Annotated in this window: 37 protein-coding genes and 1 pseudogene (1 of these 38 only partly in view); 28 read left to right on the forward strand and 10 right to left on the reverse strand. The window is 55.5% G+C overall.

Features of this window, described 5'->3' with window-relative positions; translation table 11 throughout:
- Positions 1-255 precede the first annotated feature (255 nt).
- The 7 genes from K1558_RS00945 to K1558_RS00975 all read left to right on the forward strand — a co-directional run bounded on the left by K1558_RS00945 (position 256) and on the right by K1558_RS00975 (position 8,944).
- Positions 256-1,419: a glycoside hydrolase family 27 protein gene (locus K1558_RS00945; RefSeq protein ID WP_238649502.1), complete on the forward strand. Its 1,164-nt coding sequence runs from the start codon at positions 256-258 to the stop codon at positions 1,417-1,419.
- 15 nt (positions 1,420-1,434) lie between these two features.
- Positions 1,435-1,632 (forward strand): hypothetical protein, encoded by a 198-nt coding sequence (locus tag K1558_RS00950; protein WP_238649503.1) that lies wholly within the window; start codon positions 1,435-1,437, stop codon positions 1,630-1,632.
- Between the two features lie 219 nt (positions 1,633-1,851).
- Positions 1,852-3,423, forward strand: a complete 1,572-nt coding sequence (locus K1558_RS00955; protein ID WP_238649504.1) for a response regulator — start codon at positions 1,852-1,854, stop codon at positions 3,421-3,423.
- Positions 3,420-5,165 carry a sensor histidine kinase gene (locus tag K1558_RS00960; protein WP_238649505.1) on the forward strand — a complete coding sequence of 582 codons (1,746 nt, stop codon included), beginning with the start codon at positions 3,420-3,422 and terminating at the stop codon, positions 5,163-5,165. The genes K1558_RS00955 and K1558_RS00960 overlap by 4 nt, the downstream gene beginning before the upstream one ends.
- A 106-nt stretch (positions 5,166-5,271) precedes the next feature.
- Positions 5,272-6,951, forward strand: coding sequence for an extracellular solute-binding protein (locus tag K1558_RS00965; protein ID WP_238649506.1), 1,680 nt, complete (start codon positions 5,272-5,274; stop codon positions 6,949-6,951).
- A 109-nt stretch (positions 6,952-7,060) separates the two neighbouring features.
- On the forward strand, positions 7,061-8,011 hold the full coding sequence (locus K1558_RS00970) for an ABC transporter permease (protein ID WP_238649990.1): 951 nt from the start codon (positions 7,061-7,063) through the stop codon (positions 8,009-8,011).
- 15 nt (positions 8,012-8,026) lie between these two features.
- Positions 8,027-8,944, forward strand: coding sequence for a carbohydrate ABC transporter permease (locus K1558_RS00975; protein WP_238649507.1), 918 nt, complete (start codon positions 8,027-8,029; stop codon positions 8,942-8,944).
- 121 nt (positions 8,945-9,065) lie between these two features.
- Here K1558_RS00975 and K1558_RS00980 read toward each other — a convergent pair whose 3' ends face one another.
- The gene (locus tag K1558_RS00980; protein ID WP_238649508.1) at positions 9,066-14,288 is read right to left on the reverse strand and encodes an S-layer homology domain-containing protein; all 5,223 of its coding nucleotides are present in this window, start codon (positions 14,286-14,288) and stop codon (positions 9,066-9,068) included.
- A gap of 476 nt (positions 14,289-14,764) precedes the next feature.
- Here K1558_RS00980 and K1558_RS00985 point away from each other — a divergent pair, with 476 nt between their 5' ends.
- From K1558_RS00985 to K1558_RS01015, 7 genes are all read left to right on the forward strand, one after another.
- On the forward strand, positions 14,765-16,582 hold the full coding sequence (locus K1558_RS00985; protein ID WP_238649509.1) for a sensor histidine kinase: 1,818 nt from the start codon (positions 14,765-14,767) through the stop codon (positions 16,580-16,582).
- Positions 16,582-18,174: a response regulator gene (locus K1558_RS00990; protein WP_238649510.1), complete on the forward strand. Its 1,593-nt coding sequence runs from the start codon at positions 16,582-16,584 to the stop codon at positions 18,172-18,174. Before K1558_RS00985 ends, K1558_RS00990 begins: the two co-directional genes overlap by 1 nt.
- A gap of 264 nt (positions 18,175-18,438) precedes the next feature.
- Positions 18,439-19,749: an ABC transporter substrate-binding protein gene (locus tag K1558_RS00995; protein WP_238649511.1), complete on the forward strand. Its 1,311-nt coding sequence runs from the start codon at positions 18,439-18,441 to the stop codon at positions 19,747-19,749.
- 112 nt (positions 19,750-19,861) lie between these two features.
- On the forward strand, positions 19,862-20,773 hold the full coding sequence (locus K1558_RS01000) for a carbohydrate ABC transporter permease (protein ID WP_238649512.1): 912 nt from the start codon (positions 19,862-19,864) through the stop codon (positions 20,771-20,773).
- An 11-nt stretch (positions 20,774-20,784) separates the two neighbouring features.
- The gene (locus tag K1558_RS01005) at positions 20,785-21,615 is read left to right on the forward strand and encodes a carbohydrate ABC transporter permease (protein ID WP_238649513.1); all 831 of its coding nucleotides are present in this window, start codon (positions 20,785-20,787) and stop codon (positions 21,613-21,615) included.
- A gap of 67 nt (positions 21,616-21,682) precedes the next feature.
- The gene (locus tag K1558_RS01010) at positions 21,683-22,993 is read left to right on the forward strand and encodes an ABC transporter substrate-binding protein (RefSeq protein ID WP_238649514.1); all 1,311 of its coding nucleotides are present in this window, start codon (positions 21,683-21,685) and stop codon (positions 22,991-22,993) included.
- Positions 22,994-23,076: 83 nt separating this feature from the next.
- Positions 23,077-24,192, forward strand: coding sequence for a GNAT family N-acetyltransferase (locus K1558_RS01015; protein ID WP_238649515.1), 1,116 nt, complete (start codon positions 23,077-23,079; stop codon positions 24,190-24,192).
- 52 nt (positions 24,193-24,244) lie between these two features.
- On the opposite strand, the gene K1558_RS01020 is transcribed toward K1558_RS01015, so the two are convergent.
- From K1558_RS01020 to K1558_RS01030, 3 genes are all read right to left on the reverse strand, one after another.
- A complete protein-coding gene (locus K1558_RS01020) occupies positions 24,245-24,553 on the reverse strand; it encodes a hypothetical protein (RefSeq protein ID WP_238649516.1) in 309 nt (102 codons plus the stop codon).
- A 168-nt stretch (positions 24,554-24,721) separates the two neighbouring features.
- Positions 24,722-26,329, reverse strand: a complete 1,608-nt coding sequence (locus K1558_RS01025; RefSeq protein ID WP_238649517.1) for a response regulator transcription factor — start codon at positions 26,327-26,329, stop codon at positions 24,722-24,724.
- Positions 26,319-28,121, reverse strand: a complete 1,803-nt coding sequence (locus K1558_RS01030) for a sensor histidine kinase (RefSeq protein ID WP_238649518.1) — start codon at positions 28,119-28,121, stop codon at positions 26,319-26,321. Before K1558_RS01030 ends, K1558_RS01025 begins: the two co-directional genes overlap by 11 nt.
- A 193-nt stretch (positions 28,122-28,314) precedes the next feature.
- On the opposite strand from K1558_RS01030, the gene K1558_RS01035 reads away from it, so the two are divergent.
- Genes K1558_RS01035 through uidA form a run of 4 tightly spaced genes read left to right on the forward strand, consistent with a single transcriptional unit; the run spans position 28,315 to position 33,308 of the window.
- Entirely contained in the window at positions 28,315-29,259 is a 945-nt protein-coding gene (locus K1558_RS01035) for a carbohydrate ABC transporter permease (protein WP_238649519.1), read from the forward strand.
- Between the two features lie 11 nt (positions 29,260-29,270).
- Entirely contained in the window at positions 29,271-30,101 is an 831-nt protein-coding gene (locus K1558_RS01040) for a carbohydrate ABC transporter permease (protein WP_238649520.1), read from the forward strand.
- Positions 30,102-30,128: 27 nt separating this feature from the next.
- Positions 30,129-31,478 (forward strand): ABC transporter substrate-binding protein, encoded by a 1,350-nt coding sequence (locus K1558_RS01045; RefSeq protein ID WP_238649521.1) that lies wholly within the window; start codon positions 30,129-30,131, stop codon positions 31,476-31,478.
- 33 nt (positions 31,479-31,511) lie between these two features.
- Complete coding sequence (gene uidA / locus K1558_RS01050) at positions 31,512-33,308, forward strand: beta-glucuronidase (RefSeq protein WP_238649522.1); 1,797 nt, start codon at positions 31,512-31,514, stop codon at positions 33,306-33,308.
- Between the two features lie 426 nt (positions 33,309-33,734).
- Here uidA and K1558_RS01055 read toward each other — a convergent pair whose 3' ends face one another.
- A complete protein-coding gene (locus tag K1558_RS01055) occupies positions 33,735-34,589 on the reverse strand; it encodes an AraC family transcriptional regulator (RefSeq protein WP_238649523.1) in 855 nt (284 codons plus the stop codon).
- Positions 34,590-34,738: 149 nt separating this feature from the next.
- Here K1558_RS01055 and K1558_RS01060 point away from each other — a divergent pair, with 149 nt between their 5' ends.
- Positions 34,739-36,715, forward strand: a complete 1,977-nt coding sequence (locus tag K1558_RS01060) for a hypothetical protein (protein WP_238649524.1) — start codon at positions 34,739-34,741, stop codon at positions 36,713-36,715.
- A 306-nt stretch (positions 36,716-37,021) separates the two neighbouring features.
- Here K1558_RS01060 and K1558_RS01065 read toward each other — a convergent pair whose 3' ends face one another.
- Positions 37,022-37,522 (reverse strand): GNAT family N-acetyltransferase, encoded by a 501-nt coding sequence (locus K1558_RS01065; RefSeq protein WP_238649525.1) that lies wholly within the window; start codon positions 37,520-37,522, stop codon positions 37,022-37,024.
- A 113-nt stretch (positions 37,523-37,635) separates the two neighbouring features.
- Entirely contained in the window at positions 37,636-38,526 is an 891-nt protein-coding gene (locus K1558_RS01070) for an AraC family transcriptional regulator (protein WP_238649526.1), read from the reverse strand.
- A 434-nt stretch (positions 38,527-38,960) separates the two neighbouring features.
- On the opposite strand from K1558_RS01070, the gene xynC reads away from it, so the two are divergent.
- Both xynC and K1558_RS32640 read left to right on the forward strand, forming a co-directional pair.
- On the forward strand, positions 38,961-40,637 hold the full coding sequence (gene xynC, locus K1558_RS01075) for a glucuronoarabinoxylan endo-1,4-beta-xylanase XynC (protein ID WP_274528324.1): 1,677 nt from the start codon (positions 38,961-38,963) through the stop codon (positions 40,635-40,637).
- Between the two features lie 241 nt (positions 40,638-40,878).
- Entirely contained in the window at positions 40,879-46,647 is a 5,769-nt protein-coding gene (locus K1558_RS32640; protein ID WP_274528325.1) for an S-layer homology domain-containing protein, read from the forward strand.
- A gap of 353 nt (positions 46,648-47,000) precedes the next feature.
- Here K1558_RS32640 and K1558_RS01100 read toward each other — a convergent pair whose 3' ends face one another.
- The 3 genes from K1558_RS01100 to K1558_RS01110 are packed head-to-tail and all read right to left on the reverse strand — an operon-like array spanning position 47,001 to position 51,353.
- The gene (locus tag K1558_RS01100) at positions 47,001-47,969 is read right to left on the reverse strand and encodes a sugar ABC transporter substrate-binding protein (protein ID WP_238649527.1); all 969 of its coding nucleotides are present in this window, start codon (positions 47,967-47,969) and stop codon (positions 47,001-47,003) included.
- Positions 47,966-49,549 (reverse strand): response regulator, encoded by a 1,584-nt coding sequence (locus K1558_RS01105; RefSeq protein ID WP_238649528.1) that lies wholly within the window; start codon positions 49,547-49,549, stop codon positions 47,966-47,968. Before K1558_RS01105 ends, K1558_RS01100 begins: the two co-directional genes overlap by 4 nt.
- Positions 49,524-51,353 carry a cache domain-containing sensor histidine kinase gene (locus K1558_RS01110; protein ID WP_238649529.1) on the reverse strand — a complete coding sequence of 610 codons (1,830 nt, stop codon included), beginning with the start codon at positions 51,351-51,353 and terminating at the stop codon, positions 49,524-49,526. Before K1558_RS01110 ends, K1558_RS01105 begins: the two co-directional genes overlap by 26 nt.
- Here K1558_RS01110 and K1558_RS01115 point away from each other — a divergent pair.
- The 7 genes and pseudogenes from K1558_RS01115 to K1558_RS01145 form a co-directional block, all read left to right on the forward strand.
- Positions 51,340-51,549, forward strand: a complete 210-nt coding sequence (locus K1558_RS01115) for a hypothetical protein (protein ID WP_238649530.1) — start codon at positions 51,340-51,342, stop codon at positions 51,547-51,549. The two genes, K1558_RS01110 and K1558_RS01115, sit on opposite strands and share 14 nt — an antisense overlap.
- A gap of 77 nt (positions 51,550-51,626) precedes the next feature.
- Positions 51,627-52,664: an ABC transporter substrate-binding protein gene (locus tag K1558_RS01120; protein WP_238649531.1), complete on the forward strand. Its 1,038-nt coding sequence runs from the start codon at positions 51,627-51,629 to the stop codon at positions 52,662-52,664.
- An 83-nt stretch (positions 52,665-52,747) separates the two neighbouring features.
- Complete coding sequence (locus tag K1558_RS01125) at positions 52,748-54,259, forward strand: sugar ABC transporter ATP-binding protein (RefSeq protein ID WP_238649532.1); 1,512 nt, start codon at positions 52,748-52,750, stop codon at positions 54,257-54,259.
- Between the two features lie 3 nt (positions 54,260-54,262).
- Positions 54,263-55,306 carry an ABC transporter permease gene (locus tag K1558_RS01130; RefSeq protein ID WP_238649533.1) on the forward strand — a complete coding sequence of 348 codons (1,044 nt, stop codon included), beginning with the start codon at positions 54,263-54,265 and terminating at the stop codon, positions 55,304-55,306.
- Entirely contained in the window at positions 55,296-56,264 is a 969-nt protein-coding gene (yjfF, locus tag K1558_RS01135; protein ID WP_238649534.1) for a galactofuranose ABC transporter, permease protein YjfF, read from the forward strand. Before K1558_RS01130 ends, yjfF begins: the two co-directional genes overlap by 11 nt.
- Positions 56,265-56,374: 110 nt before the next feature.
- The gene (locus K1558_RS01140) at positions 56,375-57,439 is read left to right on the forward strand and encodes an ABC transporter substrate-binding protein (protein WP_238649535.1); all 1,065 of its coding nucleotides are present in this window, start codon (positions 56,375-56,377) and stop codon (positions 57,437-57,439) included.
- 209 nt (positions 57,440-57,648) lie between these two features.
- Positions 57,649-57,671, forward strand: a pseudogene (locus K1558_RS01145) (glycoside hydrolase family 43 protein) (its annotated part continues 1,501 nt past the right edge of the window); the annotation flags it as partial.

Below are 57,671 nucleotides of genomic sequence, written 5' to 3' on the forward strand. Positions count from 1 at the left end.
CCTGCCCGCTCCCTCCCGCCAAGTTGCTGCATATGCGCCACAAGCACCACATTCCGCATAAAACTAACCAAGCTCTCTACACCTTCGGCACTCTAACTTCTTAATATAAGAAAAGCAACATTCATCCATATGAAAGCAACGTTAAGCTATATATTATAACGGGTTTGTATGATTAAATACATAAAGAATACAGCATTTTCCCGGGATTCTATTCCTGTCATAACCTGTTATAATGCGAAAGGATGAGTACTGATTATGGACAAACAGCAACAGCTTGGGTTAACTCCGCCGATGGGGTGGAATTCGTGGAATACTTTTACTTGGGATATTAATGAACAGCTGATCCGGGAAGCCGCGGATGCAATGGTGGCGGACGGATACAAGGATGCAGGGTACGAATACATTGTCATTGACGACTGCTGGAGCCTGAAGGAGCGGGATGAGCAGGGCAGATTGGTCGCCGACCCGGAGAAATTCCCCAACGGAATGAAGGCGCTTGCAGATTACATTCACTCCAAAGGACTGAAGTTCGGGATGTACTCCTGTGTGGGGACGCATACCTGTGCGGGTTATCCGGGCAGCTTCGAGCATGAATTCCAGGATGCCGCTTCACTGGCCGAATGGGGTGTAGACTTCCTGAAGTATGACTACTGCTTCAAGCCCAGACATATGTCGGGAGAGCTGCTGTACAAACGGATGAGTCTTGCGCTTAAGAACTGCGGACGGGATATTCTCTTCTCCGCATGCAACTGGGGTGAGGATAATGTCTACCAGTGGATTCGTGAATCCGGCGCGCATATGTACCGGTCTACCGGAGATATTCAGGACAGCTGGGAATCGATCAAGACGCTGGCCCTGTCGCAGCTCGATAAAGCTGCCTACACCGGGGCTTACTGCCACAATGACCTGGATATGCTCGTCGTGGGCATGTACGGGGGCAGCAACAGTGACTTCATCGGAAGCCAGATTGGCGGCTGCACGGATGTGGAGTACAAGACGCATTTCTCGCTGTGGAGCCTGATGGGGTCCCCGCTGATGATCGGCAGTGATATCCGCAAGGCGAATGAAGCGACCAAGAACATTCTGCTCAACCCCGATCTGATTGCGATCAACCAGGATATCGAGGGCCGCGGTGCTTACCGGATCAAGCCGGAGCCGCAGTGGTTCCATACCAATGAAGTGTTCATGCTGGTAAAGGTACTGGCAGACGGTGACCTGGCGATCGGCTTCTTCAACCTGAGCGATGGTCAGAGAGAGATGTCGCTGCAATTCTGGGATTTCGGGCTTCCGTATGCCTCCGGCAAATCGCTGTCCCTGTATGACTGCTGGGAGCACAAGGAGCTTGGGGTGTTCAGAGAACGCTACGCGCCGGTCGTGCCGGCCCATGACTGTCTGATTGTACGGGCCAAGATCGTCTGACAGGCAGCCACAACAATGAGCAGAACATGCAGAAAATGCGGCGTCCCCTTAATGACCGATGATGTGGCGATCTACCTGAAGCTGGTCACCCGCAATGCCCAGGATTTCCTGTGCATCGATTGTCTCGGGGAACAGCTGAAATGCGGCCGTGAGCCGATTGAGAAGCTGATCAAATATTTCCGGGAATCCGGCAAATGTGTGTTGTTCCGTTAGTACCTGCCCCAAAATCAGAGACAGCTCTGTCCCCAAGGCGAGTGGGACAGAGTTGTTCAGTGAGAGCAACAGTGGACGCAATTACGTTGTCTGCCAAGTAAGGGTAAACAGACTGCATCAAGATTTCGACTGAAAAAAACGGAAACCCTGGTTTGTAGCAGCCGCATGCAGCGTGCGCTTACAAGCCGGGTTTTTTTGTGATGAAAAGAGGGGGATAACATGTTCAGAGTATTGCTGGTAGATGACGAGGTCTATGTCCGCAAAGGGCTGCTGGAGCTGATTCCTTGGGAATCGCTCTCCTTCTGTGTCGCAGGTGAGGCGGACAATGGTGCGCAGGCGCTGGAACTGATGGAGGCAGTGCGTCCTGATCTGGTCATTACAGATATCCGCATGCCGACACTGGATGGGCTGGAACTGATCCGGCGGCTGCGGGAGCAGGGTCATGCTGAGCTGATATTCATGGTTATCAGCGGCTTCAACGACTTCCAGTATGCTCAGCAGGCGCTGCGCTACGGGGTGCACGACTATCTGCTTAAGCCGATTGACGAGGAGGAGATGACCGCTGCGCTGCGCAAGCTGTCCTATGCGCTGGGCCGGAAGCGGATTGCCGCGCAGAACAATGAGGATCTGACCACCAGCGCAATCATGGAGGCGCTGGTGCAGGACATCCTCCAGCCTGAGGAGGCTCACCCTTATGCAGTAGCGCTGGGGCTGGAGGAAGAATGCTGCTTCATCTATGCTGTATGCGAGGTCTATGCCGCTGCGCCGGACAAGCGAGCGACCTTGAAAGTCTTCCAGGAGGCATTGTATTCACTGGATGCGGGAGGCCCCGGCATCCCCGTTCTGGAGCAGCAGCCGGGAGTGTTTGGAATGCTGCTCTGCACAAGCCGGATCGGCGGAGAGGGCAAAGGCTTGAAGCAGCCGCTGGAGCAGCTTCGTGGCGGGCTGGCCGGGCGGCTGAAGGCGGAGGTGGGTCTCTATGCAGGGGAAGCGGTGGAATCGTTGGCTTATGTCCACCGCTCCTATGAACAAGCCAACGAAGCGGTGAAGCATAAATATGCCGAGCCTGCAGGGGTGATTCTATACGGGCAGATAAGGGAGCAGCCGCTGTATGTGTTCGATCTGAATCCGGTCCTGACCGCCAAGCTGATACTGGAGCTGGAGGAGGGCAGACTGGAAGCCTGCCGGCAGACGGTGGAAGGCATATTCACGCTGTTCCGGGAGCAGCGCTTCACCCCGCAGGCCGTCAGCGGCTCCTTGTCCCGGTGTATGACGGGCATCCTCGGTGTGGTGAAGGAGATGGACGGTACGGAGGAGGAGATGCTGCGGCTGAAGGCACTGGCGGAAGCGGACCTGGGGCAGTGGAGCCTGCAGATGCTGCAGGAGCAGTTCCTTCTGGCAATCAGCGAGGCAGCGGTGTATATTGCGCAGCTCCGCAAGCAGAACAGCCTGGGCGGAATCAAGCCGGTCAAGCAATATATTGATACCCATTACCATGAGAATATCAGCCTGAAGAGCATAGCTGCAGGGTTCTATATGAATGCTGTCTACTTGGGGCGTCTGTTCCGCAAAACCTATGGTGTCTATTTCAACGAATATCTGCTGGAGCTGAGGATCCGCGAGGCGAAGAAGCTGCTGCGGCAGAGCGATTTGCGGATGTATGAGATTGCTGGCCGGGTCGGCTTTCAGAATTCCGATTATTTTGTCACCCAATTCGAGAAGCTCGAACAGCAGACCCCCTCCGAATACCGGAATATGCTGATCGGCGGGAATAACGGGGCAGGGCGATGAAGAGATTCCTGAATGCGCTGAAATTGCGCGATAAGCTGCTGCTGATGTATATGCTGTCCGTATTCCTTCCCATTGTTCTTACCAATGTAGTGTTCTACCAGGTGACCGCCTCCAATATCCGCAACCAGAAGATCCGTGATGCGGACATGGCGCTGAACAACCTGAAGAACGATCTGCGGGTGATAGTAGACCAGGGGGTGGGCCTGTCCTATTCGCTGTATACCGATTCAATCTTCAACAGAACCATCTCCCGCAGATTTGCCAGCCAAAAGGAGTATGTGGATATCTTCAATTCCTATCTGAGAGGAGCATTGGATGACCGGAACATCCAGTGGGTCCGCCGGTACATGGTCTATACGGACAATCCCACCATTCTGGCCTCGGGTTATATGGACCGCCTGAGCGCCGGGGAACGCAGGTCTGACTGGTATACCCGATCGCTGGCCTTTGCGGCCTCTTATCCGGCCTTTGTCTACGCCGACCAGAAGTTCAGCCTTATCCAGCGTCTTAATAATTACAATACCGGCGGCTTCGAGCAGCTCGTGAAGATTGATCTGAACATGGAACAGATCCAGCAGCTCTTCAGGGGCAGCGGATTCGACGGTAAGGTGTATCTGGTGGACCCGCAGGGGCGGGTGCAATACAGCAATGCTGCAGGCGGCTACGTGCAGGAGGTCTATTACCACGATCTCCGTCTGTCTAAAAGCTCGCACAGCTTCCGCGCCGCCTACAGCGGTATTACCTATCTGGAGGGCTGGGCGCTGCAGGGCGTGCTGGACGAGCAGAGTGTACTGAAGGAGGTCCGCCAATCAAGATCCTTCGTCATCTGGCTGGCCTGTATCAACTTTGTGCTGCCCACGGTAATTCTGGCTATGATGTCAAGGTCCATCCATGTCCGGCTGGTGCGGATTCTGAAGCATATGAAGAAGGTAAAGGCCCAGAACTTTCAGACCATTCCCCCTGGGGAAGCGAGGGACGAGATTGGGCAGTTGACCGAGGAATTTAACCGGATGACCGAGACCATTCATAGTCTGATTAAAGAGGTGTATGTGGCGGATATCCAGAAGAAGAACCTGGAGCTGAAGCAGCAGCAGGCCCGGCTGCATGCCCTTCACAGCCAGATCAACCCCCACTTCCTGTTCAATTCACTGGAATCGGTGCGGATGCGCAGTATTATCAAGGGGGAGACAGAGACAGCGAAGGTCATTAAACACATGGCCAAAATGTTCCGTAAATCGCTCTCCTGGAGCAGTAATGACGTGACGGTCCGTGAAGAGCTGGAGCTGATCGAGAGCTTCCTCACTATCCAGCAATACCGCTTCGGAGACAAGCTGGAATCCAGCATTGTGGCTGACCCTGCAGCACTGGATATGCGCATTCCCAAGATGGTGCTGCTGCCGTTCGTGGAGAATGCCAGCATCCACGGTATTGAATCCAGCCCCGGTAAGGGTGTTATCGTAATTACTGTTGCACTGGAACAGGACCGGCTGTTCTTCCGGTTTGAAGACAACGGCATCGGCATAGACCAAGATAAGCGGGAGGAACTGCTCCGGTATCTGGAGGAGGACGAGGATATCGGCGAGCGGGTCGGCATGAAGAATGCGTACTGCCGCCTGAAGCTATGCTACAGCACCGGCTTTGCGTTTGCGGTGAATAGCCGCTGCGGGGAGGGAACGGTGATTGAAATCGGACTTCCGCTGCCGGACGGGCAGCCACAGAAGGGAAATAATATGTTTTCCTAAGCAGGAGGTATGGTTTTCCGGGTAAACAAGAAAGCGGTTACTTGATATATTTAGGAGGCTTACAAGCGGTAAGTAATTCCAGAATCAAAAGGGGGATATGATCAACATGTTCAAAAAAAAGGTGCTCACCGCGGGCCTGGTGCTGGCCTTAATGGCAGGATTGGCCGGGTGCAGCTCACCCGGGAATACAGGCAACAGCGCTGCACCCGGTAATACTTCGGATAACAAGGGTGATACTCCAGTTACATTCAAGTATTTCAGCTTCGGCGGTCCCAAGAAGCAGGTGCTGGCCAGCGAGACAGACATCGGCAGGGAGCTGCAGAAGCAGACAGGCGTGGACTGGAATATTGAATACCTGGTCGGCGATGGGGATACCAAAGCGGGCGTGATGATTGCCAGCGGCGATTATCCCGATATTATCGACTCCAGCGGTCAGATGGCCAAGCTGATGGATGCCGGTGCTTTCATCCCGCTTGATGACCTGATTGACAAGTACGGTCCGAACATCAAGCGCGTCTACGGGCCGTATTACGATAAGTTCAGACAGAAGGACGGCAAGCTGTACTTCTTCCCGTACGGCGCGAATATCGGCTATCTGCCGGAGCCTAACTTCCAGACGGGATTCTATCTGCAGCGCGCGGTTCTGAAGGAGTTCAATTATCCCAAGATCAAGACACTCGACGAGTATTTTGATCTGATTAAGAAGTATAAGGAGAAGCATCCGAAGGTGAACGGACAGGATACCATCGGCTTTGCCACCTCCGCCGGCGAGCAGGGCAGCTTTTATACGCTGCAGAATCCGGCCATGCATCTGGCAGGCTCACCCAACGACGGCAGTACGATTATCGATATGAAGACCTATGAAGCGAAGCTGGTGGCCGGCTCGGACTATCAGAAGCGGTGGATTCAGAAGCTGAATCAGGCGAATGCTGAAGGTCTGGTAGATCCGGAATCCTTTACCATGAACAAAGACCAGTACCTGGCCAAGCTGACCTCCGGGCGTGTACTGGGCTACTTCAACTACTCCTGGCAGGTGGGCGATGCCACGAACAATCTGAAGAAGGCCGGAGATGATGACAAGCGCTACCTGGCGCTGCCGATTGTTTTTGACAAGGAGACCACAGATCAATATATTGACCCTCCGGGCTTCGTCAACAACTATGGCGTCGGAATTACAGTGAAGGCCAAGGACCCGGTGCGGATTATCAAGTATTTCGACAATCTGCTCAAGGAAGAGAACCAGATTCTCGTACAATGGGGCATCAAGGATGTCAGCTATTCTGTGAACGACCAGGGCCGCTTCTACTTCGCGAACGATGAACAGCGGCAGCTTCATGAAGACCCGGAGAAGACGCTGAAATTCGGCTTCGACTACTTCAACTACAGCTGGCCGCGTTACGGCAGCAGCTCCATTCTGCAGGATGGCAACGCTTATGGCCCGGGAGGCCAGCCGGAGGTCGCCACCTTCAGCTATACCGAAGGGGATAAGAAGATTCTGGCCGCCTATGGGGTCAAGACGTTCAGCGAGCTGTTCAGCCAGCCGGAGGAGCGTCCCTGGTTCCCGGCCTGGTCGATTGCCCTGGAGCAAGGATCACCGGAGCGGATGTTCATTACCAAGGCAGATGATCTGCAGCGGGCCAGTCTGCCGTCGATGATTCTGGACACTCCGGCCAACTTCAACAAGAATTGGGAGGAGTATATGAACCAGTTCAACAAGCTGGACAAGAAGGTCTATGAGGATTTCATAACCAAGGCTGTGAAGGACCGCATTGCCGGTAAGTGGTAAGGCTCTCCTGCAGAGATTAACAGAAGCCCGGGGGCCGAAGGGCTCCCGGAGCTTCAACTCATCAAGGCGAGGAAGGGAGTTAGATGAAGTGGAGAAACCTGTATATGCTGTGTCTCCGACCTCCGGTGCGGGGAGAGCGGAAGTAGGCAGAACAAAGCGTTTTTGGAGCCTGCTGATTCAGCAGAAGACTCTGGCCTTTATGTGCATTCCGTTTGTGCTGTGGGCGTTCGTATTCAAATATCTGCCGATTTGGGGCTGGACCATGGCCTTTCAGAACTTCAAGCCGGCGCGGAGCTTCAGCCAACAGGAATGGGTGGGGCTCAAGAACTTCCGGGTGCTGTTCGAGGACAATACGTTCTACCGGGTGCTGCGCAATACGCTGGTTATGAGCTCTATTCAACTGGTCTTGGGCTTCGTTACCGCGATCACTCTGGCTCTGCTGCTTAATGAGCTGAAGAATCTGGTATTTAAGCGTGTCGTTCAGACCGTCAGTTACTTGCCGCACTTTATATCCTGGGTCGTTGCCTCCAGCATTGTGCTGACGGTGCTGTCGCCGGACGGTATTGTGAACCTGCTGCTGACCAAGCTGCACCTGCTGGATCAGCCTGTGCTCTGGATGGCCAAGGGGAATTATTTCTGGGGAATCCTGGCTACCACCCAGGTGTGGAAGGACGTGGGCTGGAATACTATCATCTATCTGGCCGCAATGACCTCCATTGATCCTGCCCAATACGAAGCAGCTGAAATTGATGGAGCCAGCCGGTTTCAGCGGATGCTTAATATTACCCTGCCGGGCCTGAAGCCGGTTATTATTATTCTGTTAATTATGAATCTGGGCAATATCCTGGAATCCGGCTTTGAGCCGCAATATTTGCTCGGCAACGGCATGAATCTGGAATTCTCGGAGAACCTGGATATTTTCGTACTGAAATACGGCTTGGGTATGGGCAGCTTCTCCCTGGGAACGGCCGCAGGCATATTCAAGACTGTGGTCAGCTTCATCTTCCTGTTCTCCGCTAACTCTATTGCCAAGCGGATGGGCGAGAGCAGACTATTCTAACAGGAGGTGCAGTTCATGGCATCGGTTACATCGTCCCGCTTACGCCACAGCAGCCTGGGGGACCGGATTTTTGACATTTGCAATGTGATTTTCATGATATGCCTGATGATTGTTACGATGTATCCCTTCGTTAATATGATCGCAGTGTCCTTCAATGACGCGAACGATGCAGTACGGGGCGGTATCTATTTGTGGCCGCGGGAATGGACCTTAAGCAACTATAAGTATATTTTCGGTGAATCGGATATTTATCATGCCACATTGATCTCGCTGCTGCGTACACTGCTGGGTACCTCGGTGTCGGTATTCTGTACAGCAATGCTGGCCTTCACGCTCAGCCGCCAGGAATTTGTGCTGCGCAGGTTCGTTACGCTGTTCTTTGTCATTACGATGTATTTCAGTGGAGGGCTGATTCCCGGTTACCTGCTGATCCGCAATCTGGGCCTGACCGATTCCTTCTGGGTCTATATTGTTCCGGGGGTTATCGGCGTATTCAATATGATCATTATCCGTTCCTTCATTGAAGGACTGCCCGAAGGCATTCTGGAATCGGCCCGGATCGACGGCGCCGGCGAATTCACCACCTTCCTCCGGGTCGTACTGCCGCTGACGATTCCTGCCATGGCAACGGTATCGCTGTTCGTTGCTGTAGGCCAGTGGAATTCCTGGTTCGATGTCTTCCTCTACAATTCATCGAATATCAAATTAAGCACCCTGCAATACGAGCTGATGAAGATTCTCCAGACCACGAATACCTCGGCCACGGCCGGGGCGGTAGAGGCTTATCAGTCTGCGGAGAATGTAGTCCGGGTGACACCTACCTCGTTGCGGGCAACCATGACGATCATCGCCAGTGTTCCGATTCTGATGGTCTATCCGTTCCTGCAGCGCTATTTCGTACAGGGAATGACGGTCGGCGGCGTGAAGGGTTAATCCGGCAGCCAAGAAAAGCCAACGTCTGCAGGCCATCGTAAGATGGTCCTGGACGTTGGCTTTTTCTTGTTTAGAATTGGTGATTTTGTTCAATCAGCTTGCTGCGCTTGTTATAGCCGCATCAGTTCACGAACTCCGCCTGCTCCAGCAGCCGCAGAATGACTGTGGCCGCTTCCGCACGGGTGGCGGATTGGGCCGGATGGAACTGCCCGCTTGGTGTCCCGGTGATCAGGCCTGCCTGAACTGCCTTAGCGACATCCTGCTGTGCCCAGCCGGCAATCTGGTCTGCATCCTTGAACGCTGCCGGTTGTGCTTCGGAAGCTGGTAGCGGCGCGCCGGCAAGCGCCATGGCCTTCACCAGGATGGTCGTCATCTCCTGGCGTGTTACTTTGTCATTCGGCCGGAAGGTGTTATCCGTTCCGCCCTGTACCAGCCCGAGCTTAACGGCTGTCCCGATGCTTCCGGCATACCAGGCCCCGGAAGCAATGTCGCTGAACGAAGCCGCTGCCGGAGCAGTGGAGGAGAAGCCGAGCGCACGGATGATCATCGCCGCGAATTCAGCACGCGTAGTGGTAGCGTCCGGTGCGAATTGGCTGTCCGTAAGGCCGGTCAAGATATATTTGGAAGCCAGCTTGTGGACGGCTTCCCGGGCCCAATGGCTGCTCATATCGGCAAAGGTTTTGTTGCTTGAAATCACTGCAAATGTCCCGTTGCTTGGACTGTGGAAAGTCACTTCGTCTCCGTTAAAGACTGCCGGGACGAAGTTGAAGCTGCCGTTATTCTCGAGCCGCACGACTGTCGCATTGTGGCTGTTCACCGGAGTGCTGAGCGGCAGAGTATGCTTGGCATAAGTGCTGCCGAAGCCCGGGATCTCCACCGACTTGCCGCCAGCCTCCGCCTTCACTGTGTATTCTACCGCCTGGCCGATGAGCTGGCCTTGGGCGGAGAGAGCAGCTTGACGGATCGCTTGCTGCCGCTCTTCCGGGAGCACCGTCATGCTCACGGTAAGCTTCCAGTCTTCGCTTCCCAATTGCTGACTCAGTGCTGCCGCATCAAGGGCCTTCACAGGGAAGTGGATGGTGCCGAGTGAAGAGGTGACCGTGATCTGTTCTGCGGCCAGCACCTGCTTGGCATCCAGAGCTGCGGCTGCTGAATTGCCACTCACCTTTGCTTCGACGCTCAGTTGGCTGCTACCCGTTGCTGCCGGCTGAACCGAACCAACGGTAGTGCTGCCGCTGGCAGTACTGGCGTTAGTCCCGCTGTTCCCGCCAACAGATTCACCGCCGTTGTTACCCCCGGCGCCGTTATCACCGCCGCCGTTATCACCGCCGCCGTTATTGCCGCCGCCGTTATCACCGCCGCCGTTGTCACCGCCGCCGTTATCGCCGCCGCCGTTATCACCGCCGCCGTTGTCACCGCCGCCGTTGTCACCGCCGCCATTATCACCACCGCCGTTATCACCGCCGCCGTTATCGCCGCCGCCGTCTACCTCCAGCGTGTGGCGGGCATACAGATCGAACCGGTCGAACGCCGGTGTGTACTGGCGCGGAACCGCTGTGTATGGCGTGAAGCCTTGCGCGCCGCTTCCGCCATAAGGGTTGGAGCCGCCGTTATACGTATTGTTGTTGGAGAAGCGGATCGTGTTAACGCCCGCCTTCAGCTCCACATCCAGCGTCTGGGTGGCGAACTGCTGCCAGGAGATGGTGTTCTTGAAGTAGACCGTCTGCGGCTCTCCGCCGTTGACGCTTACTTGTGCATACCGTTCAACAACATCATTGTTGTAGGCATGGGTGCCCGCGCTTTCACCGTTAGCATAAGTAACTACCAGCTTGTAGGTACCTGCCTTGGGTACGGTGATGTCCCTAAGCTCCAGATACCGTTCAGCGCCATCATAAGAGGTAATGCCGTTCACGTATTTGCCGCCCGAGGCATATTTGGCAAAAGCATCCTCCCGGATCAGCGGCAGCTCCGAACCGGCTGGTGTTCCCACAACCACAGCCGCCTCAGCCTCCACAGAATATACAGGAGTTTTGCTGACATAAGCTGCATTAATGTAATCCAGACTGATTGCTGCGCTGGAGCGCACATCGATCAGGTTAATGCCTTTGCGCAGGAAGACCGGAGCCTTGGCATCCTGCCATTGCCCGTTCGTATTCACCACTGGAAGATCAACCAGAGGCTTGCGGTCATGGGCCAGCTTCAGCTTCCCGCTGTCCGCAGAAGCATAACGTGCTGTCAGCTCATACATCCCGTCCTCCAGCACACTGACGACGAACCGGGTGTTGGCTTCCTGGCTTCCGCCGTAGCCGCTCACATATCCGGCTCCCTCGAAGCCTTCCAGGCTGCCGGCCCGCGATAAGCCCAGCTCTGAATCGTAGTCGGCGAATTCTGCCTGCACCCTGTAATTCGGAAGTGCGCCCGGCAGGCCGTTATACGTCAGCTCGATGGCATCCAGAGTGGATTCGCCCTGGCCGGCTTCTCCCGTATCCGGATTGTATCTGCTGATCCCGATGGTATGCGTGCCTTCCGTCAGATCGGCGAAGAAGGTGCTGCCGCCCAGCAGCTGCATATTGTAATCGGCGCGGAGCACGATTTTGGCTGCCGGCTGATCATCGATTTTGACGAACCATTCGGAATTGATGCGCTGATTCGCATCACCGGTGTTGGACTGATTACGCATCGAAGCGGTTGCGCCGCTGCCGCCGATCAGATCCAGCCGGTAATTCCCGTCTGCAGGAACGGTGACCGAAGTCCATTGCACAAGGCTGTCCGCGGCCTTGATTCCGGACACATACTGCCCGTTCGATGCCGAGCGCCCCGTGCTCTTGCGCGGGTATTGATCCACCGTGGACACATTGGTCTGCACCTCCGCATTCTCCGCTTCGTAACGCTTGACGAAGGTCTCCTGCGGAGCATGGCTGACTGCCGGTGTAATAACGGCGTAGTAAGCCGAGGTGTAATCATTCAGGTTCACATCCAGCGTGACCGAGCCGTTCTTGACCGGAACATTGCGGTCCAGAATCTGCGCCGGCTCCACCAGGAAGCCGGTCAATCCGGTACAGCCTGCATAGAATACCGTGACATGGACCTCTTCCGCCCCGGCCAGGAAGGCAGGGCTGTTCCCGTGGCCGGTAACATTATTGAACACAATCTTCCCGTTGCCCTGTGTGCCGCCGAAGGCGATGCTGACCTGCTGCTTCTGGTCCTGAATGGAGGTTAATCCGTATAACCCGGGACCATAGGCGTCATGCTCATGGCGCGGATTATCCACCTTGACCTTGGCCATGTCGCCGCCCATCATGTCGGCATACCATTTGTAGAGCCACCATGCGCCGTTTGGCTCATTCTGCCCGGCGAGCAGCGACCCGTAGGAGTTGGCGGTGTTCCAGTATGGCAGCATACTGTTCATCTTCAGCTCGTCATAGCGGGCAATGTACTGGACAAGCGATCCGCCGACAGCAATCTCTGAAGTCGCTGCATATTCATTGATATCCACCTGAATTGGAAAAGGAACCGTGCGGTCCGGATACAGCTCCTTATAACGCTGTAATGACTTCGCTTCAAGCGCCCGGTAGGTAGCTACGTTGGAGGACGCCTGGTTGAAGGCTTTATCCCACAGCATATGCCAGCTGATGATGTCCGGCAGGCAATCATTCTCCACACAGAACGGAATGAAGTCCTCAAAGACCTTCGCCCCATATTGCGTCAGGTTCATTCCTGAGATGACCGCGCCCGGATCAATCTCCTTGATCTTCTTCACGACGGCGAGCCAGTCGGCATTGAACACGGCTCTGGAGTTCTTCCCCGTCGGGCTGTCGGACAGCAGCTGAGGATAACGGGTATTATTCTGCTCAGGCTCATTGAACGGAATATAGATGAACTTGGAATTGACATCCCGGCCCGGATTCGCCGCAGCCCATTGATCCTTGTAGGCCTTGACTGCCGTGGTGATCGGAATGACTGCTTCCTGAATATATTCATCCGCCGTTCTGGACGGATAATACCAGTGCTGGTAATAATCCTGCATCACGATGTTAACGGCTTCCCCGCCGGCCTCGAAGAAATAGTCCGAGACCCGGAGTGCATCGCCAGTCGGATGCTGGATGCCGTTCGGCGGCTTCTGCGAGATATGTGACGGCTTGATTGGAATCAGCGTGTTGATATCCGGCACGTTCGGCTCACTGAGGGCATACAGAGCACCGGAAGCGCCATGATATACCGGTCCGAGCGAGCGGTCGGCGAGATCGACAGAGATTTTGGCCGGAGTGCTTGTATTCACCTCTTCATGCTTGGTCGCTGTATAGAGTGCGCTGACCTGGCTGGCTGTGAGCTGGACATTGTAGATCCGCAGATCGTCGAATTTTCCCTTGATGTCTCCATCCGAGGTATAGAGCGACCGGCCGAACGCATTGAACTTCAGGGCGTCCAGATAGTCGCGCGCGAAAAAGTGCTGGAGTACGGAAACCATCGTTGCACCTGTTGTGCTTTTGCTCTGATCCAGTCCCTTGATGCCGACCGGAGCGCCGTTCAGGTAAACCTCATAGGCTCCGCTGCTGTTCATTGTGACGGTCACCTGCTGCCACTTGCCCTTGACCGGATTGCGGTTCCAGACGATATCGCCTTTGTAGCTGGCAATCTGGCTTGGATTCGTGCCGGTGTAGATCCGGTTGCTGAACGTGCCGTCCCCGGCGATCATGATGAACTCGGAGTCCTGCCAGCCGCTTACTCCGGCATTGCTCAGTCCCTTCTCCGCAATCGTGGAGGACAGCAGACGGTTATAGGCATTAGCCGAAGAGTCGATATTGGCCCAAAAGGAGACGGACAGCTCATCCTTGATCCCGCTATAGAGCTGGTCCGGCAGCTTCAGCCAGGCGGTTCCGTTGCTGCCGCCGGGCAGGGAGAGAACGTCTCCGCGCTGGTCGTCATAGACCACAGCTGCCACCCCCTTAAGCTCGGCGCGCTGAGCAGCCGCTTCGGGGTAGACGCTGTTCACCACCGTGGTCCGGTCAAGCACCTGCTCGGGGCGGAAGCTCCACTGGAACAGCGGGGCCGCTTCAGCAGCGGTCTTCATCTGGACTTGCTCCGGCGCAGGCTCCTGTGCAGGAGCAGTCTCCGGCACTAGAGCAGTCTCCGCTCCTGCAGCAGCATCCGGCTCCGCCGCAAAATCACCGGCATCCGGTGCTGTAACCGGATCAGCGCCTATGACCGGATCGGCCGCGGGTGCCGTATCCGCCACCGCCACCGGGTCCGGTGGCGGAAGTGTGGAAGCGCTTGCCAAACTGGAGGGCAGCAGAGTCAGGATTGCCAGTATCGTAATCAGTGAACGTTTAAGATGGAGCCTCAATAGATACTCACCTCTTTTGTTTTTTGGGATACCATTGCCTAATGTCCTTACATCCTTCCGGTGATGATCGTCTGCACGGTCTGCCGTGAACGGTCCCGCGCACTTGGAACAATTCCCGATCCCTTAACTCCGCATAGGCACCGCAACCTCCTGTCATTGCCGTTTCGCTTCACCGAGAATGTTAAGATAATGGCCCGGAGGATGACATCAAGCTTTTTTACTGTTTTTGTTCCTTTCTTTACGTGTCTGTGGTACTGCCTGAGATCAGGAGCACGAGAAGTTACGGCCCGCATTGCCCAATCCTGCCAGCTATTCACCCGGGTAACTCCTTCCATGTAAAAAAGGGAACGAAAACAGTAAAAAAAAGACATGCCGCAACGGGTGGCAAGATCGCAGCCGGAAGTCTATCATTAAGATAATCCGCAAAGTCTTTTCTATGAAAATATTCAACCAACTCTGCAGCCGGAGGTTATTCCTTGAAAGCTCCTTTCATCTTGAACCGCAGCCGCCGTTTTGTGAGTGTGAAGAACAAGATGCTGTTTTTTTTCCTGCTGGCGATTCTGATCCCGGTTGTGATCCTGTTCATTAATTCCTATATGTCCTCCCAGCAGATGCTTGAACGCAAATATACGGACCTGCTGGCTGATGTGACGAGGCAGTCGAATATCCGCATTGAGGAATTCCTTGAGGACACGAAGCAGATTTCGCTGATCGCCAGCTACGGGATTAACAGCTACATCTCCGCCGTCTCCCAGGAGAATTATCCGGTGCAGAACTATCTGCACGACAGCTCCGTGACGAACGAACTGCAGGCCACGCAACTGCTGATGAACTACATAACCATGAAGGACCGTGCCATCTCCATCTATGTCTACAATCTGGTGAGCGGCAGCGACCTGTATGTCGCCCCGAACAAGCCTGTCGACTACACCTACAATCCCCGCAAGGAGGAATGGTTCACCGATTTCCTGCGTTCCGAGGATATTACGCGCGATTTGCCGACCCGGCTGGACCGGCAGACCAAGGCAGACAATAACTGGACGATCTATAATCTGCGCAAAATCTTCGACATGGAGAACGGCAAGCTGCTGGGCGTCATGGCGGTCAGCGTGGACATTGACTTCATCAACCGGCTGAACAAGCGGATGGAGGCAGGCAACCGCTCGGCCTTCACTGTGGTCGATGAGGGCGGCAGTATTATTTACAATAATAATTACGGCTTCATCGGCAAGCCGTTCAATACGCTGTTTCCGGTCCGTGAGGGGGAGCTCGCTGCCGGTTCAAGCCGCCAGATTGTGCGCGTATCCGGGAAGGACTATATTCTGATCCAGTCGCCGTTCGAGGTCCATAACTGGAAGACTTATATGTATATGCCTGTGGAAGAGCTCGCGGTCGAAGGCGACATTCTGAAGCGCAACCTGTGGACGATTGCGATTGTGCTTCTCCTGTTTGCCCTGGCCAGCTCGGTATACATGTCGAATCTGATCACCCGCCCGATCAAGCAGCTGATCCGCAATATGACGCTGGTGGAGCAAGGGAAATTCGACAATCTCCCGGCGGTGCGCTCGAATGACGAGATCGGGGTGATGGCCAGCCGGTTCGAGCAGATGTCAGCAGAGCTCAAGCAGCTGGTGGAGCGGATCTACGTGGAGCAGGAGCAGAAGGTGGAGGCCGAAATCCGGGCTTTGCAGGCACAGATCAGTCCGCACTTCCTGTACAATACGCTGAATTCGGTCAAGTGGATTGCGACCATGCAGCAGTCGGAGAAGATTGTAGAGATGACCGGGGCGCTAATCTCCATGCTTCGTTACACCGCGAAGACCGACAACCGGCTGGTGCCGATCCGCGAGGAGCTGGAGCATATCGGGCATTATATCGTCATTCAGAAGGTGCGTTATTTCAACCGGATCGAGTTCCATTCCGAGGTGGAGGAGGGGCTGGCAGAGCAGGAGATCCCGAAGCTGAGCATCCAGCCGCTGGTCGAGAATGCAATCTTCCACGGAATTGCCGATCAGGAGGACGGACTGCTGTCCATCGAAGTCAGACATGCCGGGAATTCTAAGCTCACCATTACGGTAAAAGACAACGGCGCTGGCATGAGCGCCGAGGCATCAGCGACACTGCGCAGCAGGCTGGGCGGCGCTCTGGACAGCGGCGGCATCGGTGTGATCAATGTGCACCAGCGGGTACGCCGGTTATACGGCGAGCCGTACGGGGTAACATTCGAGAGCAGACCGGGGCAGGGTGCGGTGTTCGTAATCACCATTCCCATGCGGGACAGGAAGGGGGCGTGATGGGTATGCTGGGTGTACTGATCGTGGATGACGAGCTGCTGATGCGCATCGGTCTGAAGTCGATCATCCATTGGGAGGATGAGGGCTTCACGATTCTGGGGGAGGCGGCGAACGGGCGCGAGGCGCTGGAGCTGGCCGGGACCCACCGGCCCGATCTGATTATTACCGACATCAAGATGCCGGTGATGGACGGCCTGGAGCTGATCCGGGAGGCCCGGAGGCTGGATCTCGGCGGGGAGTTCGTCATCCTGAGCTGTCTGGAGGAATTCCAGTATGCCCAGGAGGCGCTCCGGCTGGGGGCGGCTGATTATCTCATCAAAAGCGACATGAAGCCGCAGCAGCTTATCCATGTGCTGGAGACGGTTAAGAAGAGGGCGGTGCGCCACTCCGCAAGCAGCCCCGGCGGAATACCGCCAGGCTCTTACAAGGAGAGCATTGAGCATCTGAAGGAGACGCTGTTCAAGGAGGTGCTGAGCGGCTTCAAGGGGGCAGAGGACGTACTGGCCCGCCGGGACGCGCTGCATATCCGCCTGGCGGATCAGCCGATGGTGCTGATGAAGCTGCGGATCAACCAGTTCGACCAGCTCCGGCGCAAGTATGTGGAGCAGGACGAGAAGCTGCTGCGCTATTCGGTGGCGAATATTCTGGAGGAGATCCTGCCGCGCAAGCGGGCGAAGGAGATTATCGTCATGAACTCTGCAGAATATGTGCTGCTGCTTGATCTCGGGGAGGAAGGACGGATTGTCCGCGCGGAGATCGAGCGTGCCGCCGCGAAGATCCAGGCGGCGATGAAGGACTTCCTGAAGCTGACCCTGTCCATCGGGGTCAGCAGCCCGGCCTCCGGCTTCGACCGGCTGAAGCGGGCCTACCAGGAGGCGGATCTGGCACTGGACGCGCTGTTCCTGGAGAACGGCAGCGGCCTCTGCTTCTACGACCAGGCCAGGAACCGGCAGCGGAGCGGCCAGCGGCCGGCCATCGACAAGGCTGCCCTGCGCAGGTTCAGGCAGGATACCGAGAGCGGGAGCGGGGAGGCGCTGGTCTTCCTGAACGGCCTGAAGGAGGCCATGCTGCGGGAGGGCTGCACGAAGCAGGCGGCGCGTTCGGTCTATCTGCGGATGCTGGCAGTGATTCAATCCTGCTTCCCGGCTCTGCCCGAGCCGAATGAGGCCGGGCTAACCCTGTATGAGCGCATTCTCGGGGAGGAGAGTCTGGAGGGGCTGCACCGGCTGGTGGCCGGTTATCTGGAGCAGTGCAGAGCGCAGATATCCGAAGAGGGAACTTCCCGGAGCTATGCGGAGCAGGCCAGCGAGCTGATGATGCAGCTCTATGCAGAGGATATCTCGCTGCAGTCGGTGGCGGAGCGGATTAACGTGAACGCCTCCTATCTCAGCCGGGTGTTCAAGCAGGAGACCGGCGAGAACTTCGTCAGCTTCCTGACCCGGCTGCGCATGGAGAAGGCGAGGAGCCTGCTCCGGGACCGGAACGTCAAGGTCTATGAGGTGGCCGAGCGGGTAGGGTATCCGAATACCGCGTACTTCAGCAAGCTGTTCAAGAAGCTGAACGGCATGAGTCCGGAGGAGTACCGGGGCTAAGTAGATTGAACAAACATTTAAGTTAAAGGAAAAGTGGCGGAGGGGAATTTTGGTCCTAAAACTTAATGGCATTTGTCAAAAAAAGAACAGAGCCTGTAAAAGAAGTGCATCCGCTGCGGGTGCGCTTTTTGCTGCTGCCGGAGGATTGGTCAAAAAAGGGAACGTTTCCGTAAAAAACGGCCATTCCGGGAGCAGCGGGGTTCGCCTACCATTGGAGATGTAGCAGATGCAGCATATCCTAAATGGAAGTTGGGGGTAATTCTAGTGAAGAAAAAAAGTCTGGCCGCCGTCTTGTCCATCAGCTTAGCAGCGTTCGCCTTGTCGGCCTGCGGGAACGGAAACAACAGCAGCAATAGCACCGCTGCACCATCGCCAACCACGGCAGCTGAACCGGCAGCTGCCCAGCCGGCAAGCGGCGAGAAGGTCGAGCTGACCTATGCGATCTGGGATTCCAACCAGGAGAAGGGCCTGCGGACCATTGCCGATGAATTCGAGGCCAAGAACCCGGACATCAAGGTCAACATTGAGGTAACCGGCTGGTCCGATTACTGGACGATGCTTGAGGCCGGGGCCACCGGAGGCTCACTGCCGGATGTCTTCTGGATGCACTCGAACGAGATTTACCGCTATGCCAGCAATGATATGCTGCTGGATCTCACAGACCGGATCGGCAAGAGTGCCGAGGTGAAGCTGGAGAATTACCCGGAGGGCTTGAACCAGATCTATAATCTGAACGGCAAGCAGTACGCGGTTCCCAAGGATTTCGACACGATCGGGCTGTGGTACAACAAGACGCTGTTCGACCAGGCGGGCATTCAGCACCCGGATGAGAACTGGACCTGGGATGATCTGAAGCAGGCGGCCAAGGCGCTGACGAAGGACGGAGTCTACGGCTTCCTTGCCCCGCTGCATAATCAGGAGGGGTATTACAACTTCGTCTATCAGAACGGCGGCACCATTATTACAACGGACAAAAAATCGGGCTACGATGACCCGAAGACGATCGAAGCACTTGATTTCTATATCGGCCTGGTGCGGGAAGGGCTGTCACCTGAAGTCTACGGCGATGCCGAGCGCGCCGATCTGCTGAAGAACGGCAAGGCGGCGATGGGCCTGTTCGGCTCCTGGAACCTGAGCGGCTTCACGGAGAATGAGTATATGGCGAAGAACTTCGATGTTGCCGTCCTGCCGAAGAAGGAGAAGCAGGCCTCGATCTATAACGGCCTCGGCAATGCGATCGATGCCAAAACGAAGCATCCCGAAGAAGCATGGAAGCTCGTGGAGTACCTGAGCTCCAAGACCGGGCAGGAGCGCCAGGCAGAGCTGGGTGTAGCGATCTCCGCCTATAAAGGTGCGGCAGATCTATGGATCAGCTCCAACAAGAACTTCAACATCAAAGCCTTCGTCGATATGGTCGACTATGGCGTGATCCGCCCGTATTCCAATACGACAGCAGTCTGGGAAGACAAGGCCTATGAAGCGCTTAAGCCTGCATTCTCCGGCAAGGTGCCGGTAGAGGAAGCTGCGAAGAATGCAGCGAAGGTGATGAACGAGAGTCTGGCCGAAGAGAAATAAGCTTGAGACATAGAACCGCGGCGACCTAAGGGTTGCCGCGGGTTTGACTGGAATTATAACGATGCGTCCCCTACAAGGACGGCAAATCCTTTTCCGTTTGAGAGGTGAGTTCATGAATCATACTGTGAAGAGAAGAATTGGAGCTGCGACCCGGAACGAATGGTACTGGGGCTGGCTGCTGATTGCGCCAACCATGCTCGGGCTGCTGGTGCTGAATTTTATCCCGATTATCCAGACTGCCTACCTGAGCTTCTTCAAGAGCGGGGACTTCGGCAGAGGCAACATCTATGTCGGATGGGACAACTACAACAAGCTGATTCATGATCCGCAGGTGTGGCACGCGGTCGGCAATACCCTGCTCTATACCCTGCTGGTTGTGCCTGCGAGTGTGGCGGTTGCCATGCTGGTGGCCGTCCTCCTGAATGGCAAGCTGGCGGGCCGCTCGCTGTACCGCACCATCTACTTCATCCCGATGGTCGCGGCGCCCGCAGCGGTCACCATGGTCTGGCGGTGGATGTATAACCAGCATTACGGCCTGATGAATTACGGGCTGTCCCGGCTGGGGGTGCCGGCAGTCAACTGGACGACAGACCCGCGCATCGCGCTGATATCCATTGCGATTATCGGCATCTGGAGCGTGATCGGCTACAATATGGTGCTGCTGCTCGCCGGTCTGCAGGAGATTCCGAAGGATTTTTATGAAGCCTCTGATATTGACGGGGCCAGCCGGCTGCGCCAATTCTTCATGATTACACTGCCGCTGGTCTCGCCAACCCTGTTCTTCGTGGTGGTGACCTCGGTCATTCAGGCCATGCAGGTGTTCGATGTGATCTATATGATGATTGATGTGACCAACCCGGCCTATGATCATACCGTATCGCTGGTGTATCTCTTCTATAACAATTCGTTCAAGTATTCGAACAAGGGCTACGGCTCGGCGATTGTACTGGTGCTGCTCACGCTGATTATGATCATTACCTTCTTCCAGATGCGGGCGCAGAAGAAATGGGTCAACTACATGTAGGAGGGTGGACAATGGACAATTCAAAACGCTTGAACCGCATTCTGGCCCACGCTGTGCTGCTCCTGGGAGCGGCCGCGATGATTCTGCCCTTCGCCTGGATGCTGCTGACCTCCTTCAAGACGGTCACGGAATCGACCTCGATGAATCCGTTTGTATTCATTCCGCACACCTGGAGATGGGAGAATTACATAGAGGTATGGCGTCAGAACAACTTTTTGATCCTATACTGGAATACGTTTGCCATGATGGCTCTGCGGGTGCTCTGTGCGGTTCTGTTCAGCGCGATGGCGGCGTATGCTTTTGCCAGACTAAGATTCCCCGGCAGGGATGTGTGCTTCAGTCTGGTGCTGTTCCAGATGATGGTGCCGACCCAGATCTTTATCATCCCGCAATATCTGATGGTGGATGCGCTGGGGATGCGCAATACGATCTTTGCCCTGCTGTTCCCCGGGCTGGTCAGCGCCTTCGGCACGTTCCTGCTGCGGCAGTTCTTCATGGGCCTGCCGAAGGAGCTGGAGGAGGCGGCGAAGATCGACGGCTGCAATATCGGCCAGACCTTCGCCAGAATCATGCTGCCGCTGGTCCGCTCCGGCCTGGTGGCGCTCGGCATCTTCACCGCACTGTTCTCCTTCAAGGACCTGATGTGGCCGATGATCGTCAACACCAGCTCGGATGCGGCCACCCTGTCCTCGGCGCTGGCGAAGATCCAGAGCGCCTTCTCTGTGGACTATCCCGAGCTGATGGCGGCTTCCGTGCTGGCCATCTGGCCGATGCTGCTGGTCTACATTCTGTTCCAGCGGCAGTTCATCGAAGGCATTGCCACCTCGGGCGGCAAGCTCTGAACACCGTTGACGGGAACGGCGGTGTCCGCCAGAATAAAGAGAGAACCGCTGAAGGAGGGAGGGACCCATGATGGGGAGAAGACCCGGGAGGCTGTACGCTGCTGTAATGCTGATGCTGCTGCTCTGTGCGCTGGCTGGCTGTGACGTGCAAGGGCGCACAGAACCTTCCCTTCTGATCAAGGATGCGCCCGGAGAAGGCGAGCCCGTCACCCTGCGGTACTCCAGCTATCTGCTGGACACGGCGCAGGCGGGCAAGGTGTATTTCGATGCCATTGCTGAATTCGAACGGCTGCATCCCGGGATTAAGATTGAAGCCGACTTCATTCAGAATAACAATTATACCGCAGGGATCAAGATCCGGCTGCTGGGCGGCGAGAGGGTGGATGTGTTCGATACGTGGTCGCCCAGCCTGTTCGAGGAATTCCGCGCCCTGCGGAGCGATATGTACCTGGACCTGACCGGGGCTGAGTTCCTTAAGGAATTCTATCCCAATTCGCTTCTGCCGGTCACCATTGACGGCAGGGTGTACGGCGCGCCCGAGGTGATGCACAGCGACGGGCTGCTCTACAACAAGACCCTGTTCGATGAGCTGGGACTGGCTGTCCCGCGCACCTGGGACGAGTTCCTGGCGCTCTGCCTGAAGCTGAAGGAGGCCGGGGTGATCCCGGTGGCGATGGATGCAGAGTGGTCGACGGCCCAGTTCTTCTGGGGCTCAATCATGTCGGATAACGGGGCGGATGCCGCCTGGACGAAGCAGCTGGAGAGCGGGGAGGTCGCGATCAGTGATCCGGTGTTTGTCGATGCCATCAAGAAGCACCGGGAGATTATTGACCGGGGACTGGTGCCGCCCAACTGGAAGAGCCTGAAGCATGAGCAGGCGAAGGATCTGGTAGGGGCGGGCCGGGCGGCCATGATCATTACCGGCACCTGGGACATTCCCAGCATCAAGGAGCGGAATCCGGCCCAGGATATCCGCTTCATGATGGTGCCGGGCAGTGTGCGGACGGTGCCGAACATCAATGTCGGCACGTACCGGGTGATCAGCTCGCGGACGGAGCATCCTGAGGAGGCCAAGCAGTTCGTGGCGTTCATGAACGGCAGGGCGACGCAGGAGAAGCTGGCCGCAGGCGCTCTTGCGGTGCCATCGGTCATCTCGGCACCGACCGACCGGAGCGATTCGGTCTCATCCATTGCCGCAGCAGTGACGCGCGAGGATGCCACGCTGTATTGGCCGCATACGGTATCCACCGAATCGCTCCAGGTGAAGATTCTGGAGGGTGTCAACCAGTATCTTGCCGGGCAGCCGCTGGAGACCGCCCTGGCCGGCATCCAGCAGGCGATTGATGAAGCCGCCGCGAAGCGGCGGGCAGCCAGGTAGCTGGCGGAAGGAAACAGGGGAAGCTCCAGCGAATATAAGAATGAAGGCAATTAAACAGTACAGAGATTTGAGGGGTAGAACTAATGGTGACTTACAGAACAGCAGCTCCGCATGAGCGCGAGGCGTACATAGATTTGGCCAATTATGCTTTTCGCCTGGATTTTGAGACCTTGATGCCCAAGGCGTATGACAAAGGGGTTGATACTTCAGCGCTGCATAAGGTGGCGGATGAGGAGGGCAGGCTGCGCGCACAGGTGGCGGTCTTCCCGGAAACATTGCGGGTAGGCGACAGTATCCTGCGGGCCGGCTATTTGGGTACCGTCTCGGTTCATCCGCGGGCCCGAGGCGAAGGGCATATGAAGGCGCTCATGAACCTGTGGCTGGAAGAGCTGCAGGGAACCTGTGATATGGTTGTACTATACGGACAGCGCCAGCGTTACGAGTATTTCGGTTTTACGCTGGGCGGTGTAAAGCTCAAGTATTCCATTGGAGAGGCCAATGTGCGACATGGCTTAAGGCAGGTGGACGCGGCTGGAATCACCTTCAGCCCGTTGTTCGAGATTGAAGGCGGAGCAAAATTTGCGTACAGCATGAACACCTCACGGTTGGCTTATGTGGAACGTAAGATGGAGCATTTGCCGTTAATATTCAGCTCTCTTCATCAGAAGGCCCTCGGCGTTCTGGATCAGGACAAGCTGATCGGGTATCTGGTTGTTAATGAAGCGGGGAATGAAGTCTCTGAATTCGCGGTGGAGCAGCCGGGCGATATTGCACGGACCCTCAAGGCTTACATGGATTACAGCAGCAATGCACCATTAACGATGTGTGCGCCGGAATATGAGCTTCCGCTGAATGCCGCTCTTGGCAGCATTGCTGAAGAGATTGTGATCGAGAACTCGGATATGTATCATATCCTCGATTTTGCCAGCGTGCTCCAAGCTTACCTGGCGCTCAAATGCAGAACCATAGGGATTATCCATGGGGAATTCTCCGCAGTGATGGACGGCCAGCCGGTGACGGCGCGGGTGGACGCAGAGGGGGTTACGGTTGAGCGGTCAGCCCGGCCGGATGCCGTAATTCTTGACCGGCAGCAGGCCCAGGCGCTGCTGCTTACGCAGCACAGCCGTTATATGGCCGTACCTGCACCCGCAGGCTGGTTCCCGCTGCCTCTGTTCTGGTACAAGAGTGATAAATACTGATTATCCATCCTTTGCGCGATAATCCCGACTAGTCCTAGTTTTCCCGGACAATCTACAAGCCGGAGCCGGGCGCATACGCTCCTGCCTTCGGCTTGCTCCGCTTGTTGAGGAAAGAACGAACCCTTTCGTTGCAATCTGAGGGATTTATCCCTTTCATTTCGGCATACAGCCTGCATTCGCCGGATTCAGAGGGATTTATCCCTTTCATTTCGGCATACAGCCCGCCTTCGCCGGATTCAGAGGGATTTATCCCTTTCATTTCGGCATACAGCCCGCCTTCGCCGGATTCAGGGGGATTTATCCCTTTCATTTCGGCACTCAGCCCGCCTTCGCCGGATCCAGAGGGATTTATCCCTTTCATTTCGGCATACAGCCCGCCTTCGCCGAACTCTGAGGGCTTCCACTTACTAGTTGCTGTCCCGAACTGCTTCGCTGCCGATCAGGTATTCCCCCGGAGTTCCCTTTCACTTGTCGTCCAGTCAGGGCTCCCGGCATCACCCCGGTGCCCCAACCTTCCTGCCATTCCCGCCTAGATCGACTTGCGGAATTCGGCCGGTGTCATGCCCGCGAAGTTGCGGAACAGCTTGATGAAGTAGCTGACATTGTCATAGCTTAGCTGCTCGGCGATCTCCACGACCGTCAGGTTCGTCTGGTTGAGGAGGTCGCGGGCCTGTTCCATTTTCAGCCTGGTCACGTACTCAATGAAGGTCAGCCCGGTCTCGGTCTTGAACATCCGGCTGAAATGGGTGGGATTCAGGCCAAGCCGCCGGGCCATCTCATCCATGCCGACCTTCTCGTGGGTATGGTTCATGACATAACGTTTGGCTTCGGCCACCTCTTTGCGGACACTCTGCTTCCACATCGAGCGCAGCATCAGAATCTTGTCCTTCAGGAATTCCTCCAGCCATTCCATCAGCTGATCCAGCGTTTCGAACTCCTGGATGGAGCGCTGATGCCGCTCACTGCTGAAGTTGCTGACGAAGTTCTGCATCACTACATATTTCAGCTCCAGCTCCATCACCATTTTGAGCAGCCAGCTTTTGACACTCTCCACCGGATATTTCTGCTCCCCGATATACTGCTTGACCTCTCTGACCTTCGCCGCAATCTGCGCGCTGTCCTCCTGCTGGATACAATCCCTTAGCTGCTGCAGAATTTCCGAGTAATGCACGAACAGGTCCTCGCTGCTGGTCCTGACTGGGGTCAGCTTCATAATCGCACCTTCTGCGGTATAGAAGCGCAAGGCATGGGCATCCAGCAACGCCTGAAGCTGCTTCTTCAGCTCTATCAGACTTGGTGTAACCTCCCCGTAAAAAAAAGAAATCCCCATCCGCAGATGCTGCTTCGACTTCTTCTGAACATGCAGAAGCTGGTTACGGTAATCCTCATAGAGATTGCGGACCAGCAGGTGCGGCAGGGGGAGGAAGAGGATGAATTGCCGTTCGGTGAACGCGAACTGGATCATGCCGTCAATCTCCAGGAATTCCTGGAGGATATTATCCATCACGAACTGCAGATTCACCGCTCCGCCGAACCGGCGTTCCAGCTCATAGGAGCGCTCCGGGAGCGCCAGCACCGGCAGGTACGGAATGCCACGCTCCAGCCTGATTCCCATCACCTCGGCCTGTCTGAACCACTCCGCTTCATCCCAGACCGGCTGCTCCATGAACATGCGGATGAATCTCGTCCGGATCGCAGCATGGTTCTGGCTGACCAGCTTCTCCATCTGCAGATAATGGTCGCGGGATTTCACCTTGGCCTCCAGGCGGCTGACCGCTTCAGTCAATACGGCAATCACCTGATCAATCTGCAGGCTCTCCTTCAGGATATATTCGGCGACATTCAGCTTCACCGCCTTCTGGGCATATTCGAACTCCCCGTGGCAGGACAGGATGATCGTCTGCAGCTGGGGGTTCAGCTCCCGCGCTTTCGCGATCAGCTCCAGCCCGTCCATCGCCGGCATCCCGATATCGGTCAGCAGGATATCGGGCCGGCAGCGCTGGCAGGCCTCCCAGGCCTCCCGGCCATCCGAGCAGGACGCTGATAATTCCAGGCCAAGGGTATCCCAGGGAATGGAGGCGCTTAAGTATTCCAGCACCGGATAATGATCGTCAGCTAATACTACTTTATAGGTCATTCTTATCCGCTCCTATCCGCTTCACAGGCATAATTAATTGTACGGTTGTGCGGTACCCGCGAACGCTCTCAATCTCCATCTCGAAGCGTTCCCCGTAGATGAGCTTCAACCGCTGATACACATTAATGAGTCCGATGCCGCGGCGTGAAGTCTCTGCTGCCGGCATCCCGGCCGCTCCGATGGCCTCAATCTCCTCATCCTTCTGCCGCAGATGCCGGATTAATGCAGCCAGCGTAGGCTCCTCCATACCCGCTCCGTTGTCTTCAACTGTAATCGTAAGTGTAGCCTGCTGTCGTCTGATCGTAATCCCAATTCTGCCCCCGCTCTGCAGGAATCCGTGCTTGTAGGCATTCTCAATGATCGGCTGGAGGATGAACCTCGGCACCGTCTCCAGCAGCAGCTCTTTGTCCGCATCAATAACGTAATCCGTCGGATATCTCATAGTGAACCGCATCAGCTCCATATACTGCTTCGCGAAATCCAGCTCACTGGCAATGGACACGAATTCCTCCCGGCTGGTGAAGCTGGCCCGTAGCATGGCGGAGAGCGAGCCGACAACCGCAGCATTCTCCTCATCCTGCTTCAGCAGCAGCTTCATGCGGATCGAGCTGAGCACATTGAACAGGAAATGCGGGTTGATCTGAGCCTGCAGCATCGCAAGCTCCGCCTGGCGCTTCAGCTCCTGCTCCGTCTCCACCTGCTGGAGCATCTGCTGCACCCGGTCCAGCATGTTATCGAAGGACAGTCCCAGACTGCCGATCTCATCGGCCCCCCGGATGCCCGAGCGCACCATCAGGTCCCCATCCTCCACCCGGCGGGCCGCCTTGCCCAGAACAAGGACAGGCTTGGTGAATCTCCGCAGCAGAACCGTCAGCGCGAACAGAAAGCTGACGGCGAACCCCGTCTGAATCAACAGGCCGGTACGGTTTATCCCGTTCAACCGTTCTGTCAGCTGCTCATAGGGAGCAACACTGATGAGTCTCCACCTCGCAAATTTCAGCGGCAGGGATAGGAGGAGCTGATTCTCCCCCTTGAACTTGACGATGTCAGGGAACGCCAGCTCATCCATAGGCAGCAGCTTCTCAAAGCTTGTGCCGATAAGCGCCGGGTTCCGGTTCGACAGGATCCGTTCCTGATCATCCAGCAGATACACGTCCTCTTCTAATGAAGCGAACCGTTCGCGGATCGAGGCTTCACTGCGGCTGACAATCAGGTAGGCATAAGGGGAAGCAGAGGCTTCTTCTCTTAATGCACGCGCTGTCATGAAGACATACGGCTGCTCTTCCTTCAGCGAGGTCAGATAATTGGCCTCGGCCCCCATGAATAAGGTGTCATACGGCGGGAGCTGCTCCAGCTCCCCGAACCAGGGCTGCCTGATGAATTCACGCGGATCATAGTCATAGAAGGAATAATCGGAGTACGCATGTCCGAGCTTGTCCAGCAGTGTAATCCTGAGATCAATCGTGTCTCCGGCTACCTGCTCCAGACGGCTGGTCAGGGTTCTCGCGGCTACCGGATTGGTCTTGGCCTCCTCCAGCAGCGTTTTGATCTCCGGGTCGAAGTGAACGAAATTCGAGACCGACACCATCTCCTCGAAGATGACATCAATCTGCGACTGGACGATTCTCAGGGACTGCGTGGCTTTCTCCAGGGAATGCTCCCGGATAATGAGCTTGGAGTAGACATTTGTAATATAGAGCATCCCCAGCGCAGGGATCACCAGACAGGCGATCGAGGTCAGAATAAGCTTTTGCCGGAAGGATAGCTGACTGAGCCTGAAATTTCCTTTCATTTATACCCCTCCAGTGATTGACCTGTACAAGCCTATCGTACTTGATTCTGGCATACGCCTCATCCAACAATTTTTTCATTTTAGAAAAAATAATGCTATACAAACTTTTCACCATAGATAAATTCGTTGCATGTGGATGAAAACGCTCACTTCTATAATAAAGACATCCAAAAAATAAAACGAGGTGGATCAAGTGGAGGTTATTACCGAACAGGGGACGGCGAAGCCGCTTCGCAGCCCGGGCACAGGCAGAATGCGCAAGCAGGCCTTTTACGACAATATTGCCGGGTACCTATTCATTGCCCCTATGCTCATTCTGACCGTAACGCTGGTCATTATTCCGATTCTGCTATCCGGCGTGATCAGCTTCTCGAACTGGAACTTTGTTTCCGGGCTGGACGGGTTCCAGTTTGTCGGGCTGGACAATTACTCACGGCTCATGCAGGACGAATCCTTTCACCGTTCGCTCTACAACAACCTGATTATGATTGCCGTCGTACCGGTTGCGATGTTCCTGGCGCTGGTGCTGGCGGTGCTGATTAACAAGGCGACGTATTTCAAAACCTTTTTCAAAGTCATCTATTTCATGCCCTTCATCTCCAGCTTCGTGGCGATTGCCCTGCTGTGGAGAGTGCTGTATCATCCGAACAACGGTCCGATTAACGGTTTCCTGAGATCCATCGGGGTGGAACATCCGCCTATGTGGCTGGCCGACCCCAAGTTCGCCCTGATCTCGGTCATGATTATTATGGTCTGGACTTCGCTGGGCTTCAATATGGTCATCTACCTGGCCGGCCTTCAGAACATTTCCCGCGATCTGTATGAAGCTGCCGATGTGGACGGAGCCTCGCCGCTGAGACAATTCTTCCGCATTACCTTACCGTTGCTGTCACCGACCTCCTTTTTCCTGCTCATTACCGGGATTGTCGGCTCCTTCAAGGTCTTCGATCTGATCATGGTTCTAACGGGCGGCGGCCCGGCAGGCTCGACCTCGGTCATTGTCTACTATCTGTATGAGGTGGCCTTCGTGAATCTGGAATCGGGCTACGCTTCCGCAATGGGGATTATTCTGCTGATTCTCATCCTGCTGGTAACCTTGGTTCAATGGGTCGGACAAAAGAAATGGGTCAATTACTAGGAGGTCAACACATGCGATCACTCAAGCTAAGCCGCGTTATCGTCACCCTCTTCATGGCGGTCGCGGGCATCCTGTTCATCATGCCGTTCTTATGGATGCTGTCCGCTTCCTTCAAGCCGGAGCTGGATGTTATGAAATATCCGATAGAGTGGATTCCTGCGAAATGGAATGCGGTGGAGAACTATAAGCAGGTATGGGCGGGAGCCGTACCGTTCACACTCTATTACTGGAACACGACGAAGGTGACCCTGATGTCCACAGCGCTGTCCCTGATGATATCGGCAATGGCAGCCTATGGCTTTTCTAAAATCATGTTTCGGGGCCGGGATACCCTCTTCCTGATTGTCCTCGCCACCTTCATGATTCCGACCCAGGCGATTCTGGTACCTCAGTTCATTATGTACCGCTGGCTCGGACTGTTCGACAGCCATATCGGGCTGGTGCTGCTGGCGGCCTCCGGCGTGCTGGGCACGTTCCTGCTCCGGCAGTTCTTCCTCGGCATTCATGATGAGATTATTGAATCGGCACGGATTGATGCAGCAGGCCACTGGACGATCTTCAGCCGGATCGCCCTGCCTCTGGTGCAGCCAGCCCTTGCTACCTATATGATTCTCCGCTTCATCTGGACCTGGAATGATTACCAGAATCCGCTGATCTTCCTCCGTTCCGATTCATTGTTTACCCTGCAGCTGGGGATACGGAAATTCGCTGATTTCAGCGGCGAGTTCTATTCCTTAATGATGGCAGGGGCAGTATCCGCCATTCTGCCGCTCCTGATCATCTTCATCATCGGCCAGAAACAGGTCATTGAGGGAGTTGCGATGGGCAGTGTCAAAGGCTAGACTAATTACACAACAGGGGGTTATATCATGTCGAAAGTCAAACGCAATTCATTCATCATCGTTCCGCTGTTAGCGCTGCTGGTCTCCGGGTGCGGAAGCGCAGGCAATGCCGCGAAGGAGCCGTCGGCTGCGGGCGAAGGCAAGGACGGCAATGCACCGGTAACGATCAAGCTGAGCAACTGGTATGCCAAAAAACTGGACAACTGGGATGTCGTCATCGCTGAATTCGAGAAGCAGCATCCGAACATCAAGGTGGAATTCGCCTCTGCGGAGGACAACAATTCCAATGAATATTACAAGAAGCTCGATCTGGCTGTTGCCGGCGGTGACGATCTGGATGTCATTATGTTCAGCAACATGACCTTCCTGTCCCAGCGGGCCGGGCTCGGCATGATCCAGCCGCTGGATGATTATCTGGCCAAGGACGGCATTGCGATTAAGGATGAATATACAGCTGATACCAGCATTGACGGCAAGGTCTATGGCCTGCCCGGCAAGTCCTCGCAGGGTCTGGTCATTATTAACGAGGAACATCTGAAGGAAGCGGGTCTTGAGCTGCCGAAGGACTGGACCTGGGATCAGTACATGGATTACGCCAAGGCAATGACGAAGAAAACGGGCGATAAAACCCGTTACGGCACCTACTTCCACAGCTGGATTCAATATGGCTATGTGGTGCAGAACTTCGGCCAGCCGGTGAATGCGAATCTGACCACCGATGACGGCAAGACCGCCAATATTGACAATCCGTTCATGCGCAAATCGCTGGAGCTGCGGCTTCGGGGAGAACAGGAAGGCTCTGCAACCCCGTATTCCGAGGTGGTCAGCCAGAAGCTGAATTACAGACCGCAATATTTCAACCAGGATACCAGTATGCTTGTTACGGGAACCTTCCTGATCCCGGAGACTGGCGGAACGGATACGATTCCGGCTACCTTCAAGACCGTGTTCGCTCCGCTGCCGAAGATGAAGGCGGAAGATCCGATGTCCTCGAACGTGAGCGGAGATGTCCTGAGCATCTACAGCAAGTCCAAGCATAAAGACGAGGCCTACACCTTCATCCGCTGGTTCTCTACCGAAGGCATCGTGCTGCAGGGGAAGAATATTCCGTCCTGGAAAAAAGCTGACCTGAATGATGTGGTAGACCGGATCATCGCGGGCAGCAAAACCCCGGAAATGATCGACAAAGCTTCGCTGCTCTATGTGCTGGAGAAGACCATTCCAACTACAGCGGCTACAGCCGTGCCTTATCATGCTGAGCTGGAAAAGGTGCTGCTGGAGGAATTCGATAAAATGATGCTGGCCGGCCAGAGCATTGACGATACGATTCAGAATGCACAGACCAAAATCCAGAAAATTATTGATTCCAAATCCTAAGCAGATAATACAGATGAGACAGGAGTGCTGACCGTGCTGTATCCGATAATGACCGAAACCCGCAGCCTGTATGATCTGGGCGGGATATGGAATTTCAAGCTGGACCACGGCCAGGGATGGGAGGAGCGCTGGTACGAGTCCAGGCTCCTGGACACCCTCCCGATGGCGGTGCCGTCCGCGTATAATGATCTTGGCGTAAGCCCGGAGATCCGCAATCATATCGGCTGGGTGTGGTATGAGCGGGAGCTGACGCTCCCGGCGAAGATTATGGACGAGCGCCTGGTTCTCCGCTTCGGCTCGGCTACCCATAAGGCTAAGGTGTATATCAACGGAAGCTTTGTCATGGAGCATTCGGGCGGATTCCTGCCCTTCGAGGGCGTGATTAACGAATACATCCGGCCAGGAGCGAACCGGTTGACCGTAGCGGTTCATAATGTGGTGGATTACACCACATTGCCGGTTGGCCTGTACACGGAGACCGAGGGGCCAGATGGCAAGATCAAGGTGAAGAACCAGCCGAACTTCGATTTCTTCAACTTTGCCGGGCTGCAGCGGCCGGTAAGAATCTACTCTACACCGCAAACCTTCGTAGAGGATGTTACGGTGGTCACGGATTACTCAGGAGAGAATGGGACTGTCAGGTATAATGTGGACATTAGCGGTGAAGCCGATATCCGGGTTACGGTGCTGGATGAGGAAGGGAATGAGGTCTGCTCAGGGGCAGAACCCTCCGGGCTGCTGGATATTCCCTCTGTCAGACTATGGCAGCCGCTGAACGCTTACTTGTACACCCTGAGAATCGAACTGCTGCAATCGGGACAATTGGCGGATGTCTATGAGCTGCCGTTCGGCGTGCGGACGGTAGAAGTGAAGGACGGGCAGTTCCTGATCAATGGCGAGCCCTTCTACTTCAAGGGCTACGGCAGACATGAGGATACCCCGTTCCATGGGCGGGGCCTGGATGAAGCCGCGAACATTATGGACTTCAATCTAATGAAATGGTCGGGAGCTAATTCCTTCCGCACCGCACATTATCCGTATGCCGAGGAAGTGATGCGGCTGGCCGACCGTGAAGGCTTTGTCGTCATCAATGAGACTCCGGCAGTAGGCCTGGATCTTAATTTCCTGGTGATGTTCTCTGGAGGATCGAAGAAGGACACCTGGGCCGAGGTTCAGACCTTCGGGCATCACCAGCAGGTGATCCGGGAGCTGATCAACCGGGATAAGAATCATGCCTGTGTGGTCATGTGGAATGTAGCCAACGAACCGGCATCCTATGAGGATGGAGCGTACGAATACTTCAAGCCGCTGATTGAGCAGCTGCGGGAGGAAGATCCGCAGCACCGCCCGGTCACCCTGGTGACGCATATCGAAGCTTCACCGGCGAATGACCGGATCTCCGAGCTGATCGATGTGCTGGCCTTCAACCGTTATTACGGCTGGTACGTGGACGGGGGAGACCTGGAGGCGGCGAAGATCAAGCTGCGGCAGGAGCTGGAAGCGTGGACCCGGCGCTGCCCCGGCAAGCCGATGATGATGACCGAATATGGCACGGACACCGTAGCCGGAATGCATGATGTGGAGCCGATCATGTTCACGGAGGAATACCAGGTGGCCTTCTACCGGGCCAACCATGAGGTCTTCGACGAGTTCCCTGATTTTGTAGGCGAGCAGGTATGGAATTTCGCCGACTTTGCCACCAGCCAGGGCATTATCCGGGTGCAGGGGAACAAGAAGGGCATCTTCACCCGTGACCGCAAGCCCAAGGCAGCCGCCCATGAGCTGCGCCGGAGATGGACGGAGATCCCTGATTTTGGTTATAAGAAGTGAAATGAACTTTCGTTTGCAGCGCAAGCTTGCAAGTCTCCAACCCTTTAAGCCTCCCGTTATGGGAGGCTTGTTTTTTACAACAACCCCCGGCTCGGCTGGGGGGCCTTAATGATTCGTGGCAAGAGGGAAGGGCGGACGGAGTTGGAAAAAAGGCACTTAATTTTGCTGTAATCGAGGGTTAGGGGGAAGTGGTTGGAAAAAGTACACTTAATTTCTGGAATCCGATGGATTTAGCAGAAGTTGGACTGAGTAAGCTGCATTTTTCCAACTACTTAGTTCACGTAGCCCTTTACCGTCAAATTAAATGTACAATTTCCACTTCTATAAGTCCGACGTCATGAGTCAGACGCTGTAAGCCCCCCCCTAATGATCCAGTCCCGCCTTCCGCAGACACTGTGCCTTCCCGCTCCACTTCCCGCGAACATTCTACATCCTGTTGTATTCCTGCTTAGCATATCTGCCCGGGGATACTCCCGCTACCTTGGTGAAGCTGCGGATGAAGTTGGCGTAATCGCTGAAGCCGGATTGATAACAGGCCTCGGTAAGGCTAAGGCCGTCCCGGAGGTAAGCCTTGGCTAACGAAATCCGCCGGTCCAGGATATAGGAGCGCAGCGTTAGTCCTGTATGTTGTTTGAACTGTCTGCTGATATAGGTACTGTTCAGATGAAAGATGCCGCTAAGCTGCTCAAGCGTGAGGGTCTGCCCCAGATGGGCATCGATATACTCCATCGTCCTGCGGACCAGCTCCGGCATGATATCTGCAGGAACGATGTTTGTTTTACGAAACACGGTGTTGGTCAGCACCAATAATTGAGCAAGCAGGCTGTTGGCGAGAATATCTGCCCCATACGCATCAGATGAGAGGGCCTTCTCCAGATCGCCGGTCAACCGGAGAGCCTGCTGAAGCTCAGCTTCCTCCAGATGAACGATGTTGCCCTTTCCCTTCGGACGGTAGTCGAAGCACCAGGATAGTGGAGTAGCCGGAGTAGAGAGGCGGTGCAGATAAGATTTTTGCAGATTGATCGTAATCCGTTCATATTCCGATTCATCCTGGCTGAAGGAACGATGCATCTCTTCCGGGTTCAGCACAAGCAGATCTCCGCGCTGCAGGTGGTAGCAGCTGTTCTCAATATAGAACTTGACGTTACCGCGCAGAAATAAATACAGCTCATACGCTTCATGGCGGTGATAGAAGCTTCCCATATTATAGGTGGTTGTCCTGTGCAGGTAGAGGTAATCTTTATGAATAGGGTCATAGCGAAGCTCAAATGGCTCGTTCATGAGTAACCTCCGGATCATTTCGCGCAATAATTATAGCGGAAGCTGCAATGATTCTTCTCTGGAACTACTTTAAAATGACATTATCCTAGCATGCAGGAATATGATTTGCAACCATTTTATCGTAAAAGAGCAGACTGGGGGACAGGATAGTGGAACTGATTATAACCGCAAGAAGCAAGGCTCAGGAAGATTCTGAATACACCGGACTTAACGGGCATGGGCTACATGCATCCGTAGAGATAACAGGCGGGACAGGCAGTGCGCGGCAGCCCTTTCAGGCTTATGTACAGGTCACGAATCTGAACAACACAACTTGGTCAGGCGTCATTCATGTGGAGCTGCCATTCGCTAAGGCTGATCCGCGCTTTTTCCTTCCCGCGTTTATGTATGGCCGCAACCGGGGAGAAGCTCCGCAGAATGTCCCGAACGAATTCCCGAGATTAAGGGAGGGGCAGCCCGCGCGGCCTTCTTCTCCCTGGTGGATGGTGCGCAGCGACCGGCTGTCACATCCTGCAGCGCTTGTATATGACACGGGCAAGGTGTACGGATTATGCGCAAGCCCTTATTTTGTATACAGGGAGGGAGAGAGAATCCAGTGGAAGCCAGGTCTGGAGGGGGAGTTCTTCCAGTATGGCGGCTTCACCTGCTCGCTTGCCAAGGGAACGGTCGGGTATACGCTGGGGTATGAGAATGCTCCGCTTCTGTTCATCAAATCGCATCTCGTCAAGCAGCGGGCACCGCTGGAGGAGAACTGCTTCGAGCTGGCAGCGTCAGAAGCTGTAGCGTTCACACTGGATCTGTATGAATATGAGGCCGGGTCTGAGCTGGGTATCCATGCTGCGCTGGAAGAGATCTATTCCCGCTACCATCAGCCGCCGAGATCCGGCAGTGATAAGCGGACCGCTGCGGCCGACCTGTCGAAGGCGATCTATCAATATGCGTGGTTGCCTGAGGACCGGAGCTACACAACCTTTGTCTATGAGGACAAGGAGACGGGCGGGTACCGGTATAATAAATTGATCTCCATCAGCTGGACAAATGGTCTGACTGTAGCCACTCCTATGCTGATGGCTGCGCTGCGGCTGGGGGATGAGCCTATGCGCCAGCAGGCCCTCTCCTGCATTGAGAATATCATTGCTAACTCCCTGAACCCGGCTTCCGGGCTCCCCTACGAGGCTTATCAGGAAGGGAAATGGAGCATTCGCGGCTGGTGGTTTGACGGGATGCGTACGCCGGGACATTCCGCTTATCTGTGCGGACAGGCTTTATTCTATATTATGAAGGCTTACGAATATGAGAAAAGACTCAACCATGTCATCCACGAGGACTGGGTGGACTTCGTGCGTAAGATTCTCCCTGTACTGGAGAGAAGCCGGAATTCGGACGGTGAATACCCTACGATTCTCTCCGAGAGAACCGGTGCCGGGCTTGAATATGATGCCTTCAGCGGAACCTGGATCCTGGCTGCAATAGCCTACTATAGCTGGCTAACCGGAAACCGGTCGCATCTGGACAGCCTGAAGCGCAGTGAGCGGCATTACTATGAGACCTATGTAAGAAGGCTGGAATGTTATGGAGGGCCGCTTGACACGGATAAAGCGGTAGATTCTGAAGGGATTCTGGCGTATATCCGGGCGGTCCGGTATCTGCATGCCCTTACCGGGGATGAGCTGTATCTTGATCATATGAGAGATGCCCTTGCTTACGAGTTCACCTTCAAATTCGCCTATAATTCACCGGTTAAGGTGCCGCCGCTCAGCACGGTGGGCTGGTCCAGCTCCGGGGGGAGCGTGACTTCTGTCGCCAATCCGCATATTCATCCCATGTCGAGCAGCGTGGTAGATGAGCTGTATTATTATGTGCAGCAGCGTGATGATGCGTATGTGAAGCAGCGGATGCTGGATACCGTCGGCTGGGGCTGTCAGACCTACAACCGGTATGACCGGGAGTTCGATCATGGCTTGACCGGCTGGATGTCCGAGAGATTCTGCCACTCGGAGGGTCTGGTGACCGAGACTTACAGTGACGGCTCACCGGCAAGCACTTGGTTCTGCCTGATGCCCTGGGCCAGCAGCAGTGTTATTGAAGGTCTGGTTGGCGACTACTGGGAGGCGGACAGCGAGTAACGCTGTTCATTCTCAAGGTTGATATTGTGTTAAAAATATGGGGCTGTCACAAAAGTGACAGCCCCTTTGTTGTGGGAACAATGTATGTGGAAAACAGTATACATTTTGCTGATGCGCAGGGACTAGGCTTGAATGTATGCTGAAAACAGCATATATTCTGCTGGTGCGCAGGCATGTGGCCCGAATGTATGCGGAAAACAGCATACATTTGCAGGCACGCGGGCGTGAGGCCTGAATGTATGTGGAAAACAGCATACATTGTGCTGATGCGCAGGTAATATCATCGATGGGAACAGCATTCTCCAATTAAGCTACCGTAAATTTCATACCAGCCGTCTGCACTATATTTCCTTGAATTTCAGTGGAACCATCTTCTACGGAGACCGGGATTTCAAGTGCTGCTATCAGCTTAGTCCAGAACTTAACAGCTCTTACATTGGATTTGAACATTCCCACCTCGTATCGGCCCGGGTGCAGTGTGAAGATTTGCATGACCGCATCTTTAGCTATACTCGTGCCTCTGTACTTGGGCAATACAAACAGCTCCTGCACTGAATAGTCCGCTTCCTTGGCAACATAAGGAGGGGAGGTAACCAGAATAAACCCAACGATTCTGTCATTAGACGTGATGAAGTAAGGATACAACCGTTTGTCCCTATAATATGGCGAGATATCTTCCATTTCGAATGTACCTTCTGCTCCAATATCCTCCTGCGAGTAAGCAGAAAGCTCATAGAGATAATAATTGAATAAGTTCTCAAATAGTTCCTTGTTTGCCTCTGTTATTTGCTGAATTGTCGCTTTCATGTTAACCTCCATAATATTATTCTATTAACCTACTGTATCAGCACATTACGCCGGACGTAAGGGAAAAGACGGCTATAACGAACCTTACCTATTTCAAAAGAATGCCCGGACACTTACGGCAGCATGCCCGCCCGGTATCTGCCCGGAGACATGCCGGCTACCTTGGTGAAGCTGCGGATGAAGTTGGCGTAATCGCTGAAGCCGGACAGCTCGCAGGCGGCCGCGACACTCTTGCCGGCGGTAAGGTGGCTCATGGCCAGGGACACGCGCTTGCCCACAATGTAGGAGCGGATGGTAAGTCCCGTATGCTCTTTGAACTGCTGGCTTATATATTTGCCGCTGTAATGAAACTCCTGCTCAAGCTGTGCCGAGTAGATCGGTTCGAGCAGATGCTCCTCGATGTAAGCCATCGTCTGGCGGACGATCTCCGGCATGATATTATGCGGGAGGGCGGCGGAGGACTGCTGCAGGGTGTTGATGAACACAAGCAGCCGGGTCGCATAGGCATCAGCCAGCAGGTCCTGTCCATAATCCTCAGAGTGGAGGCTGTGAATCAACTGGTCGGCCAGTCTGGAGTAGAAGGCACACTGGTCCCGGGTGAGCCGGATCAGCGTGGTAAGCCCGGCTGGAGCGGAGTCGAAGCAGGCCAGCAGATTCGTACGGCAGCTGGATAGCCGCTGCAGGGCAGATTGTCTCAGATTCAGCCCGATCCGCTCATAGATCTGGTTGTCGGCACAGACACAGCGGTGCATCTCGCCGGGCCGGATCAGGAGCAGGTCGCCGGGGGAGAGCTTGTAGCAGGACTGCTCCACATACATATAGGTATTGCCTCTCAGGAACAGATAGAGTTCGTAAGCATCGTGCCGGTGGTAAGGCTGAGCCGGATTGAGCAGCTCCGTGGTGGTTGACTTGTGGAAGCAGATCATTTCTTCCGGGATCGGGGTGAACACATACTGGACATCCTGCTCCATGGCATTCATTCCTTCAAATGTAAATAATGGCATTATTGGTATCCGCGCAATATATTCTCTCAGATGTGCAACGACTAGACTGGCAGCTATTTAATATAATACAGGAAAAGGAAGCGCTTGCAAGTGCTGCAAGAACCATGGACAAGCCTGCATGGCTTTCATCTGCCGCTTCTATATAGATTGAACTAAAGAATATAAGTTAAAGGAAAAGTGGCGGAGGGGAATTTTGGAACTGGAGGAGCGATAGCGTCCGCCTTTGTATGCGGATTTCAACCGTTAAAAACGGGATAAATCAAGAAATCTGCAGACAACAGCGGCCGGAAGTCCAAAACTTCTCTGGAGTCATGACTAATCCTAAAACCTAAAAATCATTAGTTCAATTTATATAGCAGACAGGAGGTGTAACGGGAGAAGATCCGGCAGAACTGTTAGATTATCAACCAACCAGAAGAAAAGGAGATGAAGCAATGAAATCAAAATTCAAAAAAACACTGCTGACCCTATTGGCTAGTGTGACCATGCTGTCTGCAATGGTGATTCCGCCGCCGCCCAAAGTCAATGCGGCCAGCGATGTGACCGTCAATCTGTCCGACCAGAAGCAGGTGATCCGCGGATTCGGGGGGATCAATCATCCGGTCTGGATCGGCGATCTGACAGCCGCGCAGCGGGAGACCGCCTTCGGCAACGGGGAGAACCAGCTGGGATTCTCGATTCTGAGAATCTCTGTAGACGAAAACCCGAACAACTGGTATAGGGAACTGGATACGGCCAAGGCAGCCATTGCCAAGGGAGCAATCGTCTTTGCTTCGCCGTGGAATCCTCCCGCAAGCATGACAGAGACCTTCAACCGCAACGGGAATCCCTCGGCCAAGCGTCTCAGATACGACAAGTACGGCGCATATGCCCAGCATCTGAATGATTTCGTGACGTACATGAAGAATAACGGGGTTGACCTGTATGCGATTTCGGTGCAGAATGAGCCGGACTATGCCGAGACCTGGACCTGGTGGACGCCTGCCGAAATGCTGAACTTCATGAAGAATTATGCCGGTGCGATCAACTGCCGGGTCATTGCGCCGGAGTCCTTTCAATATTTGAAGAACATGTCTGACCCGATCCTGAACGACTCCCAGGCGCTGGCCAATATGGACATTCTGGGGGCGCATTTGTATGGAACTCAGGTGAACAACTTTGCCTATCCGCTCTTCAAACAGAAGGGTGCAGGCAAAGATCTGTGGATGACTGAGGTCTATTACCCGAACAGCAATAACAACTCGGCCAACCTGTGGCCGGAAGCACTGGAAGTAGCATACCATATGCACAATGCGCTGGTTGAAGGGGATTTCCAGGCCTATGTATGGTGGTATATCCGCCGTCAATACAGCCCGATGAATGAGGACGGTACCATCAGCAAGCGTGGAGACAGCATGGCCCAGTTCTCCAAGTTCGTCCGTCCGGGTTATGTCAGAGTGGATGCCACGAAGAACCCGAATACCAATGTCTATGTCTCGGCCTACAAGGGAGATAACAAGGCAGTTATTGTCGCTATTAACAAAAGCACATCGGCCGTAAGCCAGAAGTTTGTCCTGCAGAACGGTACGGCCGCAAGCTTTGCATCGTGGATTACCGACGCGAGCCGCAAGGTGGCAGCCGGCTCTAACCTTAATGTGTCGAACGGCGCCTTCACCGCGCAGCTGCCTGCCCTTAGCGTGACTACCTTCGTCGCGGAGCTTGGAAGCGGGGGCGGCACCGGCTCGGGAACGACTTATGAAGCTGAGACGGACACCACATTGACGAATGCGGTCGTAGAGACCATCAATGCCGGTTACACGGGCAGCGGCTACGTCAATTTCAATGCGGCAACGGATGCTGCGATCCAGTGGAACAGTGTGTACTGTGCCGTGGCCGGGACCAAGAATCTGAAATTCCGCTATGCCCTGGAGAGCGGCACAAGAAATCTGGATGTGTATGTGAACGGCAGCAAGGTCATCAGCAATGCTGCGTTTACCGCAACGGGGGCCTGGTCCTCCTGGGGAGAGAAGACGGTTCAGGTCCCTATGATTGTCGGCAATAATACGGTAAAAGTAGTGACCACCGGTACGGAAGGCCCAAATGTGGACAGCATTAATGTGACCGCCCAGTAGGCTCTGAAGCCCCATCGGTTCAATAGGCTGAATTTTAATCCTGGCTTGTAGACAGCAGCTTGCACAGTGCGTTTACGGGCCGGGATTTTTGCTGCTTTCGGGGCAAACGTTTAAATTTGAAAGAGAATAGTGTTATTTTATAATCAATCGTGCATCCTTCTGCTACAAATGTCCAAGTTCAGTTGTTAAGATATTACCAGGCAAAATCATGTAAGCGCATACAAGAGGAGGAATCTCTAGGATGAGTAAAAAGATCAGGAGAAAGGCACTTTCGGTTTCCATGGCTGGCGTGCTGCTGCTGTCCGCAATTACCCCTATGCCATTCTCCAGCCCGCTTCAAGCTGCTCCGGCGGCTGCCGCCCAGGCGGCGATTACCCCGGCACAGGTAACCGCCGAGTGGTACAAAAGCTATCAGACGATGGATGGTGTAGGGGCCGCTTATGCTTATACGGACTCTGTGCACATGCTGCAGCTCGCTTCCGCCGGCCATCAGGATACCGTCAGGCATCTGCTCGATCTGACCTTCAGTGAGCAGAAGGGTACGGGCCACGACATTGTGAGAGTAATCATCGGTGACAACGGCGGCCTGACCGCTTCCGGCGCAACGGCGGCCAGCCCGGGCTTCAATCCGCTCACCAGTCTCCTGGCCGATGTGAACAATCCCGGCTTCGACGTTGAAGGGAATGCCATTCCCATGCGCGGGACAGCGGGACAATACGGCTACAAGCTCGAAGCGGAGAACCGTTATTACGATGGCAATACCGACAGCATCTGGCCGGTGGAACCCGAGCACGCTCCCGGAACCCTTGTACCTGTTCAAGACTTCATATGGGATTATCCCTCCTGGAATCAGCCGATCGGCAATGACGACGGCGGTCCGACCAATCTTCTCAGCAAGCCCGGTGAACTGCCGGTAGTCATCAAGAGCTCCCCGCGTACCCGCAAAGAGCTGTTCGATATCGATCAGGTCTGGACCATGCTCCAGGCGCAGCAGTATGGCGTTAAGCAATTCTACGCCTGTACCTGGACCGTACCTTACTGGATGAGCCAATCCAACAACAATTCTCCCAGCAAAATTATCCGCGGTGACATCGCTACCATCGACGGAAAACAGGTCAAAATCTATTATCAGGCCTATGCCGATTATCTTGTCAATTATATCCGCGGGATGTGGGAGCAGTGGGGGATTCCGATTACCCACATCAATCCTTTTAACGAAGTCGATCTGGCGGGCGGCTCTGCCGCTTACGTGACTGAACTGATTAACGGCTATATCGGGCCTGCCTTGAAGAAATCGATGCAGCCCGGCGGCGACCTCTATGATATCAAGAATCCGGACGGCAAGCTCATCGATTTCATTCCCCAGCTTGCCGCCGTGGACGGCACGAATCTGGGCGCTTCCTTAAGCAGAGGCGGCGAGGTGTTCTCGCAGACGGACCCGGACAATGCGCTCGACAAGAATCCGTATCTCGATGTGTTCACCACCCATCTCTACGGTACGGTCAACATCGGTACGGATGAGAACAAGCTGTACCACTCCGGTGACTTCTCCAAGAGTCCTCTGGATTACACCAAGGATGGCAGTAAATATCCCGAATGGTTGAACAAATATAAGCTCTGGCAGGCAGAATTCATGAACCAGGATACCGGCGACGGGTCGGCCGGCGCTTATACCCAGCGGTACGGCAATCAGAATATCAATGACGCCGTGCGCTGGTCCAATCTGCTGACCAATATGTTCACCAGCAATCCGGGCTTTAACGGCTTTGTCTGGTGGAGTATGTGGGACAGCAACGGCGCGGACGGCTCTGACCTGATCCGCTTTGTGACCACCAACTCCCAGCAGGAGCCGGGGCGGATCAGTACACTGACGGGGGAATACCGGTTGTTCAAACGCTTTTACGGCTACGGCCATTTCTCCCGGTTCATGAATCCCGGCGATGTGCGCTTTGAGGTTACGCGCGTACCTGCACCTGATCTGAATGTGGTCGGCTTCAAGAATCCGGCTACGGGCGATTTCTCCATGACGGTATCCAATGCGAACAACGATGACAGCGTCCAGCCGCTGGAATTCAATCTGAAGGATTTCCCGGCCGGCACAGACAGTGTGACCGTGTTCCGCACCTCGGGAAGCGAGAATCAGAAGAAGCTGGGCACGATTCCGGTAACCGGCGGCAAGTTCGTCATTGATATTCCGTCCGCCAGCATCGTGACCGTTGTTCCGTCCAAGGGCACTTTTGCCACCTATCAGGGGCTTGACGGGGAGCGCGACATCTTCTCCACACTGGAGGCAGAGGGGAATGACAACCGTGTACCCGGTGACAGTGCAGGCCAGGCGGGCCGGGCCAATGAGGCAGTGACGCTGGAAGCAGGCGGCTACCTCGCTTACAACAACGTGAACTTTGCAGACGGCTCGGCGAACGGCGGCGTGGTCCGCAGACACTTGCTGTACCTTACCGCCCAGACAAAGTCTGCCCAGGGAGGCAAGCTTGCTGCTTACGTCCTTCCGGTAGGGACTGCTGCCGGCAGCAGTGCGGATATTCTGTCCCAAGGTACGCGGGTCGCAGAGATTCCGGTACCGGCCAACGACAGCTACGGCAAATTCCAGGCTATGGTGGATACCGGTGATCTCAGTGCTTACGGGCATAAGGATCTCTATATTGTGGCTGAGCCTAATGGAACTGAAGGTACGATTACCGTTGACCGCTTCCTGTTCGGCGCAGGCGATTCAGACTGGAGCGCGGCTGCTAATAACTCGGTCGTGACGATACCGGGGAACCTGCTGCTGAATGGAGATTTCGATACAGCTACAAGCTCAAATACCGATCACTGGTCGGCAGGCCGTTACAATAACGGCAGCTTTGAGTCTGCTGTCAGCGGACCTGCTCTTACGGCAGATACGATACAGAGCTACTCGGGACTCTCCCGTTACCTGAAGAATAACAACACCTCGAAGGTGGCCGGGTCCGGCAAGCTTGCGGGCCGCATCAGTGCTGCGGAGCAGTATGACGGCATCTGGCAGGATGTGACCGGCAAGCTTAGCCAGGGGGAGAGCTATAACTTCAAGGGCTATTTCCTCTCGATGATGAGCCGTCCGGACAGCTATGATGTCGCTGCTGAGCATCCCGGAGATGTGGAAGTGGCGCTGGTGTATTACGACAAGGACGGAGTTCAGCTCGGCATGGCCCCGATCAATGGGCGCGATATGCCGGAACCCTACGCTGCCCGTGAAGCCGGGGATCCGGCATACTGGCAGAACGGCAAATTGATTGGACGTATTCTTGAAGGCGGGCCGCTGGCCTTAAGCTCCTTCCAGCCCGTGGATGTGAAGGTGGCGGACTGGCATGAGACGCCTAATCAGCCGTTTACGTACGATGAGCCTGCAGGGACAGCAAAGGTGGTTCTGGCGGTGTATGCGAAGGATGCCAACATCCTGTATGCGGACCAAATGTCGCTTACTCCTGAGGCGGTTGTCTCACGCAACCTCTTTATCGATGGCGTTCAGCCGTCTAATTTTGACCAAATGAAATACGAATATAAATATACAGTCACCGGAAACGCCATTCCGAAGGTTACGGCGGCAACCAGCGATCCGGCTGAGGTTGTCAGCATCTCGCAGGCGGACAGTGCGCAAGGCACGGCAGTGGTCCGGTTTATCAAAGGCGGGCAAGTGAAGACCTACAGAATCTTCTTCAGCACCAACGAGATGGTTGATTTCTCGAATGGCCTTCCGGCAGGCTGGGAATTGGTGAATCCGGCTGATCCGCAGACTGCACTCCGCTATAGCGCGGATGGGGCGGAGCTTCAGACCTTGAAGAGCGATACGGAATATCCGGGCAGCCATAATATGCTGCAGTTCCCGGGCAGCGCTGAAGGCAACTGGACGCTGACGGCGAAGCTCACCGTTGACAAACCGCTGAATGATCCGTCCATGGGTGAGAACTCCCAGGTTGGGCTTGGCATCAGCGGCACTCCAAGCGGAGAATTCTACCGGATCAATGCCAGGAAGGTCAGCAGCAATATCAAAGTCAATAATTCAGGCAAAACCGGCACCCAGTCCTTCACCAACAATACGAATCAGACCAACCTGAGCGGGACTAATTATTACCTGCGGATTGTAAAAGAAGGCAATGTGGTGCAAGGTTATTTCTCCACCAACAGCGGCTCTTCCTGGACTACGATGGGCAGTCCGTCCACGTATACTCCGGAATTCTTCAAGGCTGCCAAGGTGCAATTGTATGGAACTAATACAAGCGCTGTAACGGACTTCAAAGTCACCTACTCAGGGGTAACCCTGGTGAAGACCTTGGGCGAAACAGGGCAAATCTGGCCTGAGGGAAGCAAGCTTGAGGCTACCGGTGTTACGCGCAACGGGGTTACCTTATCCTGGCCGGCAGCAATGGATAATCAGGGTGTTACCGGCTACCGCATCTACAACGGGCTCGATGCCGAGCCGCTGCTTGTAACCGGCATTGAGCCGGTGGAGACTCCAAACGGAGCCGTATACCGTTATGAGGTATCCGGGCTGCTGCCGAACACGCAGTATACGTTCAAGGTGGAGGCAAGAGATGCTGCGGGGAATTGGAGTAAGGACGGACCGTCCGTCATGGTGACTACCCTGCCGGGTGAAGACATCACACCGCCGGTCTGGGCCGAAGGAAGTACGCTTGCCGCTTCCGGTATCACAAGTGACGGGCTGACACTGACCTGGTCGGCTACGGCCACAGATGACAGCGGCATCTACGGGTACCGGATTACGAACGGAACCGGAGACCAGCCGATTACGGTTACAGATGCTGTGTACACGGAGACCGTAACCGGTGCTGTATACAGTTATCAGGTAACGGGCTTGCAGCCGGATAAGCAGTACACCTTCAAAGTGGAGGCAGGCGATACGGGCGGCAATTGGAGTGAGGGTGGGCCTTCGGTGTCAGCAACCACGCTGCCTGCTGCAGACACCACACCTCCGGTCTGGACGGAGGGGAGTGAGCTTGAAGCTTCACAGATTACGGCATCCGGCCTTGTGTTAACCTGGACGCAGGCTGCTGACGATAAGGGAGTGACAGGCTACAAAATCTATAGGGGAACAGAGGAAATCGCTGCATTGTCTGGAACAGAGCTGCGGTACGAGGTTACCGGGCTTGCTGCGGGAACATTGTATCAATTCTCGGTGCAGGCCGGGGATGAAGCAGGGAACTGGAGCAAGAATGGTCCCTCTCTCTCTGTAACTACGCTGAAAGACAACGGCGGTCCGTCTGAGCCGACGCCAACAAAGACACCTACACCGACGCCGATTCCGACAGCAACACCGACGCCAATATCTACACCAGCGCCGATATCTGCACCAGGTTCTATACCGTCATCTGCACCAACGTCAACCTCTGTGCCTGGAACAGTAGGGTCGCCAGCGCCGACACCGGCTGTAACTCCGGCACCTTCTCCGGTGCCTGTCAGCCCATTCCGGGATGTGCAGGCCAAGTATAGCTGGGCTTCCGAAGCGATCGACATGCTATACGGACTGGGTATTATCACAGGAACCTCGGATACGACCTTTGATCCAGGGAAAAACATCTCGAGAGCGGATTTTGTGCTGATGCTGGTGCGGGCTCTGGGGCTAGAGGCGGAGGCAGGGGCACAGGCAAACTCCAGCTTCACGGATGTTCATCAGGGAGCCTATTATTATGAAGTGCTTGGCATCGCCAAGAAGCTGGGCATCATCCAGGGTGTGGACGGCAGCAGGTTCAATCCGAAGGGTGAAATCACCAGACAGGATATGATGGTCATCGCTGCCAGGGCGCTGAAGGCAGTGAACAAGTTGACGGTTAGCGGCAGCGCCGGAGATTTAAGCAGCTACTCAGACCGGAGTGAAGTGGCGAAGTATGCCGTGGATAGTGTAGCTGCTCTGGTGAGAGCAGGCATTGTGCAGGGAGACGGCACATCCATTCACCCTGACGCCGCCACCACGCGGGCGGAAGCCGCTGTTATGATCTTCCGGATGCTGAAGAAGTAGGAAGTAACCCATATAACCCTCACGGCCGCGAGCGTCGACCCATCGGAAGATGGGCCGGATGCTGGCTGGTCGGAGGGTTATTTGGCTATTCGGATGGTGCTTTCCATCTATGAAGTTTTCTTTGAAGCAACCTTTCGGTGATAGTTGTATTCTATACAATTAAGAACAGTGAAAAGACTGATTCTGTTCTCCTAACTGTAGTATGTGCAACTAAATTTTCCTAAATAGGCGAGAACCCGGTACAGCTGGATTTTTAAATGTACGAATGCAGTTAGACGAATATTCAGTGGTAAATTCGGCGATCCAGTTGTACAAAGTGCAGTTAGTCTCCTTTCGTGTGCGCCTAAACCGGACTACTCCCCCATAATCCTAATCTCCGTGTCCACCCGCTCCGCAGCTTCAAGTCCGCGGGCCCTCAGGAGCAGCGCACCTATGATCTCTTCGCCCCAGTTCTGCTCGTTCTGGGAGATGATCCGGGTAATCTGCCCGTTGTCCATGGCCTGCTTCAGGGCAGGGGTGAGACCCAGCGCAAAGTTATAGCGCTTCAGCCCCTTGGCCTTCCAGACCAGGACAGAGCTGGCGCTGGAGACGAAATCCAGATTGACCAGTGCACTGAAATGGGGGTGATCCGAGATCATCTGCTCCAGCTGCCGGGCGGCGAGCCCTTCGCTGCCATCATTATGCCGCACCTCCAGGACATCAATCTCCGTATGCCGGTTCAGATAATTCTCCAGGCCCTGCAGCCGCTCCCGGGTGCTCTTCATCCGCGACATCCCGGATTCGACCAGAATCATCCCTTTGCCGCTGAGCAGGCGGCTGACCGTCTGGCCGATAACTTCGCCGGTGGCCTGATTGTCCGCCCCGATATAAGCGTCCCGCCGGCTGCCGGGCGAATCGGACTCGAAGCAGACGACAGGTATGCCCTGGGCGGCTGCCTTATTGATGACCCCGGCGAGCGCCAGCGAATCAACCGGAGCAATCGCGATACCGTCCACGCCCCGCTTGATCATCATCTCCATCATACGGATCTGCTGCTCCAGATTGGCTTCATCAGGAGCCTGAACCAGCAGCCTGATGTTATGCCGGGCAGCTGCTTCTTCGGCCTTCTCTGTGATCATCTCATAAGAATCATTCACCATCGGGTAGAGAATGCCGAAGGTCAGCGGCGGCTCGCCGTCCGGGCTTGACGGGGCAGCGCTGCCGCCTGTAAGGGCTGCGTCCGGCACTTCGTCTGAGCGGGAGCAGCCGCCAAGGCTGAGCCCCGCTGCCAGCAGCAGAAGCAGGAGCCTGAGCAACAGGCGGGAAAGCCGGGTGGAGGTCACAACCGCTCCGCTCCCCGGCGGACAGGCTGCAGCAGGTCCTCGGGGCTGCCCTGCCGGCGGTATTCCATCGGAGTCATGCCCGTGACTTTTTTGAACAGATTAGAGAAGTAATGCTGGTCGTTATACCCTACCCTATAGGCGATCTCGAACGTTTTGTGCCCGGTCGATTTCAGCAGCTCCTTGGCTTTATCCATTCTGGTGGCGGTCAGGAATTCAGTAATCGTCTGCCCTGTCGCCTGGCTGAAGGTTTTACTCAGATGGCTGGGGCTGACTCTGACCACGCTCGCGATATCGTTCAGGGAGAGCTGATCCTTATCATACTGCTCACGGATATACTGCTTCACCCTGTCAATCAGCTCCCGGTGTTTGTCCGCTCCCTCCGAACGCCACGCCCACAGCCGTACGTACAGCTGCTCCAGATAGTCAAGCGCTTCGCTGGCTGTGGTGATCTGCTTCAGCTCCGGCTGCAATTCGCTGAGAAGGCCGGCCTGGCTGGCGGCTGCACGGAAGCTGAGCTTCGCCGTCTGCACCAGCTCCAGGGTAATATCGTTCATGAGGTAGCAGGCATAGCCGGAGTTCCAGTTCACCTGCGTGAGACCGGCGGACAGCTCCTGCAGGAAGGCCGGCATCTGCTGCTGATCCCCCAGCTTCAGGAACTGGATCAGCCGGCTGCGGTCCAGCAGAACCTCCCGGGCGGCGGACGGGTCCAGATAATCATCCAGCATCGCTGCCGAATGCATCCGTGACATCTTCTTCAGCATCCGGTCATTCTCGGCCTCCAGGTAGGAGAGGTGAATGCCCTGAAGGCGCTCGTGCGCCTTGCCCTTGCTGAAGCTAAGCTCCGCTCCGCAGGCTGCCTTCAGCTGCTGCTTCAGCGTAAGGTACAGCTCATCCAGGCTGCGGATCATCTGTACCGGATGGCTGCCTTTGCAGATCAGGACCGTCTCAGTCCGGCTGCGTTTATAGGTGAATGCCCCGGCGTGCTCCTTCAGCAGCTGGGAGAACAGCTCCTCCGCATCCGGCGCAGGCTGAGGGGGTTCCGGGAGATTCAGCGTAAACACCGCTGCGGCATAATAAGGGGCGGTCAGCTGCAGCTCCAGCTGCTGCGCCGCCTCGATGGCGGCGGCCGTGCCGATCAATCCTCCGCACAGGTCGGCGAACAGGTTCTCGGCGGTATAGGCATACTTCTGCTGTAGCCGCAGCTCCTCATCGATTCTGGCGCTGACCGTATGGAGCAGCTCCAGCAGGTCGGCTGCGCTGAACGGCTTCAGGCAATAATCCTCCACTCCCAGGCGCAGCGCCGTCTGGGCGTACTGGAAGTCGTCGTGTCCGCTCAGAATGATAATTTTGATCTTCGGAAATTGTTGGCGTACCACCGAACTCAGCTCCAGGCCGTTCATGAACGGCATGCGGATATCGGTAATCAGGATGTCAGGAAGCTGAGCTTCGATGACCGGGAGCGCCAGCTCGCCGTCGGGGGCGTCGCCGCAATAGAGGAAGCCTTCCTTCTCCCAATCTATACATTGCCGGATATTCTCGCGGATCAGAATCTCATCATCCACCAGCATAATCTTCTTCATCCTTGGACCCCCTGTTCTTGGGAATGAGAACCGTAATATGTGTGCCATAGCCTTCAGTACTGTCCAGCCGTATGCCATATTCCGCCCCGAAGTACAGCTTCAGCCGCTGATGCACATTCTGGAGGCCGAATCCGCGCTGCTCTCCCTCCGTATCTTCGGATTGAACGGGATGCTCGATGGAGGCCCGGAGGCAGTCGAGCCGGTCTTCAGCTATTCCTATGCCGTTGTCCGATACGGTGAGGAGGATGGAGCCGGCACTGGTGTAGCCGCCAATGCGGATCAATCCCATCCCCCGCTTATTCTTAATGCCATGGTACAAGGCGTTCTCAATCAGCGGCTGCAGCGTCATATTCAGAATCGGATAATCCTGCAGCTCCTCGGCAACCTCAATCCTGAACTCCAGAATGTCGCGGTAGCGCATCTGCTGGATGATCAGATAGCTGCGCGCGTGATCCAGCTCCGAACGGATCTGTACCCAGTCGCGCCCTTTGTTCAGGCTCAGCCGGAAGAAGCCCGAGAGCGCCTTCACCAGCCGGATCACGCCATCGTGATTGCCGGCTTCAGCCATCCAGACAATCGAATCCAGCGTGTTGTACAGAAAATGCGGATTGATCTGCGCCTGAAGCGTCCGCAGCTCCGCCTTCTGCAGCTGCTGCTGCTTGCGGATGCTCTGCGCCAGCAGCTCCTTGATCTGCTCCACCATAATGTTGAAGCTCTGTCCCAGATCGGCAATTTCATCCCGCCCGTCCGGCTTCACTTTGGCTTCCAGATAGCCGCTTGCGGTCAGGCGCATCTTATGCTGCAGCAGCTGAATAGGCCGGGTCAGCCGCCGGGTCAGCAGATAATGGAGCGTGATGGCGAACAGGATGCTTAAGGCCACGCTGATGATAATCAGCTGCCTGATCCGGTTGGCCTCGGCTACAATCTCCTGGAGCGGGGCGATGCCGATAATGGTCCAGCCGGTCGCCACGGAGGAGGTGTGGACGATGAACCGGGGCGGGCCGGTGGTCTGCTGTACGAAGCTGCCGCTGCCTCTAAGCTCCCGTTCAGGAATTCGGGTCTCCCGGACCAGTGTCTGCTCTGCCGCAGGGACAGGAGGCACATAGATCGGATTGTTCTGGGCATCGGTCAGATAGAAGAACCCGGTCGTCCCGATCTTCACCCTGTCACAGAATTCCTTGATGAAGGAATCGCTCAGATCGACAATGATGAACCCGATGACCTCATGGGTAATCCGCTGCTTAACCGCTGTCATGATCGAGATCACGCCCTGGCTTCCATAAGTGAAGCCGTCAACCCGGTCATAGCTGGACATCAGCGGCGGCGGAATCCTGAGAATCAGCTCCGGGCTGCGGAACAGCTCCTGGAAATGGGGACTTCGCATAGGATTGCTGCCCGACTGGAAGATGCCCCTGCGCTCGCTGATGCCTTTGCCGTAGAGATTGATCAGGCTGATGTTAAGTACATTCTCATATTTGTAGGTGTCCCGGTAAAGCGTGAAGGTCTGAAGAATATTCTTGGCCTCCTGATAGGTCTCGGACTGGGAGAACAGGAAGTGGATGACCTGCGGATTGTTGCTCAGCTCCAGGAGACGCTCGGTGTCCTTGAACAGGTTATCCATATTCGTTCCCAGCAGATCCGCCTGAAGCATACTGGAGGCCTTGCTGTGACTGGAAATAGACTGGTAGGATTTCTGGTACGAGATGAGGCCGACGGCAATCAGCGGTATCGTGGACAGCACAATGAACAGAGCCAGCAGTTTGGCTCTCAGGCTGGAGGAGATCCAGCGTGTGATCCGCATCATCGGGAGTTCCCTTTCACAAGTAGAGTTGAGAATAGATAGCTTCACAGTCTATTTTATAACAAATTCTGGAATGCTGAAACAAAAAAGAAAGCGCCAACAAAATTCGCAACTTTTGAATAAAAAAATACACTTGCTTCTCCCGCCGGAGGAAACAAAGCCAAAAATAGAAAGCAAACGCCAAAGGCTGCCCATATAACCCCTGCCCTGTAAGCGATTAAAATGGGCTCAACACCACAAAACAAGGTGATCACCCCAGGGGGAGGAAAACAACGTATGAAGAAAATCGGTAAAATGGGAGCGGCGCTGCTGCTGACCCTGTCCATGGCAATGCTCGGTGCCTGCGGCAACAGCAATGACGGGAATACGGCGGCGAAGAACGGCAATAGCGCCACACAAGCTCCGGCGGCGGATAACGGAGACAAGACGGAGGGGAAGAGTATTACACTCGGATTCTCCCAGGTCGGTGCAGAGAGCGGCTGGCGCAGTGCGAATACGAAGTCGATTCAGGATTCAGCCAAAGAGGCGGGCTACACGCTGAAGTTCTCGGATGCGCAGCAGAAGCAGGAGAATCAGATTAAGGCCCTCCGTTCGTTCATCCAGCAGAAGGTGGATGTGATCTCGTTCTCGCCGGTGGTGGAATCGGGATGGGATACGGTGCTTAAGGAGGCAAAAGCGGCCGGTATTCCGGTGGTGCTGACGGACCGGGCGGTAGACTCCAAGGACACCTCGCTGTATGTCACATTCCTCGGCTCTGACTTTGTAGAGGAGGGCCGCAAGGCGGGGCAGTGGCTGACCGAGCAATATAAAGACGCTGCTGAGGACGTTAATATCGTGGAGCTGCAGGGGACAACAGGCTCCGCCCCGGCCAATGACCGTATGTCAGGCTTCGCCGAGGTCATCAAGGATAATCCGCATCTGAAGATCATCGCTTCGCAGACCGGAGACTTCACCCGTGCCAAGGGTAAAGAGGTCATGCAGGCCTTCCTGAAGGCCAACAAGGATATTGATGTGCTGTATGCCCATAACGATGATATGGCGCTGGGGGCGATTCAGGCGATTGAAGCCGCGGGTCTGAAGCCGGGCCAGGATATCAAGATTATCTCGGTCGATGCGGTGAAGGACGGAATGCAGGCCGCCAGCGAGGGCAAAATCAACTTCATCGTCGAATGCAACCCGCTGCTCGGCTCGCAGCTTATGCAGGTGGTGAAGGATATCGTGGACGGCAAAGCAGTGGAGCCGCGCATCGTCACCGAGGAGACGACATTTACCTCTGAGCAGGCTAAGGAAGCTCTGCCCAGCCGCGAATACTAATCAGCAGTTAAGCCCGAATCCGGCTCCGGCAGTGAAGCAGCTGCCGGAGCGGTTCGTTATGGAGAGAAGGAGTGGTAGCAGCCATGAGCACGCAGATGCCCATTCTGCAAATGACCGGAATTCATAAGCGGTTTCCGGGAGTCAAAGCACTTAGCGGTGTCAATCTTCGCCTGTTCCCGGGCGAGGTTCATGCCTTGATGGGGGAGAACGGCGCCGGCAAGTCCACACTGATCAAGGTACTGACCGGCGTCTATTCCATTGATGAAGGCAGCGTGGAGATGGAGGGGGAATCCATTGCCGTACGCAGCCCGCAGGAATCACAGGCGGCCGGAATCAGCACTGTGTACCAGGAGGTGAATCTGTGTCCCAATCTGAGCGTTGCCGAGAATATCTTCATTGGAAGAGAGCCGCGGCGGCTGGGACGCATCCATTGGAAGGAGATGAACCGCAGGGCTGCGGAGCTGCTCCTTGAACGGATGAACCTGCAGATTGATGTCACGCTTCCCCTGCAGAGCTATTCCGTTGCGGTCCAGCAGCTGGTGGCGATTGCCCGGGCGCTGAATATCTCTGCCAAGGTGCTGATTCTGGATGAGCCGACCTCAAGCCTGGACCAGAATGAGGTGGAGCAGCTGTTCCGCATTATGAGGAAGCTGAAGCAGGACGGATTGGCCATTCTGTTCGTCACGCATTTTCTGGACCAGATGTATGAAATCTCGGACCGGGTGACCATTCTCCGGGGCGGAGAGCCGGCCGGTGAATACATGGTCGCTGAACTAAGCCGCCTGGAGCTGGTGCTGAAGATGATCGGCAAGGAGCTGGATCTGCTGGAGGAGCTGCCGCAGCTGGCAGCGGAGGACAAGAACAGTCTCGGCGATGAGCTGATCCGGGCGGAGGGGCTGGGCCGCCGGGGCGGCATTGAGCCGTTCGACCTGTCTATCCGCAAGGGGGAGGTCGTCGGGCTCGCCGGGCTGCTGGGGTCAGGGCGGACGGAGGCCGCCCGGCTGTTCTTCGGTGCCGACAAGCCGGACAGCGGGCACATCACGCTGGCCGCTTCGGGGGGCGGTATCCACTCTCCCCGGGAAGCGATCGCCCGGCGGATTGCCTTCTGCTCGGAGAACCGCAAGACCGAGGGGATCATCGGCGATCTTACCGTCAGAGAGAACATCATCCTGGCGCTCCAGGCCAAGGAGGGGATGTTCCGTACGATCTCCCGCAAGCGCCAGGAGGAGCTGGCCGAGGAATACATCCGTATCCTGAATATCAACCCTCCAAGCCCTGAGCATCTAATCAGGAACTTAAGCGGCGGCAATCAGCAGAAGGTGCTGCTGGCCCGCTGGCTGCTGACGAAGCCGGAGCTGTTCATTCTTGATGAGCCGACGCGCGGCATTGACATCGGAGCCAAGGCGGAGATTCAGAAGCTGGTGCTGACCCTCTCGCGGCAGGGCATGTCCTTCCTGTTCATCTCCTCGGAGCTGGAGGAGGTGCTGCGGGTCAGCGACCGGATCGCCATCCTGCGCGACCGCCGCAAGGTGAAGGAAATCTCGGATAAGGACATGAGCCAGCAGCAGATGATGCAGGCGATTGCAGGAGGCTAATCTATGAAGAACCGAATAGTCAAACATCACTTATTCTGGCCGCTGTGCGTGCTGGCTGCATTGCTGCTGTTCAATCTGGGGTATTCGCCGGACTTCTTCGCCATTACGGTCCATGACGGACACCTGTACGGAAGTCTGATCGATATTCTGAATTTCGGCGCACCGCTTATGCTGGTAGCCATCGGGATGACCCTGGTGGTGGCCACCAAGGGGATCGACCTGTCCGTCGGCTCCATTGTTGCGATATCCGGCGCGGTCGCCTGTCTGAGTATCAGCAGGGGAGCGGACCAGAACAGCATGGGGCTGATCCTGACCTCGGTGCTTCTGGCTCTGCTGCTGTCGCTGGTGCTGGGCGCCTGGAACGGCCTCCTGGTCTCCGGGGCCGGAATTCAGCCGATTATTGCCACGCTGATTCTGATGGTGGCCGGCAGGGGGATCGCCCAGCTCATCACCGGCGGGCAGATTATTACGGTCACCAGCCCGAACTATGCCTATATCGGGTCCGGTTCGCTGGCCGGGCTGCCGTTCTCAATCTTCGTCGTTGCGCTGATGTTGATTGTTGCCCTGCTGCTTACCCGGCGGACTGCTCTCGGCCTGTTCATTGAGTCGGTCGGCTGCAATCCGGCCGCCAGCCTGATGTCCGGTATCCGTGCCCGGTATGTGATCTTGGCCGTCTATGTATTCTGCGGCCTGTGCGCCGGCATCGCCGGCCTGCTGCTCAGCTCGAATGTCTCCAGCGCCGACGGCAATAATGCCGGACTCTGGAATGAGCTGGATGCCATTCTGGCCGTAGTCATCGGCGGAACGTCGCTAAGCGGCGGCCGGTTCTATCTCACCGGCACCGTCATCGGTGCGCTGATTATCCAGACGTTGACCACAACCATCTACATGATCGGGGTCCCGCCGGAGATTACCCTGGTCGTCAAAGCCTTTGTCGTTCTCGCGGTCTGCCTGATTCAGTCCAGCGCCTTCCGCGCTGCGGTTGCCGCCCGCTGGAAGACGCGGCATTATCCCGCAGAGAAGGAGATGCGCCGCCATGTCTCTTAACCGCAAGTATATTCCGATTCTGGTCACCATTCTGCTCTTCATCGTCATGTTCGTCGCCGGCTCCTTCCGGTATACCGGCTTCTTCTCGCTCCAGGTGCTGATGAACCTGCTGGTTGACAACGCCTTCCTGCTCATTACGGCAGTCGGCATGTCGTTCGTCATCCTGTCCGGCGGCATCGACCTCTCGGTCGGGTCAGTCATCGCCCTGTCGACCATGGTCTCCGCCAGCCTGGTCCAGCAGCACGGCTGGCCGCCTGCGGTGGTCATCCCGCTGGTGCTGCTGATGGGCGCCGCATTCGGCAGCCTGATGGGCGCCATCATCCATTACTTCGACATTCAGCCGTTCATCGTTACGCTGGCCGGGATGTTCCTCGCCCGGGGCTTATGTTATGTCATCAGCATCGATACCATTACTATTGACAATGCTTTCTACACGGCGGTGGCCCAGACGAGAATTCCGCTGCCCGGCGGCAGCTTCCTCTCAATCAGCGCCGTGATTGCCCTGCTGGTCGTGGCCGCGGCAATCTTTACCGCCCACTACACCCGGTTCGGGCGCAATGTGTATGCGCTGGGGGGCAGTGAGCAGTCGGCCCTGCTGATGGGCCTGCCGGTAGCCCGGACCAAGGTGCTGGTCTATACGCTCAGCGGACTGTGCTCGGCGCTGGCGGGAGTGGTCTTCACCTTCTATATGCTGTCCGGGTACGGGCTTCATGCGGTCGGCTTCGAGCTGGATACGATCGCGGCTGTGGTTATTGGCGGCACCCTGCTGACCGGCGGCGTCGGTTATGTACTGGGCACCTTCTTCGGTGTGCTGATCCAGGGCGTAATCCAGACCATTATCAGCTTCGAGGGGACGCTCAGCTCCTGGTGGACCAAGATTGTGATCGGCCTGCTGCTGTTCATCTTCATCCTGCTGCAGCGCGTATTAAGCTCCAGGCGGCTGATGCTCAAAGAATAAAGAAGACACAGAAAGCGGGCAAACGAATGGGAGAGACAAATTTTACTTGTCTCTCCCATTTTATGCTATATAATTGTAACCGCATCCATTACAATTCTGGAGGGATTCCTTTGCGAACGGTATTAAAGCGGCTGCCCCTTCGGCTTCACTCCTGTCTGCTCGTATTCCTGGTGCTCTTGGGCGGCTGTTCGGACAGTGCAAATCCAAACGTACAGCAGGCTGTGCCTTCGCCGGATCGTTCTCCGGCGCTTCTTAGCGGGCTTTTGCCGTCAGAGGAGGTTGTTCCCGCCAAGCAATTGGTGCTGGGCTTCTCCCAGCTCGGCTCAGAGAGTGCCTGGCGGGAGGCCAACACCGCTTCCATCCGCGAAGCCGCAGAGGAGGCCGGAATCACGCTGCGGCTTGGCAATGCCGAACAGGATCAGCAGAAGCAATTCGAGGCGATCCGTTCTTTTATCAGAGACAAGGTTGATGTGATTGCGGTGGCTCCGGTGGTGCAGACCGGCTGGGAGCCGATTCTGCTTGAGATCCGTCAGGCGGGGATTCCTGTAATTATAGTCGACCGTTCCGTGAATGTGGAGGACAGCTCCCTGTATGTAACCTTCATCGGCTCCGACTTCTATCAGGAAGGGGTCAAGGCGGCCAAATATGTGATCGACAAGATGCGCCATCATCCTGAGGCGATCCGCATCGCCGAGCTACAGGGCACGGTAGGCTCGACACCGTCCATCGACCGCGGGCGCGGGTTCCGCAAGCTGATGGAAGAGAGGCCGAACCTCCGGATTACGATGAGCGCTCCCGCCGATTTCACACAGAGCGGCGGGCGTGAGGTAATGCGGACGTTTTTGCAGCAGCCGGAGGAGAAGTGGCCCCGGGTGCTTTTTTCCCATAATGACGATATGGCGATTGGTGCGGTGGAGGCGATCCGGGAAGCGGGCCTGGTGCCCGGGAAGGACATCATCATTGTCTCGGTGGACGGTACGCGCCGGGCGTTCGAGCAGATGGTTGCGGGCAACATCAATGCGGTGGTGGAATGTAATCCGCTGCTGGGACCGCTGCTTATGCAGGCGGCTGCAGAGATTATGGCCGGGCGGACGCTGCCCAAACGGATGGTCACACCGGAGGATATTTATACGCAGGAGCTGGCGGCGATGGAAGTTGCGAACCGCAAATATTGAGCAGACAAAATACCAAAAAAATTCAACTTTTCAAACAAAAATCTACATTGTTCCTTAGCGGGAAGTAGTTTAAGATGAACTCGAATAACAAATATTAGTAGATTCATTCAAAGAATACAAGCGGAAAGGAGGAGGCAGGCAGGAATCCGGCATTTGTAGCGCATCCGATTGTAAGGGTTTACAACATTATGTAATGGAGGTGCATGTCAATGTTCAAAAAGCTCTCGGTGCT

The organism is Paenibacillus piscarius (assembly GCF_022234545.1).
In the GTDB taxonomy this organism is placed as follows: domain Bacteria; phylum Bacillota; class Bacilli; order Paenibacillales; family Paenibacillaceae; genus Paenibacillus_AQ; species Paenibacillus_AQ piscarius.

Excerpts from the sequence above, each read along its gene's own strand:
- K1558_RS01020 (WP_238649516.1), bottom strand. The coding sequence starts at position 24,553 with ATGAAAGGGATAAATCCCTCTGGATCCGGCGAAGGCGGGCTGAGTGCC.
- K1558_RS01130 (WP_238649533.1), top strand. The coding sequence starts at position 54,263 with ATGAAGAACCGAATAGTCAAACATCACTTATTCTGGCCGCTGTGCGTG.
- yjfF (WP_238649534.1), top strand. The coding sequence starts at position 55,296 with ATGTCTCTTAACCGCAAGTATATTCCGATTCTGGTCACCATTCTGCTC.
- K1558_RS01045 (WP_238649521.1), top strand. The coding sequence starts at position 30,129 with ATGTCGAAAGTCAAACGCAATTCATTCATCATCGTTCCGCTGTTAGCG.
- K1558_RS01105 (WP_238649528.1), bottom strand. The coding sequence starts at position 49,549 with ATGAAGAAGATTATGCTGGTGGATGATGAGATTCTGATCCGCGAGAAT.
- K1558_RS01125 (WP_238649532.1), top strand. The coding sequence starts at position 52,748 with ATGAGCACGCAGATGCCCATTCTGCAAATGACCGGAATTCATAAGCGG.
- K1558_RS00990 (WP_238649510.1), top strand. The coding sequence starts at position 16,582 with ATGGGTATGCTGGGTGTACTGATCGTGGATGACGAGCTGCTGATGCGC.
- K1558_RS01010 (WP_238649514.1), top strand. The coding sequence starts at position 21,683 with ATGATGGGGAGAAGACCCGGGAGGCTGTACGCTGCTGTAATGCTGATG.
- K1558_RS01040 (WP_238649520.1), top strand. The coding sequence starts at position 29,271 with ATGCGATCACTCAAGCTAAGCCGCGTTATCGTCACCCTCTTCATGGCG.
- K1558_RS01120 (WP_238649531.1), top strand. The coding sequence starts at position 51,627 with ATGAAGAAAATCGGTAAAATGGGAGCGGCGCTGCTGCTGACCCTGTCC.
- K1558_RS01110 (WP_238649529.1), bottom strand. The coding sequence starts at position 51,353 with ATGATGCGGATCACACGCTGGATCTCCTCCAGCCTGAGAGCCAAACTG.
- K1558_RS01005 (WP_238649513.1), top strand. The coding sequence starts at position 20,785 with ATGGACAATTCAAAACGCTTGAACCGCATTCTGGCCCACGCTGTGCTG.
- K1558_RS32640 (WP_274528325.1), top strand. The coding sequence starts at position 40,879 with ATGAGTAAAAAGATCAGGAGAAAGGCACTTTCGGTTTCCATGGCTGGC.
- K1558_RS01065 (WP_238649525.1), bottom strand. The coding sequence starts at position 37,522 with ATGAAAGCGACAATTCAGCAAATAACAGAGGCAAACAAGGAACTATTT.
- K1558_RS01000 (WP_238649512.1), top strand. The coding sequence starts at position 19,862 with ATGAATCATACTGTGAAGAGAAGAATTGGAGCTGCGACCCGGAACGAA.
- K1558_RS00965 (WP_238649506.1), top strand. The coding sequence starts at position 5,272 with ATGTTCAAAAAAAAGGTGCTCACCGCGGGCCTGGTGCTGGCCTTAATG.
- K1558_RS01015 (WP_238649515.1), top strand. The coding sequence starts at position 23,077 with ATGGTGACTTACAGAACAGCAGCTCCGCATGAGCGCGAGGCGTACATA.
- K1558_RS01025 (WP_238649517.1), bottom strand. The coding sequence starts at position 26,329 with ATGACCTATAAAGTAGTATTAGCTGACGATCATTATCCGGTGCTGGAA.
- K1558_RS00955 (WP_238649504.1), top strand. The coding sequence starts at position 1,852 with ATGTTCAGAGTATTGCTGGTAGATGACGAGGTCTATGTCCGCAAAGGG.
- K1558_RS01055 (WP_238649523.1), bottom strand. The coding sequence starts at position 34,589 with ATGAACGAGCCATTTGAGCTTCGCTATGACCCTATTCATAAAGATTAC.
- K1558_RS00975 (WP_238649507.1), top strand. The coding sequence starts at position 8,027 with ATGGCATCGGTTACATCGTCCCGCTTACGCCACAGCAGCCTGGGGGAC.
- K1558_RS00945 (WP_238649502.1), top strand. The coding sequence starts at position 256 with ATGGACAAACAGCAACAGCTTGGGTTAACTCCGCCGATGGGGTGGAAT.
- K1558_RS00950 (WP_238649503.1), top strand. The coding sequence starts at position 1,435 with ATGAGCAGAACATGCAGAAAATGCGGCGTCCCCTTAATGACCGATGAT.
- xynC (WP_274528324.1), top strand. The coding sequence starts at position 38,961 with ATGAAATCAAAATTCAAAAAAACACTGCTGACCCTATTGGCTAGTGTG.
- K1558_RS01030 (WP_238649518.1), bottom strand. The coding sequence starts at position 28,121 with ATGAAAGGAAATTTCAGGCTCAGTCAGCTATCCTTCCGGCAAAAGCTT.
- K1558_RS01070 (WP_238649526.1), bottom strand. The coding sequence starts at position 38,526 with ATGCCATTATTTACATTTGAAGGAATGAATGCCATGGAGCAGGATGTC.
- K1558_RS00960 (WP_238649505.1), top strand. The coding sequence starts at position 3,420 with ATGAAGAGATTCCTGAATGCGCTGAAATTGCGCGATAAGCTGCTGCTG.